This window comes from Ottowia oryzae, assembly GCF_003008535.1.
Taxonomy (GTDB): Bacteria; Pseudomonadota; Gammaproteobacteria; order Burkholderiales; family Burkholderiaceae_C; genus Ottowia; species Ottowia oryzae.
This window is the reverse complement of sequence record NZ_CP027666.1, coordinates 1639928-1696535: the sequence shown is the minus strand read 5'-3', so window position 1 is coordinate 1696535 and position 56608 is coordinate 1639928. Positions and strand designations below refer to the sequence as shown.

The following is a 56608-nucleotide window of genomic DNA, read 5'->3' as shown; positions in this document are numbered from 1 at the left end:
ACTTGGCAACCGAAGACCTGATCACGCCCACCGACATGGTGGTCACGCTCAGCCACACGGGCTACATCAAGGCGCAACCCTTGTCCGAGTACCGCGCGCAAAAGCGCGGCGGGCGCGGCAAGCAGGCCACGGCAACGAAAGAAGACGACTGGATCGACCAGCTATTCATCGCCAACACGCACGACTACATCCTGTGCTTTTCCAACCGTGGCCGGCTTTACTGGCTCAAGGTGTGGGAAGTGCCCTCGGGCTCGCGCGGCTCCCGCGGCCGCCCGATCGTCAACATGTTCCCCTTGGCCGAGGGCGAAAAGATCAACGTCGTGCTGCCCCTGACGGGCGAGACGCGTACCTTCCCCGACAACCGCTACGTGTTCATGGGCACGTCGATGGGCACGGTGAAGAAGACGGCGCTGTCCGAATTCAGCAACCCACGCAAGGCCGGGATCATCGCCGTCGATCTCGACGAGGGCGACTTCCTGATCGGTGCGGCGCTGACCGACGGCGCGCACGATGTGATGCTGTTCTCTGACGGCGGCAAGGCGGTGCGCTTTGACGAAAACGACGTGCGCCCCATGGGCCGCAATGCGCGCGGCGTGCGCGGCATGCAGCTCGACGAGCGCCAGAGCGTCATCGCCATGCTGGTGGCCCCCGGCGAGGCCAGCGCCGACGATTCGGAACCATTGGCGCGCAACAGTGTCCTAACCGCGACAGAAAATGGTTACGGTAAACGCACCAACATTACCGAGTACACCCGGCATGGCCGCGGCACGAAGGGCATGATCGCCATCCAGCAGAGCGAGCGCAACGGCAAGGTTGTGGCCGCCACGCTGGTCAGCCCTGACGACGAAATCATGCTGATCACCGACAAGGGTGTGCTGGTGCGCACCCGGGTGTCCGAAATCCGCGAAATGGGCCGCGCCACGCAAGGCGTGACGCTGATCGCGCTGGACGAAGGCGCCCAACTCAGTGGCCTGCAACGCATTGTTGAAAACGATGCGCAGGTGAATGACATTGAGACCGACGAACCCCAAGATTAACGATGGAGCTAGCTTTGAACGCAACCCTTTCCAAATTCCCTATTGCTATTCTTTTCGCAGCTGCTTGCGCAGCATCGACGGGCGCCATGGCCCAAAACGACAGCAAACGCGCCTTGGCCGTCAAGCTGGCGCAGATGCAGCAGAAGGCCGATGGCAGCGCCATGGCCGAGCAGCTGACCGCCTCCGCCGTGCAGCCCTTGCTGGCCGGCTGGTCGCAGCGCCTGGATGAAACCGTGCCGCCAGCGCGTCAAAAAGATGTGCGCGACAAGCTGGATGTCGAGCTGAAAAAATACGCTGACAGCACGCAAAAAGTGGTGGAAGCCCAGACGGCCAAGGCCGCCGAAGCCGCCCTGGTGCCGATCTTCATGGAAAAGCTGTCGGAAGAAGAGCTCAAGCAGATCGTGGCCTACATGGAATCGCCCGCCAGCGCCAAGTTCCAGGCCCTCGGCCCGGACGCCACGAACGCATGGGCCAAGCGCATCGTCGATGCCACCAAACCCCAGGTGGAAAACGGCGCCAAGAATTTCGAAGCTGCGGCCAACCGCATCGTGACGAGCAACGGTGGTTCGTCGCCCGCTAAGAAATAAGCGTTAATCGCGCCACAATCAGGGTTTTTCGTGTTTCGCCGGCTTCGGGCCGGCGTCTTCGTTGGATACGTGCCTCGCATGAGCTCTCCCCCCGTTCAATCTGAAGCCCTTGCCAAGCTGCGAACCCAGATCGACAGCCTGGATGCCCAACTGCTCTCGCTGCTCAATCAGCGCGCACGCGTGGCCGAAGAGGTGGGCGAGCTCAAGCGCCATGAAGGCACGCCCTTCTTTCGCCCTGACCGCGTGGCGCAGGTGATCGCCAAGATCCAGGCGAACAACACCGGCCCCCTGCAGAACCAGCATGTCGCCGCCGTCTGGCGCGAAATCATGTCGGCCTGCCTGGCGCTGGAAGTACCGCAGCGCGTGGCCGTGCTCGGCCCCGAAGGCACCTTCACCGAGCAAGCGGCCATCGAATACTTTGGCAGCGCGGCCAACCTGATCTATTGCAGCTCGTTCGACGAGGTGTTTCACGCCACAGCGGCCGGCACGGCGCAGTTCGGCGTGGTGGCGGTCGAGAATTCCACCGAAGGCGTGGTCGCCCGCACCTTCGATCTTTTCCTGCATTCGCCGGTGCACGTGGTCGGCGAAGTCAGCCTGATGGTTCGCCACAACCTGCTGCGGCAAGTCAATTCGCTGGAGGGTGTCGAGGCCGTGCTGGCCCACCCCCAGGCGCTGATGCAGTGCCAGCGCTGGCTGTCTGAGCACCTGCCTCACGCCGAGCGCCGCGCCGTGGCCAGCAACGCCGAGGGCGCGCGTCTGGCGGCCACCAACCCCGCCTGGGCGGGCCTGGCCAGCGAGCGCGCGGCGGCCCAGTTCGGCCTGCACATCGTGTCGCACTCGATCCAGGACGAGGCATACAACCGCACCCGCTTTGCCGTGATCTGCCTACCGCAGACGCTGGCCATGCCTGCGCCCAGCGGGCGCGACTGCACCAGCATCGTGGTGTCGGTGCCCAACATATCCGGGTCCGTGCACGACATGCTCACGCCGCTGAAAAAGCACGGCGTCAGCATGACGCGGTTTGAATCCCGCCCCGCCAAATCCGGCCAATGGGACTACTACTTCTATATCGACCTGGCCGGACACCCGTCCGAACCCAAGATGAGCGCCGCACTCTCCGAGCTGCAAGCCCAATGCGCCTTCTACAAGGTGCTGGGCGCCTACCCCCTCGCGCAAGATGTTTGAGCAGCTCGGACTGATCGGCTGCGGCCTGATGGGCGGCTCCTTCGCGCTGGCGCTCAAGCGCGCCGGGCTGGTGCGCCGCGTGGTGGGCTACAGCAAGTCGCCCTCCACCACGGCGCGGGCGCTGCAGATGGGTGTGATCGACGTGGAGGCGCCGTCCGCGCTGCTGGCGGTCTCAGGCGCCGACTTGGTGCTGCTGGCGGTGCCGGTCGCGGCCACCGAGAACACGCTCAAGGCCATTCGCCACCTGCTGGACCCGCGCATGTTGATCATGGACGTGGGCTCCACCAAGCGCGACGTGGTGGATGCCGCGCGGCGCGTGTTGAAAAACGACGTAGGTCTGTTCGTGCCCGCGCACCCGATCACGGGGCGCGAAGTGTCCGGCGTTGAAAACGCCGACCCGTCCCTGTACGCAGGCCGTCAGGTCATTCTGACGCCGATCGAGCGCACCCACCCCGCCAACGTCGACCGCGCCGAAGCCCTGTGGCGCGCGCTGGGTTGCGACGTGCAACGCATGTCGCCCGAGGCGCACGACGCCGCCTTCGCCGCCGTCAGCCACCTGCCGCACCTGATCGCCTTTGCGCTGGTGAACGGCGTGATGGGCCAGCCCGAGGGCGAGCAGTTCCTCTCGCTCGCCGGCCCGGGCTTTCGCGACTTCAGCCGCATCGCCGCCAGCGACCCCCAGCTGTGGCGCGACGTCCTGATTGCCAACCGCGAAGAATTGGCGCGCCAAACCGAGCTGTTCAAGCACGCCCTGGGCGATTTCGAACGCCTCATCGCCGAGGGCCGCGCGGACGAGCTGGAACGCCTGATCAACCGCGCCAGCCATGCCCGCGCCAACTGGCGCCTGACGCCCGGCCCGCGTTAAGCCTGCGCCAGGCCACGCGGGCTGCGCGTTGGCCGTTTCTTTCAACCGATTGGCCTGCCCGGCCCCGTCCGCCCGTGTTCGATACCGAATTTCTCGACATCCCTGCCCTGCGCGGCGTTCACGGTGCAGTGCGCCTGCCGGGCTCCAAGAGCATTTCCAACCGGGTCTTGCTGCTGGCCGCGCTGTGCGAAGGGCAGACCACGGTGCACGACCTGCTCGATTCGGACGACACCCGTGTCATGCTCGACGCCTTGCGCGCGCTGGGCTGCGGCGTGCAGGTGGACGGTACCCGCGCCGTGATCGACGGGTTGGGCGGCCGCGCGCGCCAGCCTGCCGCCGACCTGTTCCTGGGCAACGCGGGCACCGCCATGCGCCCGCTGACCGCTGCTTTGGCCGTTCTGGGCGGCGACTACCAGCTGCGCGGCATCCCACGCATGCATGAGCGGCCCATCGGCGACCTGGTCGACGCGTTGCAGGCGCTGGGCTGCACCGTCGACTACCTGGGCACGCCCGGCTACCCGCCGCTGCGCATCGGCCAGCCCCAGTTGCGACTGGACCAGCCCATCGCCGTGCGCGGCGACGTGTCCAGCCAGTTCCTCACCGCCTTGCTGCTGGCGCTGCCGCTGGCGGCCGGCCAGCCGGGGGCGCAAGACATCGTCATCGACGTGGTGGGCGAGCTGATCTCGCAGCCCTACGTCGAAATCACCCTGCAGCTGCTGGCGCGCTTTGGCGTACGCGTGCAGCGCCAGGGCTGGTCGCGCTTCACCATTCCCAGCGGCAGCCACTACCAATCGCCTGGCGCCATCCATGTCGAGGCCGACGCCTCTTCTGCTAGCTATTTCATAGCTGCCGGCGCACTATCCGAGCGCGCTGAAGGCCAAAATGGCTTGCAAATCGATGGCGTAGGCGAAGACAGCATCCAAGGCGACATCCGCTTTGTCGACGCCGCCCGCCTGATGGGCGCCGACATCGTCAGCGGCCCCAATTGGCTGCGCGTGCGTCGCGGTGCGTGGCCGCTCAAGGCAATCGATCTGGACTGCAACCACATTCCCGACGCCGCCATGACGCTGGCCGCCATGGCGCTGTACGCCGACGGCCCGAGCACGCTGCGCAACATCGCGTCCTGGCGCGTCAAGGAAACCGACCGCATCGCCGCCATGGCCACCGAACTGCGCAAGCTGGGCGCCACGGTGGAAGAAGGCGCCGATTACATCCGCATCACGCCGCCCGACCCGGTGACCGGCTGGCGCGCGGCCTCGCTGCACACCTACGACGACCACCGCATGGCCATGTGCGGTTCGCTGGCCGCCTTCAACGCGGCCTGCCTGCCCGTGCGCATCGAAGACCCGCGCTGCGTCGGCAAGACCTACCCCGACTATTTCGAGGCGCTGTTCGCCGTGGCCGAAGCCTCGGTGCCCGTCCCGGTCATCTGCGTGGACGGCCCCACGGCATCGGGCAAAGGCACCCTGGCGTCTGAGATCGCCCATCGCCTGGGCTACCACTACCTGGATTCCGGCGCGCTGTACCGCCTGACCGGCCTGGCCGCTCGCCAGGCAGGGCTGGAGCCCGAGGCCGTTAACGAAGCTGAGATCGCCGACCTGGCGCGGGCGCTGCCGGTGCGCTTTGGGCCCGGGCGCGTGTGGCTGGCGGGCGCCGAGGTGACGGACGCTATCCGCACCGAAGCAGCGGGCATGGATGCTTCGCGCGTTTCGGCCTTTCCCAGCGTGCGTGAGGCGCTATTGAAACTGCAGCATGAATTCGCACGCCTGCCCGGCCTCGTGGCCGACGGGCGCGACATGGGCACGCAAGTCTTCCCCTTCGCGCCGCTCAAGGTCTTTCTGACCGCAGGCGCTGCCCAACGCGCCGAGCGGCGCCATAAGCAATTGATTTCCAAGGGGATTTCTGCTAACATCGCCAGCCTTCGCGCGGACCTGCAAGCGCGCGACGCGCGCGATACCCATCGCGCGGCGTCGCCCCTCAAGGCCGCGCAAGACGCCCTGCTGCTGGACAACTCGCAACTGTCGGTCGATGAATCGGTTGAACAGGTGCTTGCATGGTGGCAGGCGCGGCAGCCATTTCAAGCTTCGGCCTGAAACGCTCCGCAGCCAAGGTCGCAGGCCATGCCTGTCGGCCTTTTTCCGCTCCGGCTGACCTCCCTCCGCGCGTCGCATGCGCACCGGGTCAGGCGGTTGTTCAACCTTAACCTGCGGCCCTTTGGCCGTCACCTTCCGACCACAGTCTTAGAAACGATAGCAATAGTGCGGTCGTCAACCTGTGTGCGGACAAGGAATTTCATGTCTGAATCTTTTGCCCAGTTGTTTGAAGAGTCCCTGCAGCGCACCGAAATGCGCCCGGGCGAAGTGATCACTGCCGAAGTCGTGCGCGTTGAGCACAACTTTGTCGTGGTGAACGCCGGTCTCAAGTCCGAGGCCTACATTCCAATCGAAGAATTCAAGAACGACCAAGGCGGCGTGGAAGTCGAGCCCGGTCAGTTCGTGCCGGTGGCCATTGGCTCCATCGAAAACGGCTACGGCGACACCATCCTCAGCCGCGACACCGCCAAGCGCCTGGCCTCTTGGCTGGCGCTGGAAAAAGCCCTGGAATCGGGCGACTTCGTCACCGGCACGACCGCTGGCAAAGTCAAGGGCGGCCTGACGGTGCTGGTCAACGGTATCCGCGCCTTCCTGCCTGGCTCGCTGGTGGACACGCGTCCCACCAAAGACCTGTCTCCGTACGAAAACAAGACGATGGAGTTCAAGGTCATCAAGCTGGACCGCAAGCGCAACAACGTGGTGCTGAGCCGCCGCGCTGTGGTCGAAGCCTCGATGGGCGAAGAACGCGCCAAGCTGATGGAAACGCTGAAAGAAGGCGCCATCGTCAACGGCGTGGTCAAGAACATCACCGAATACGGTGCGTTCGTGGACCTGGGTGGCATCGACGGCCTGCTGCACATCACCGACATGGCATGGCGCCGCGTGCGTCACCCGTCGGAAGTGGTGCAGACCGGCCAGGAAATCCAGGCCAAGATCCTCAAGTTCGACACCGAGAAAAACCGCGTTTCGCTGGGTCTCAAGCAGATGGGCGACGACCCATGGCTGGGCGTGTCGCGCCGCTACCCCTCGGGCACGCGCATGTTCGGCAAGGTCACGAACATTGCCGACTACGGCGCGTTCGTCGAGCTGGAGCCCGGTATCGAAGGCTTGGTGCACGTCTCTGAAATGGACTGGACCAACAAGAACGTGGCCCCCAGCAAGATCGTGTCGCTGGGCGACGAAGTCGAAGTCATGGTCCTTGAGATCGACGAAGACAAGCGCCGCATCAGCCTGGGCATGAAGCAAACCCGCGCCAACCCCTGGCAAGAGTTCGCCCAAAACACCAAGCGTGGCGACCACGTCAAGGGCCCGATCAAGTCGATCACCGACTTCGGCGTGTTCGTGGGCCTGGCTGCCGGTATCGACGGCCTGGTGCACTTGTCTGACCTGTCCTGGAACGAGCCCGGCGAAGCCGCCGTGCGCAACTACAAGAAGGGCCAGGAAGTTGAAGCCATCGTGCTGGCCGTCGACGTGGACCGCGAGCGCATCAGCCTGGGCATCAAGCAGCTGGACCAAGACCCGTTCACCACGTTCGTGACTGTGAACGACAAGGGCCAGACCGTGACCGGTACCGTGAAGACGGTGGACGCCCGTGGCGCCGAGATCGATCTGGGCCACGACGTGCTGGGCTACCTGCGCGCCTCCGAGATCAGCCGCGACCGCGTGGACGACGCCAGCCAAGTGCTGAAGGTCGGCGACGAGGTGAATGCCGTGGTGGTCAACGTGGACCGCAAAACGCGCAACATCCAGCTGTCGATCAAAGCCAAGGACGCTGCCGACCAGCAGGAAGCCATGGCCAGCCTGAACCAGAACACCGGCACCGCCGGCACGACCAGCCTGGGCGCCCTGCTGCGCGCCAAGCTGGACAACAACGAGAAGTAAGCACTTGAGGCCTTGCACGACCGCGCCCGCCCGGGCCGGTCGTGATCTCGCATGACACGATCTGATCTGGTGGAATTGCTGGCCGAACGGTTCAGCCAACTCACACACAAAGACGCCGACGCCGCCGTCAAAACCATTCTGGATGCGATGGCAGACGCCCTGGTGCGCGGCCACCGGATCGAGATCCGTGGCTTCGGCAGCTTTGCGATCAATCGCCGCCCCCCGCGCATGGGCCGCAACCCGCGCACGGGTGCGAGTGTGCCAATTCCGGAACGGCGCGTACCGCATTTCAAGCCAGGCAAGGCCTTGCGCGAAGCGGTAGGCAGCCAGCCCGTCGATCTACCGGCATCTTCGAGCACGAGGTGACGGCAGCCGAATCGGCCTTCCGATAGAAACTCACTAGAATCTTCCCGAACCTTGTGGAAGACGCATGTACAAGCTCACGCGGCTGCTGAAGTGGATACTGAAGGCAGCCATTTTTTTTGCGCTTTTCGCTTTCGCGCTCAACAACCAACAGGATGCCACCGTGCATCTGCTGTTTGGGCACCAATGGCGTGCGCCGATGATGCTGATCGTGCTGGTCGCCTTTGCGGCGGGGCTGGTCGTCGGCGTGATGGGCATGCTGCCCGGTTGGTGGGCCCGCCGCCGCACTTCTGCGCACCCGCCCGCCGAGCGCGGCTCTGGCATGGCGCCCCTGGACGACACCTTGATTCCCCCGCGCCATGGAGTTTGATCTCAGCTGGCTTCTTCTGGGCGTACCGATCGTTTTCGCGCTCGGCTGGCTGGCTTCCCGGCTCGACCTGCGGCAGCTGCGAATCGAGAACCGCCAGGCACCCAAGGCCTATTTCAAGGGTTTGAACTACCTGCTCAATGAGCAGCAGGATCAAGCCATTGACGCGTTCATCGAGGCGGTGCAGCGCGACCCGGACACCACCGAGCTGCACTTCGCGCTGGGCAACCTGTTTCGTCGCCGCGGCGAATACGAGCGCGCCGTGCGCGTGCACGAGCACCTGTTGTCACGCGCTGACCTTCCCGTTGCCGACCGTGAACGCGCGCAGCACGCTTTGGCACTCGACTTTCTCAAGGCCGGCCTGCTCGACCGCGCTGAAGAAGCGCTGCGCAAGCTCGACGGCACCCGCTACCAGGAGCAGGCATGGCTGACGCTGCTTTCCCTGTACGAGCGCGCCCGCGACTGGCCGCAGGCGACCGAAGTGGCCGTCAAGCTGGAGCGCATGCAGCAAGGCGACTTTACCCATCGTCTGTCGCACTACCTTTGCGAGCAGGCGGCCACCGCCTTGACCAAGCGACAGGACGTGGCCCAAGCCGAGCAGCTGCTGCAGCAAGCCATCCAGCAGGCGCCGACGGCGGCGCGCCCGCGCATTCAGCTCGCAGGCACCTTGGTCGGCCAGGGCGATGTGGGCGGTGCTTTCGAGCGGCTGACCGAGTTGGAACGCCACGCCCCGCAGGCGCTGCCGCTGGTGGCCAGCGAAATGGTGCGCATCGCCCAGCAGATTGGTCAGCTCGGCCGCGCCCGAGAAGTGCTGCAGCGCAGCTACACCGGCCACCCGTCGGTGGACATCGCGGACGCACTGGTTCAGGCCGACGTGGCCGATGGCATGCCCTTGCGGGATGCGCGCGAAGGGTACGTTCGCCACATGGCGGTGGAGCCTTCCTTGATCGCCGCGTCGCGCTGGCTGAGCCAGGAGCCGTTTGCGCAGGATGGCGCGCACACGGTGGTGCAGCGCTCGGTCGAAGAAGCCGTGCGCCCTTTGGCACGCTACCGCTGCGCGGCGTGCGGCTTTGAAGCGCAGGGCTACTTCTGGCAGTGTCCAGGCTGCCAGGCTTGGGACAGCTTTCCACCCCGGCGCATCGAAGAACTCTGATTCAGGGGGTGCGCGGCGGCGCGGGCGCCGCTAGACTGTCTTTGCGGCGCGAACCGGGCCAGCCGGCCCAAGGCGTGCCGCCCTTTCGGAGGGAGACACCATGTTGAAGAAATTGCTGACCGCCCTGGCCATGTTTTACGCGGCCATGTCCTTTGCCGCCGTGGATGTGAATACGGCCAACGCGGCCGACCTCGACAGCGTGAAAGGCATCGGCCCCGCCATGTCCACGCGCATTCTGGATGAGCGAAAGAAAGGCCCCTTCAAGGACTGGAGCGACCTGATCGCCAGGGTCAAAGGGGTTGGCGGCAAGAGCGCCGCCAAACTGTCTACCGGCGGCCTGACGGTCAACGGAGCGGCGTACTCCGCAGCCGCACCAGCCCCTGCACCGAACGCCAAGCCCGCGAAAGGCGCGGCCGCCACGGACGCAGGCAAAGCCGCTCCGCCAGCGCCCCTGGCTGCCACCGGTGCCAAGCCGGCCGCGCCTGCCAAGCCCTGAGTAAGCTGAGCAGCCCACGGTCACGCGCCGTGACCGCTTGGGTCATGCTGATTTAGCCACTGAACGAGCGACCATGCGTCGCTCGTTTTCTTGGGGCCTCAGGCGCTGCCGAATCCGCCACCACCGGGCGTATGGATCTCGAAGATATCGCCTGGCTGCATCTCCACGCTGCCGATATGCTCCAGGGCCAGCTCGGCCCCGTCGGCGCGCACCACGCGGTTGACGCCAACCGCGCCCTCCGCGCCGCCCGCCATGCCAAACGCGCCACGCACGCGCCCGTTGCTCAGGATGCTGGCGGTCATGGGCTGCAAAAAGCGCACGCGCCGCACCCCGCCATCGCCACCGTCCCAACGCCCCTGCCCGCCGGAGCCGTGGCGAATGGCGTAGCTTTCCAGCCGAACCGGAAAGCGCCATTCCAGCACTTCAGGATCGGTCATGCGCGAATTGGTCATGTGGGTCTGCACCACGCTGGTTCCCGGAAAGCCCCCCACCAGCTTTCCTTGGGCATCAAACACCCCGCCAGCGCCCGACCCGCCTGAAATCGTCTCGTAATATTGATAGCGCTCATTGCCGAAGGTGAAGTTGTTCACCGTGCACTGGCTGGCGCCCATCAAGCCCAGCGCGCCGATGATCGCGTTGGTGATGCAGGTGGATGTTTCCACGTTGCCCGCCACGACGCTGGCCGGTGGGTTGGGGCGCAGCATCGACCCTTCGGGAATCACCACCTCGATCGGCTTCAGGCAGCCCGCGTTCAGCGGAATGTCGTCGTCCACCAGCATGCGGAACACGTACAGCACCGCCGCCATGCACACCGCCGTGGGCGCGTTGAAGTTGTTGAGCTGCTGCGGCGACGTACCGGTGAAATCCACCTTGGCCGAGCGGGCCGCGCCGTCGATCGTCACGGTGACGTGAATCTGCGCACCGTTGTCCAGGGGCAGCGTGAAGCTGCCGCCCTGCATCCGCGCCGCCAGTTGCGTGATGGCGCGCCGCACCGATTCCTCGGCGTTGTCCTGCACGTGCCGCATGTAGGCCTGAACCACTGGCAGGCCGAACTGCTGCGCCATCTTGCGCAGCTCTTGCACGCCCTTTTCGTTGGCGGCAATCTGCGCCTTCAGGTCGGCCATGTTCTGCGCCGGGTTGCGGCTGGGGAATTCGCCACTGGCCAGCAGATCGAGCATGTCCTGCTCGCGCAGCGTGCCGCGGTCCACCAGCTTCACGTTGTTGATCTGCACGCCCTCTTCTTCGATGCGCGTAGAGAACGGCGGCATCGACCCCGGCGATATGCCACCAATGTCGGCATGGTGCCCGCGCGAGCCCACGTAGAAGATGGGCGGCTCGGCCTCGTCCAGGTACACCGGCGTGATCACCGTGACGTCCGGCAAATGCGTGCCGCCGTGGTAGGGATCGTTCAGCACGTATACGTCGCCGGGCTGCATGCGGCCCGCATTCTGGTGAATCACGGTCTTGATGCTTTCGCCCATCGACCCGAGGTGCACCGGCATGTGCGGCGCGTTGGCGATCAGGTTGCCCTCGGCGTCGAACAGCGCGCAGCTGAAGTCCAGACGTTCCTTGATGTTGACCGAGTACGCCGTGTTCTGCAGCTGCAAGCCCATCTGCTCGGCGATGTTCATGAACAGGTTGTTGAACACCTCCAGCAGAACCGGGTCCACCGTGGTGCCGGCGGCGTATTGCGCGGCACGATCCATCACGCGGTCCAGCAGGATGTGATCGTGCTCGGTCAGGCGCGCGCGCCAGCCCGGCTCGACCACCGTCGTCGCATTCTGCTCGGCGATGATGGCTGGCCCGTCGATGGCATCGCCAGGCAGCAGGTCTTCACGCACGTAGAGGCGAGCGTCGTGCCAGCCGGCTTGGCCATCGGTGCCGCCGGTGTACATGCGCACGGTGTCGCGCGGTGCAGCGGTGCGGCCTTCGCGCACCGCATGCGTGCGCTCGGTCGGCGCGTCACCCGCCACCACGGCTTCGACCGACACGGCTTCCACCACCAACGCCTTGCCTTGCATCAGAAAGGCAAAGCGCTGCCGATACGCGGCCTCGAACGCTCGCACGATGTCGTGCATGGCCTCTTCGTCGCTCAGTTGGCCGCCGTGCAGGTGCGGAAAGGGCACGATCAGCGCCGAGTCGGTGCCGTCGTAGCGCACGTGCACGCGGCGCAGCACGCGGATGTCGCCCCGGCTGACCTGTTGGCGCTCCAGCTCCTTCTGCGCCGCCAGCGCCAGCTCGGCCAGCCGGTCGCGCAGCTCTGGCATGTGTTCGGGCGTCAGCGGCAGCTCCACCGCCGATTCGCGCATCACGTTCTGATCGGCCAGGCCCATGCCGTAGGCCGACAGCACCCCCGCCAAGGGGTGCACCAGCACGCGCGACACGCCCAGCGCATCGGCCACCAGGCAGGCGTGCTGCCCGCCCGCCCCGCCAAAGCACTGCAAGGTGTAGCGCGTCACGTCGTAGCCGCGTGCCACGCTGATCTTCTTGATGGCATTGGCCATCTGCTGCACCGCAATCTGGATGAAGCCATGCGCCACGTCCTCGGCCGCGCGGCCCGTGGGCTGCGCGATGTGTGTGAACTTTTCGCGCACCACATCACCGTCCAGCGATTCGTCGGCGCGCGGCCCGAACACCTTTGGGAAGTAGGCAGGCTGCACCTTGCCCACCATCACGTTCGCGTCGGTCACGGCCAAAGGGCCGCCGCGCCGGTAGCTGGCCGGGCCGGGGTTGGCGCCGGCGCTTTCGGGGCCGACGCGAAAGCGAGAGCCGTCAAACTGCAGGATCGACCCGCCGCCCGCCGCGACGGTGTGAATGCTCATCATCGGCGCGCGCATGCGCACGCCCGCCACCTGGGTTTCAAACTCGCGCTCGAACTGGCCCGCGTAGTGGCTCACGTCGGTGGACGTGCCACCCATGTCAAAGCCGATCACCTTCGGCTGCCCGGCGATCTCTGCGGTGCGCGCCATGCCCACGATGCCGCCGGCCGGCCCGGACAGGATTGCGTCCTTGCCCTGAAAGGCGTGCGCGTCCGTCAGGCCGCCGGACGACTGCATGAAGAACAGCTTCACGCCCGGCATCTCGGCCGCCACCTGGTCCACATAGCGGCGCAGGATGGGCGACAGGTATGCATCCACCACCGTGGTGTCGCCCCGGCTGACGAACTTCATCATCGGGCTGGTCTGGTGGCTGGTGCTGACCTGCGTGAAGCCGATCTCGCGCGCCAGCTCGGCCGCTACTTTTTCGTGCGCCACGTACCGATAGCCGTGCATGAAGACGATGGCCACGCTGCGCAGGCCACGCTGGTATTGCGCCAGCAGATCTTCGCGCAGGCGCTCGCGGTCCAGCGGCGTGACGACCTTGCCCTGCGCATCCATGCGCTCGGCCGCCTCCACCACCGCGCTGTACAGCAGCTCGGGCAGCACGATGTGGCGGTCAAACAGGCGCGGCCGGTTCTGGTAAGCGATGCGCAGCCCATCGCGAAAGCCCTGCGTGGTGACCAGCAGTGTGGGCTCGCCCTTGCGCTCCAGCAGCGCGTTGGTGGCCACCGTGGTGCCCATCTTCACGCACTCGACCAACTCGGGCGTCACCGGCTCGCCGGGCGCCAGGCCCAGCAGGTGGCGAATGCCCGCCACGGCGGCATCCTTGTACTGCTCAGGGTTTTCCGACAGCAGCTTGTGCGTGACGATGCTGCCGTCCGGCCGCTTGGCCACGATGTCGGTGAACGTGCCGCCGCGGTCGATCCAGAACTGCCAGCGGCGGTTTGCAGGGGAAGTGGATGTTTCAGTCATGGCATTCGACAATCTGAACCAAAAAGACCTCTGGCGCAGGCGCAACAAGCGCCGAGAGCTACCATTTTCATAGTGATGACGCAGCGCGCGCCGCCTGGTCGTACAAGCCCGACATGTTGCGCAACAGGCGCGCCTGCTCGCCCAGCGCGGGGTTGATCTTGCCGTCCAGGCTATCCACCAAGCAGCTTTCGCGCACCGCGCGGTAGCGCTGCACGGCAGCCTCGCCCTCCGGCGTGGGTTTGTAGAACACGTCCTTGCCCTGCTTGTCGGTGCACAGCAGCTCCGCGGCGACCAGCTTTTTCAGCGCGTAGGCCACCACGTGCGTGTCCTCGTAGTTGAGTACGAAGCAGATGTCGGCCAGCTTCTTGTGCCGGCCCCGGTGGTTGACGTGGTGCAGCACCAGCACGTCGGTGACCGTCACATCCGGCACGCCGGCAGCGGCCATGCAGCGCACGAGCCAGCGGCTGAATGCATTCCAGGCCACGATCAGGCCGAACTCGAACTCCGACGCCTCCACGCTGCGCGGCGATACGAGGTGCGACGAAGAAACGATGCCCGCGTCCGGCCCCTTCTTGGTGCGCTGCGTCGGTTTGGTGCTCATCAGGGATTACCCGAAAGTGACGTGAAAGTGTTGAGAATTTATTGACACTTTATCGAATGAATTTCTAGACTTCAAGCGCCCTTACGAGGGGAAAGCAGCTTGCGTGCCTGCTCCGGCGTTGGCGTTTTCACCAGCGCCGAAGCAACCAGGCACGACCTATGCTTTCAGCCTACCTATCCAGATTCCATTGCGAGGAGCACTCACCATGATGAAGCGACGCACGACCCTGACCGCGGCGGTCGGTCTCTGCCTTGGCGCGCTGGCGCTGACCGTGAACGCACAGACCAAGTGGGATCTGCCCACCGCCTATCCGCCGGCGAATTACCACACCGAGAACATCGTGCAGTTCGCGAAGGACGTGGACGCGGCCACGGCGGGCAAACTGAAGATCACCGTGCACGCCAACGCCTCGCTGTTCAAGGCGCCCGAGATCAAGCGCGCTGTGCAAAGCGGCCAGGCGCAGGCCGGCGAGATTCTGCTGGCCAACTTCGCCAACGAGAACCCGATCTATGCGCTGGACGGTGTGCCCTTCCTGGCCACAACCTATGCCGAGTCGCAGAAGCTGTACAACGTGTCCAAGCCCGCCATGGACAAGCTGCTGGCCGCGCAAGGCATGAAGGTGCTGTTCATGGTGCCGTGGGCGCCCCAGGGCATCTACATCAAGAAGGAAATCAGTGCCGGTGCTGATCTGAAGGGCGTGAAATGGCGCGCCTACAGCCCGGCCACCGCCCGCATCGCCGACCTGGTGGGCGCGCAGCCTGTGCAGATCCAGCAGGCTGAGCTGAGCGCCGCCATGGCGACGGGCGCGGTCGAGGCGTACATGAGTTCGGGCTCCACCGGCTACGACACCAAGACCTACGAGAGCATCAAGAACTTCTACGACACGCAGGCCTGGATCCCCAAGAACGCGGTGCTGGTCAACGCCAAGGCCTTTGATGCGCTGGACCCAGCGTCGAAAGACGCCGTACTCAAAGCCGCGGCCGCCGCCGAGGCCCGCGGCTGGAAAGTCGCCCAGGAGAAGAACGAGGAATACAAAAAACTGTTGGCCGAGCGCGGCATGAAGATCCACAAGCCATCGCCCAAGCTGGAGGCCGACATGCGCCAGGTGGGCTCGACCATGCAGGCCGACTGGCTGAAGCTGGCGGGCGCTGACGGCGCGGCCATCGTGGACGCTTACAAGAAGAAATAAGCCATTGGGCGCGCTGTGCGGCCAAGGCGCATCCAGCGCCTGGCCTGCAGCGCGGCTTGCAGCAGCTTCACCTGGGCCTACACAATGCGGCGCTTTCTCGACCGACTCTACGATGGCGCGGGCGCTTTAGGCGGCCTGTGCGTCTTTCTGATCTTCGTGCTGATGATCTGGGCAGGCGTGGGCCGGCAGATGAATTGGCGCGTAAGCGGCATCAACGACATCGTTGCGTGGCTGTGCGCAGCGGGTTCGTTCTTCGCGATGGCCCACGCGTTTCGCCACGGCGACTTCGTGCGGGTGACCCTGTTCATGGAAAAGCTGTCGCCCGGTATGCGCCGCGCTCTGGAAGTGGTCTGCCTATCCATTGGCGTGATCTGCGTGGGCTACCTGACGTGGTGGGCCACCAGCTTTACCTGGGAAAGCTACGAGTTCAAAGAGATGGCCACCGGCCTGGTGGTCATCCCGATCTGGATCCCGCAAAGCACCTTTGCGATCGGCTGCTGGCTCTTGCTCATTGCGCTGATCGACGAGCTGGTCGGCGTGCTGTGCGGGCACACGCCCAGCTACCAGCGCGCCGTGGAAGAACGGCACGCCGCGGGTGACTTCTCTTCCGACATCTAACGCAACCACGCCCCATCACCATGACCGAAACCCTGCTCATGGGCGCGATGCTGCTCGGCATCATGCTGTTGCTACTGGCTGCCGGCGTCTGGATCGCCATGACGCTGGCCATCGTTGGCTGGATCGGCCAGGCGTTCTTCACCAATACGCTGCCTGGCAAGAACCTGTTCTCGGCCTTCTGGGAAAGTACCGCCAGCTGGGAGTTGGCAGCGCTTCCGCTGTTCATCTGGATGGGCGAGATCCTTTTCAGAACCCGGTTGTCCGAAGAGATGTTCGAAGGCCTGCGACCGTGGCTCAACCGCGTGCCCGGTCGCCTGATGCACACCACCATCCTGGGCTGCGGGGTGTTCGGCTCGGTGTCGGGCTCGTCGGCCGCTACCTGCGCCACCATCTCCAAGGTGGCACTGCCCGAGCTGAAACGGCGCGGCTACAACGAGAAACTGGCCATCGGCTCGTTGGCGACCGCCGGTACCCTCGGCATTCTGATTCCGCCCTCGATCACCATGGTGGTGTACGCGGTGGCGGCGGATACGTCCATCATCCGCATCTTCCTGGCGGGCTTTCTCCCCGGGCTGTTGCTGATGGTGCTGTTTTCCGGCTACATCGGCTGGTGGAGCCTGCGCCACCCCGACCAGGTGCCGCCCCCAGACGCCCCCACCACCTTCGTGGAAAAGCTCAAGCTGTCGGGCAACCTGATCCCGTGTGCGCTGCTGATTGTCTTCATCGTGTGGGTGCTGGTCGCCGGCTGGGCCACCGCCACCGAATGCGCGGCCTTTGGGGTGCTGGGTTCGCTGGCCATCGCAGCCTGGGGCCGCAGCCTGACGTGGCAAGCGTTCAAGGATGGCCTGATGGGCGCCACGCGCACCAGCTGCATGATCATGTTCATCCTGGCGGGCGCGGCTTTCCTGACCAAGACGATGGCATTCACCGGCATTCCGCGCGAACTGGCCGAATGGGTGGACAGCCTGCACCTGTCGCCCTACGCGCTGATCTCTGCGCTGGTGCTGGTGTACATCGTGCTGGGCACTGCGTTGGACGGCATCAGCATGATCGTGCTCACCAGCGCGGTGGTGCTGCCCATGGTGCAGAAGGCGGGGTTCGACCTGGTGTGGTTCGGCATCTTCGTCGTGCTGCTGGTCGAGATTGCCGAAGTCACGCCACCCGTGGGGTTTAACCTGTTCGTGCTTCAGAACATGACGGGCAAGGACAGCACGCTGATCGCCAAGGCCGCCATCCCGTTTTTCCTGTGCCTGGTGCTGTGCATCGTGCTGATCACCGTCTTCCCGGAGATCGTCACCTGGCTGCCGGATGAGCTGATGGGCAAAAAGCGCTGACGCACCTGCTTGCATGCCGCGGCGCCTACTCACCTACAATCCGGCGCCGTGTTCAAGAACCTCATGATTTACCGCATCGGCCCGGATTGGCCGACCTCCGCCGAGAGCCTGGAGGCCGCGCTGGCCGCCGAGCCCTTTGCCGAATGCAGTGCCACGCAGCAGCGTTCCACCGGTTGGGTGCCGCCGCGCGGCGAAGACCACGGCGCGCTGGTGGAAGTGGTGGACGGGCAGTGGATTGCCCGCTTCGTGATCGAAACCAAGTCCGTGCCCGGCGACGCCGTGCGCCGCCGCACCGAAGAAGCGGTCGCCGAGATCGAAAAGACCACCGGCCGCAAGCCCGGTAAGAAAGAAGTGCGCGACCTGCGCGACGACGCCCTGCAGGCGCTGCTGCCGCAGGCCTTTCCGCGCCGCGGCCAGGTTACCGCGTGGATCGACCCGGAACGCCGCTGGCTGGTGCTGGACACCGGCGCGCAAGGCAAGGCCGACGAGCTGATCACCAGCCTGGTGCGCGTGGCGGGCAAGGGCTTTGAGGTGCGCCTGCTGCACACCCAGGAAACACCCCAGGCCGTGATGGCCGCGTGGCTGGCCGCCGAATCGGCCGAAGCGCTGCCCGACGCCTTTCATGTCGAGCGCGAATGCGAACTGAAAGGCAGCGGCGACGAGCCGGCCGTGGTGAAGTTCACCCGCCACGATCTGGCCACCGAAGAAGTGCGCCAGCACATCGCCGAGGGCAAGCTGCCCACCAAGCTGGCACTGGGCTGGCAAGGCCGCGTGGGCTTCATGCTGACGCAGGCGCTGCAGCTCAAGAAGATCACGTTCCAGGAAGGCGTGTTCGAAGAACAGGCCGGCGCCAAGGACGACGACCGCTTTGATGCCGACGTGGCCCTGGCCACGGGCGAGCTGGGCGGCCTGATCGACGACCTGATCGAAGCGCTGGGCGGTGAAGCCGACCCCACCGCCTTCCCCACCCCGCCAAGCGGCGACGCGGCCGTGGCCACCACCACGCCCACCACTACCCCGATCACTGCGGGCGGCCATGTTGCCAGCGGGGCGACCGCCGCCCCCGACGACGACCCGCCGTTCTGATCGGCACTACCCCACCGCTGACCCATGCACGCCGTCATCGCCATCTGCCTGGGTGCCTGCGCTGGCGCGCTGTTGCGCTGGCAGCTGGGCTTGTGGCTGAACCACGCCGGCGCCTGGATGCCCTGGGGCACGCTGGCGGCCAACCTCGTGGGCGGCTATCTGGTGGGTCTGGTGATCGGCGCGCTGCAGCAGCTGCCAGAGCTTGACCCGGCGTGGCGCCTGCTGCTGGTCACGGGCTTTCTGGGCGGGTTGACGACCTTTTCCAGCTTCAGCGCCGAGGTGGTCGAGATGCTGGTGAACGGGCGCGCGCTGGAGGCGCTGGGCACCATGACCGCGCACCTGGGCGGCTCATTCCTTCTGACTTGGTTGGGTCTGCAGACTGCTACGTTTTTGATATCTGTCCGCGCTTGATACGCCTGCGCTGCGGGGCAGTTCGGCTTGAAGCGCAAACCTAGTTGGGCAAGCGCAGCGTGCGCCGCGCGCCGTCTATTCCCCACGCCGAAGCGAGCACTGCTGCAAATCAGGACGGCCCTGAAAGGGCGGACGCGCAAAGCCATGCGCAAAGGCTGACCGTTGTTCGCATCGCGCGCTCCGTGCATGGGCACCACGCACCGCACCGCACCACAACTTTATTTTTCATAGCAGCCAGCGCAAGCCACATGGGCGCTGGCGGCCGTTCTGGCTTGAAATCTACGAAGCCAGCGCAATCACCACCGCCGACTCGTCCAGCGCGGCCACCACCCGGCTGCCGGTGCGCAGGCGATGCGGCCGCGCCGCAAAGCCGGTCAGCTGCAAGCCGCTGCCGAGCGTCACCACGGCTTCGTCGCGCTGCACGCCGCGCGACAGGCGCTCGATCTTGCCCGCCAGTTGGTTGACCACCTCGGCGCCCTCCTTCCGGCGCGCGCCCTCATCGGCGGTGGGCGCCGTCACGCGCACCGCCGTGGCCTTGCACAGCGCCAGCACCGGCAGTTCGGGCGCCAGGCCCAGCAGTTCGGCGCTTTCGCGCGTGATCATCGACACCAGCTGGCTGCCGTCGGCCAGGGCCAGCACAGCGCGCACCATCGGGTCGCGGGCGCCATCGCTTTCCAGGCGCGCCACGCGGCACGGCAGCAGGTTGCGCATGCTCGTGCGCGGCCCGGCCAGCGCGGTGGATGAAGGCTCGTTGAAGCGGTCCAGCACGTCGCGGCGGGCCGCATCCATCTGGTGCGCAGCGTCCAGCAGGCGCTCGCCGGCGGGCGTCAGCCGCGCGCCACCGCCGCCGCTGCCACCCACGGCGCTGTCCACCAACGGGGTGCCCGCCAGGTTGGTCAGCGTGTGGATCGCCTGCCAGGCCGCCTTGTAGCTGATGCCCGCCGCACGCGCGGCTTGCGATATGGAGCCGTGCAGCCCTACCAGCTGCAGGATGTGCAGGCGCTTGTCGGCCTGGGCGTAGCCAAGGTGGTGGGCAGACAGGGCGCGCTGATTCATGCGCGCGATTGTGGCGCAAGCCCGCGTGCGCACCGCCTCGCGCAGCGGGCGCGCCGCCTCAGTCCAGCGGCACGATGCGGATCGACGATGGCCCGTCCGCCTGCACGGCGCCCACGGCGGCGAAGAGGCGGCGGTTGGCGTTGTCCACGGCCACGCCGCGGATGCCCGGCCAGCCCGTCGCCAGGGCCTTGAAGCCGCCTTGGCTGTCTACTGCGTAGAGCGAGCCGGTGCCGGTGCCAAAGTACAGCGTGCCGTCTGCGCCGGAAGTCATCAGGTCCAGGCTGTCGGCTGAGGTGAACTGGGCGACCAAGCGCCCTTCGGCGGCGGTGCTGGGCTGCGTGCGGATCGCCGCCAGCGAGTAGGCCAAGATCTTGCCGCTGCCTTGGTCGGACACGATGACCTGGTCGCCCCGCACCACCAAGCCCGCGGGCTTGCTCAAGCCCGTGATCAGGTCGCGCTCGCTGGCCTGTGTGCCGGTGCCCAGCGTGATCTCACTGATTACCCCGCTGGGGCCGGAGCCGCCACCGCGAAACCACCCCGTCAGCAGCTTGCCGTCCGCCGTCGGCGTCAGCGGCAGGCGCCGGCGGTCGCCCGCCAGACCCGTCAGGTTGTAAGGCTGGCCCGCAGCGGGCGCCGCCACCACCGTGCCGTAGCTGCCGAAGCCGAAGCGCGTGACGTACAGCTTGCCGTCACCAGCGCGTGTCAGCTGGCCCAGCGTGGGGCGCTGCTCGGCCTGCATGGCGGGCAGCGGGTAGGCCACGGTGAATTGGTCCTTGCCGTCCCACACCTTGATGGCGTTGGCAGCCACGTCGTCATCGGTCAGGTACAGCTTGGCGGCGCTGGCGTCCCAATACAGGCCGTGGAGCTTGGTCTGCACTTCGATCGTGGTGGGCCCACGGTCCACGTCGTCGTCGCCGCTGCCACCGCACGCCGCCAGCGTGAAGAAGCCGAGCGATGCCACGAGCGCGGCACAGATTCGCTGGGCCCAGCGGGTGCGCCGGGGCGCAGAAACGAACGGGGTGGTGATATGCATCAGAGTGCCTCTTGTTGGAATGGTTGGACAATGGCGAACGCTTCGCTATTCTAGATATGAATAGCGATTGACGCATCTACCTATTGGCCACCCACGAAGGAACTGCCCGGTGAACCCCTCCACATCCATCGCGCGCGCGGCGGCGCTGCCCTGTCTTGCGATTTGGCTGGCCAGCGCTTGCGGCGGTGGGGGCGATGCGGGCAGCGACCCAGGCGCCACTGCGCCGCCTGCCCCTGTCGGGCCAACGCAGTGGGTCTGGGTGTTGCCCGCCGGTTTCGCGCCACCGGTCGTGCCGGCGGACAACCCGATGAACGCCACCAAGGTGCAACTGGGGCGCCAGCTTTTCTACGACACGCGCCTGTCGGTCAACAACACGCTGGCGTGCGCCGGCTGCCACGCGCCCAGCCTGGCATTTGCCGACGGGCGCACGGTGGCGCGCGGGGCGACAGGGCAGAGCCACCCCCGCAACGCGCCAGGCCTGATCAACGTCGCCTACCAGGCCACGCTCGACTGGGCGAACCCGGCACCGCGCACGCTGGAGCAGCAGATGCACACGCCGCTGTTCGGCCAATCGCCCATTGAGCTGGGCGTCAACGATGCCAACCGCGACGCCATTCGCCAGCGCCTGGCGGACGACGCGAGCTACCCCGCCCAGTTCACCAGCGCCTTCCCCAACGAGGCAGAACCGCTTCAGTGGGACAACGTGATCAAAGCCATCGCGGCTTTCCAGCGCACGCTGATCTCGGCATCCAGCCGGTACGACCAGGCACGCGCGGGCGCCATCTCGCTGGCCGACAACGAGCAGCGCGGCCAGGCGCTGTTCTTCGGCACGCGCGGCAGCGCCCAATGCGTGCAGTGCCACGGCGGCCCCAACCTGGGCGGCGGCGCGTTCGCCAGCACGTCAGGCACCACCGGCGCGCCGGGTTTCTACAACATCGGCCTGTTCAACATCGGCGGCACAGGCGCTTATCCGGCGCGCAATCGGGGTTTGTTCGAGACCACCGGCCTGCCGCAAGACATGGGCAAGTTCCGCGCGCCCAGCCTGCGCAACGTGGCGCTCACGGCGCCCTACCTGCACGACGGAAGCGCGGACACGCTTGAAAGCGTGGTCGCCCTGCACGCTGCGGGCGGGCGCGTGCTCGGCCCGGGCCCCTACGCGGGTGACGGGCGCAGCAATCCGTTCAAGGACCCGCTGATCGACCAGATTCGCCTGAGTGCGCAAGACCAGTCAGACCTGGTCGCCTTTCTTCGCACGCTGACCGACGAGGCCGCGCTCACGCGGGCAGATTTCTCCGCACCATGACGCGGTGCACCGGCTGATACACTCGCTATTACGTTTTTGAATAACGTGCTGCCCCAATGGTGGCAACACGCCCTTTCTGAAGGAGCCCGCCATGTCTCACCGCCCCGCTGCCCGCTTGATCCAACGCCTGCTGACCCTGGCCGCCGCGTGCGCCGCATCGGTCGCCGTGCATGCCGAAACGGTGAACATTGCCGTGGCCGCCAACTTCACCGAGCCGGCCAAGGCACTGGCAGCGGTGTTTCAAAAGACGACCGGGCACACCGCGCAACTGTCGTTTGGCGCCACCGGCGCGTTCTATTCGCAGATCAAGAACGGCGCTCCGTTTGACGTGCTGATGGCCGCCGATGATGAGCGCCCACAGCGCCTGGAGAAAGAAGGCGATACGGTGCCCGGCTCGCGCTTCACGTACGCCACAGGGCAGTTGGTGCTGTGGTCGGCCAAGCCCGGCTACGTGGACGACAAGGGCGCCGTGCTGAAGGCCAACCAGTTCAACAAGCTGGCCGTGGCCAACCCCAAGAACGCGCCCTACGGCGCCGCCGCCATGCAGGCGCTGGACAAGCTGGGCCTGACGGCAGCGGTGCAACCCAAGCTGGTGACGGGCGAAAGCATTGGCCAGACGTACAACTTCATCGCCACCGGCAACGCCGATCTGGGCTTTGTCGCCCTGTCGCAGGTACTGGATGCGGGCAAGCTCAAAGGCGGCTCGATGTGGGTGGTGCCGGCGCAGCTTCACACGCCCATCGTGCAGGACGCCGTGATCCTCAAGCGCGCCGCGGGCAACCCCGCCGCCACGGCCTGGATGGCGCTGATGCAAACGCCCAAGACCAAGGAATTCATCCGCACGTACGGCTACGCGGTGAAGTAAGCGGCGCGTTCACCAGATCACTTCTTAAGTCAAACAGGCTGCTGGCGCTGGCGGATCCTGCGCCAGCAGCTATCATTAGGCGAGCATGACTACCCGATCACCAGATCGGGCGGCACCGCCCAGAACTTCCCCCATTTCCTACCCACCGCCCGGTTCGCATGCTGGACGCCGCCGCTCTCGCCGCCGTGCGCCTGTCGCTTGAACTGGCGCTGAGCACCACGCTGATCCTGCTCGTGCTGGGCACGCCGCTGGCGTGGTGGCTGGCGCGCGGCCAGGGGCGCCTGCGTTGGCTGCGCGTGCCGGTGCGCGCCATGGTGGCGCTGCCGCTGGTGCTGCCGCCTTCGGTGCTGGGGTTTTACCTGCTGGTGGCCATGGGGCCGAAGGGCCCGGTGGGCCAGTTGACGCAAGCGCTGGGCGGCACCACGCTGGCGTTCACGTACTGGGGGCTGCTGCTGGGCTCGCTGATTTACTCGCTGCCCTTTGTGGTGCAGCCGCTGGTCGCCTCTTTTGAATCGCTGGGCGACCGCCCGCTGGAGGCCGCCGCCACCCTGCGCGCCAGCCCGCTGGACGCCTTCTGGAACGTGGCCGTGCCGCTGGCGCGACCGGGCTACCTGACGGGCGCCGTGATGGGCTTTGCGCACACGCTGGGCGAATTCGGCGTGGTGTTGATGATCGGCGGCAACATCCCCGGCCAGACCCGCACCATCGCCGTGCAAATCTACGACCATGTCGAGGCGCTGGAATACACCCAGGCCCATTGGCTGGCTGGCGGCATGCTGGCTTTCTCGTTCGTCGTGCTGCTGCTGTTGCACCTGGTGCAAGGCCGCAGAAAGGCTGACCAGTGACGCATAGCACTATTTTTTCGATAGCTGCCAGCGCTGGTACAGCGGGCGCCACCACGGGTTTTGATTCAGATCCTCCGGCCGACACTCAGTGCGTTGCGGTGCGCGCCAAGGTCGAGCGCGGCAGCGCGTTCACGCTGGACGTGGACTTGCAGCTGCCAGGCCGCGGCATCACTGCGCTGTTCGGCCCATCGGGCTGCGGCAAGACCACCTTGCTGCGCGCCGTGGCCGGGCTGGTGCGCCCGGCGCCAGGGCGTGTCGTGGTCAATGGCGAGGTTTGGCAAGACGACGCTACGGGGGTCTGGCGGCCCACGCACCGCCGTCCGCTGGGCGTGGTGTTTCAAGAAGCCAGCCTGTTCGATCACCTGAACGTGCAGCGCAACCTGGATTTCGGCCGCCGCCGCGTGCCCGCCGGCGAGCGCCGCGTGTCGCTGGAACAGGCCATCGACCTGCTGGGCATTGCCCCGCTGCTGCCGCGCAACCCCGGCAGCCTGTCGGGCGGCGAGCGCCAACGCGTGGCCATCGCCCGCGCGCTGGCCACCAGCCCCCGACTGCTGCTGATGGACGAGCCGCTGGCCGCGCTGGACTCCGCGCGCAAGGCCGAACTGCTGCCCTACTTCGAGCGCCTGCAGCGTGAGCTGGACATGCCCGTGCTGTACGTCACGCATTCGCTGGACGAAGTGGCGCGGCTGGCCAGCGAGGTCGTGCTGATGCAGGCGGGCCGCACCGTGGCCCAGGGGCCCACGGCGCAGCTGATGACGCGCATGGATTTGTCGCTGAGCCAGGGCGACAGCGCCAGCGCACTGATCGAAGGCACGCTGGAATCTGTGGACGCTGCCTATGGCTTGCTGCAAGTGCGCTTTGCAGGCGGCGTGCTGCAGTGCGTGCAGGCGGCCGGCGCGCCACCGCGCACACCCGGCCAGCGGCTGCGGCTGCGCGTGCAGGCGCGCGATGTGAGCGTGGCGATGAAGGCCGCCACCGACACCAGCATCCTCAACGTGCTGCCCGGCACCGTGCAGGCCATCGCCCAGGACGGGCCAGCGCAAAGCCTGCTGTCGCTGGACGTGGGCGGCTGCACGCTGCTCGCGCGCATCACGCGCAAATCGGCCGATGCGTTGCGGCTGGCAGCGGGTCAGGCGGTGTTTGCGCAGATCAAGGGCGTGGCGGTGCTGGACTGAGGAAGTAGCGCTGGCGTGGGCGTACCCGTGCAAAGGCTGCGCTTGTATTGCGCCTTCACCCGCCTCAGCCTACGCGCACCGCCCGCTTCATCCAGCGTCACGCTGGGGGAATTGTGCCTTTGCACGCATTGAAAGGCCTCACATTATTTCCAATATGGAAACACTGCCTTGCCCGCCCGCTCCTTTTTCAAACCACCCGCGAGGCGCAAAGTACAGGTCATGGCAGCAGCGCTGGCCCCGGGGACTTGAAGTTAACCCCGCCGCCGCGCCCCAGCCAACACCGCCAGCTGTGTTGCTGGCCAACATTCAAGTTTCAAGGAAAAAGATCATGTCCCAACGTTTCGCTTCTATCGCTACCGCTGCTGCCCTGACCGCCCTGTTCGCAGGCAACGCCATGGCCCAGATGCCCGCCAGCGGCGAAGGCCCGCTGTTCCTGAACGAAGGCAAAACTGTCTCGACCGTGAGCCGCGACACCGTGCGCCACGACGCCGTGGCCCAGCGCCCGGCCAGCGGCGCCTTTGATGGCACCACCACGGCCCGCAACACCACCAGCCCCAGCCGCGAAGCTGTGCGCCAAGAAGCCATCGCCCACCGCCCCGCATCGGGCATGTTCGACGGCTCCACGGTGGCCCAGCAGTACCACAACCAGGCTGTGCAAGCCGGCGAGTGATGCACCGGGGCTTGGCCTGATCGCTTTCGGGTGATCAGGTGGCCTTGTCAGCTTCCCGCTCTCAACAAAACGGCCGCTTGATGCGGCCGTTTTGCTTTGTGAAGACGGAAACGCGCCCGTCAGAAGCAGGTCATTCTCAGCGACCGTCGTCTGACCAAGCCCTTGCCTCGGCTAACCAGTTCACGCCGCAGCGGCCAAGCGGCCGGGCGTGGTGCCCTGAGTGCCCCGCAGTCCCCCTTCCTGTGACGTTGCAGCATCGCGCCCCTGCAGCCGACCGCGTTGGGTCTCGGCCACCTGCTGAAGCGCAGGCGCAGCCGTGGCATACAGGGCGTCGCACAGGGCTAGAAGATGGTCGCGCGGCACCACCTCCAGCAGACGGGAGGCAACACCTGCAGCGTATTCGGCGCCGCTGCGCCCATGCACGAAGGCCAGCGAATCGGCCAGCGCGCGAACCAGTTCGTCGGCCGTCTGCGCTACGTGCAACGAAACCGCCAGGGACGCGGCGTCCGGGTCGCGCAGCATCTGCATCAGGCTGACCACGTACATCTTGCTGGCCGCCAGCGACCGGCGTGCGTCCTGACGTTCGACCTTTGGCGTGGGCTGTTCCGCGCGAGTTTCCACGCGCGATGGTGCTGCTTCGACCGGTGCAGGGACGGTGGGTCGACGCTGCGGCGCGGTGTCTTCCACCTCCGAGTCGGGCGGCGCGGCGCCCCACTGGCCACGTGCTCGCTCAAGATAGCCGTCGCGCACCATCTGCTGCAGCACCGGCTCAACCGCAAATCCCAACCAACGCCCCAGTTCCGCGGCACTGCGCCGACCGTCTACCAGCACCAGCAACTGCCTTTCACGCGGACTCAGCGCACGTCGGTCGGACAGCAGCGCACGACCGCGCTCCGTCTTGACCAAAATCATTCCTGGCTCCTAGCTGACAAACCAGAGCAGACTTTAGGTAATAAATATTACTTTTCAGTGACGCGCGCCTCCAGCGCTGCTCCCGGCGAAGGCAGCCAGGTACGGTCAACCAGCCAAGGCCAGCAGGTCGTCCGCACTCAACCAGCGCCATTGCCCCTCGGGCAGGTCGGCTGGCAGCGCCAGGCGGCCAATGCGCGAGCGGTGCAACGCTTCTACCCGGTTGCCAACGGCGGCCACCATGCGCTTGACTTGGTGGTATTTGCCTTCGGTCAAGGTCAGCCGCAGGTGGTGGGTGCCGACCGCTTCGGCGCCGGCGGCAGCCACTGGCTTGGGGCTGTCATCCAGCACCACCCCGCGCAGCAGCCGCTCTGTTTGCGCACCATCCAGCGGGTGGCGAGTGGTCACTTCATACACCTTGGGCAGGTGCTTCCTGGGGGAGTTCATGCGGTGGATAAAGGCCCCGTCGTCTGACAGCAGCAGCAGCCCGGTGGTGTCCTGATCCAGCCGCCCGACCGCCTGCACCCCGACAATCTTGGCGGACGATTTGGTGTGCGGCGGCCGCTGCCGCAGTGCAGCGGGCAACAGGGTGTACACACCCGGCCACGCCCCCGGGCGGTGTGAGCACTCATATCCTGCCGGCTTGTTGAGCATGAGGTAGGCGCGCTCATGAAACGCCCAGTCCACCCCTTGAACAGTGAAGGCGAGGCCTTCGGCGGCTGTGTCGAACTCAGCGCCTGGCTCGGTGCAAACCGTACCGCCCACACTCACCAGACCCTGCTCTATCAGCCCTGCGCACACGCGGCGAGTGCCAAAGCCCTGTGAGAACAACAACTGATCAAGTCGCATCGGTCCCCCTGGGCCCGCTGCCTTCGCCGCCCCAGCGAACGACCGCGCTTGCAGCGTGAATTATTGGTGGTTCACCGCCGATTGCTTGCGCAGGAACCCAGCAAATGCCCGCCAGATTGGTAATCTGCGCATGTATCTCAAATAACATCATTGGCAAAAGGGAGTTGTGCTTGAACGCATTGTCGGGTTTCGCTGGAGTGGCAATTGTCATGCTTGGCATCATCGGCCTGGTGGCCGGGTTGCTGGGCTTTGCGTTGTATTACTCGGAGCGCCGCAGCACGCAGCGCAGCAAGGCCGCCAACCGCCAGCTTCGCATTCCCAAGCAATGGCCCCTGAATCCGCGCCCGCTGGTCAACAGCGCTGAGCGCCGCGTGTGGGACTGGCTGCGCGAGATCTTTCCCTATCACCAGGTGCTGCCCAAGCTGCCGCTGACGCGCTTTACCCTGCCGCGCCAGCCCGACCAGGGGCGCGAGTGGTTCGACATGCTAGTCAGCGCCTACTGCAGCTTCACCATTTGCGCGCCAGACGGGCACGTGATCGGTTGCGTCGACGTGCTGGGCCCGCGCGGCCTTTCTCGCGGCAACAAGCAGCTCAAGCACACGCTGCTGGGACAGTGCGGCATCGGCTACTGGGTGATGGCCGCAGACAGCTTTCCGAGGCCTGAATTGCTGCGTGGCGAGTTCCTGGGCGCTGGCGAAGCCCAGTTGCCTGAGCGCACGCAGCCCGCCGACCTCAATTCCGCGCGCAATCACCTTCGCCAGGCCCTGGACCGCGGCCGCGAACAGCGAAGCCAGTTCGGCGGGCTGCACGAATCCGAAGCAACCCCTTGGCCGCAGCCCGATTCCTTCCTGGGCTCGCTCGACAGCCGCCGGGCCGCGCTGCCCCAGCGCTGAGCTTCAGGCGCCCCTTCGCGCCGGATCAGGGCGCCAGCTGGATGAAGTGGGCGCGGTAATGCAGTAACTCGTCAATGGATTCATGCACATCGGCCAGCGCCGTGTGCGACTGCTGCTTCTTGAAGGACTCCACCACCTCGGGCCGCCAGCGGCGGGCCAGTTCCTTCAGCGTGCTGACGTCGATGCTGCGGTAGTGGACGAAGGCCTCCAGCCGGGGCATGTACTTCACCAGAAAGCGCCGATCCTGCCCGATCGTGTTGCCGCACAGCGGCGAGCAGCCCTTGCCCACGTACTTCGACAGGAAGTCGATCACCTGCTGCTCGGCGTCCACCTCCGTCACCGTGCTGGCCTTGACCCTGTCGATCAAGCCGCTGCGCCCATGCGTGCCCTTGTTCCAGGCGTCCATGGCGTCCAGCAGCGCATCGCTTTGGTGCACGGCCAGCACCGGGCCTTCCACGCGGGTCTTCAGCCAGGGGTCGGTCACGATCACGGCGATCTCGATGATGCGTTCCTTCTCAGGGTCCAGGCCGGTCATCTCGCAGTCCAGCCAGACCAGGTTGTCGTCGGATTTGGCCAGCTCGGGCGCTGGCGTCGCAGGGGTTTGGGTTTCGCTCATGCGGGCGATTGTCCACGCCTCGCCACGGCCTTGGCGCGCGGGCGCACTTGCAGCCCGGGCAGGCACCCTAAACTTGCAGCTTGGCCGCGCCAGCCGCCGCGTGCGCCCCCTGCCACCTATTTCACCTGCCCGCCTTGACTGAAACGCTCTCCCCTTCCTTGCTGACCACCTTGTTGATGAGCGCCGCGCTGCTGGCCAACCTGAGCGTCAAGTTCTGGCTGGCGTCGCGCCAGATCCGCGCCGTGGCCCGCCACCGCGCCAGCGTGCCGGCGGAGTTCGCAGGCACGATCGGCCTGGACGCCCACCAGCGCGCCGCCGACTACACCGTGGCCAAGCTGCGCTTTGGCCTGCTGGACCTGGCGCTGGGCGCCGCCGTGCTGCTGGGCTGGACGCTGCTGGGCGGGCTGGACGCGCTCAACGGCTGGCTGCTTGGCCTGCTGGGCCCACGCCCTTTGCTGCAGCCGCTGGCGCTGCTGATCGCCTTCACGATCGTCAACGGCCTGATCGAGCTACCCGCCTCGCTCTACCAAACCTTCGTCATCGAACAGCGCTTTGGCTTCAACAAGATGACCTGGCCGCTGTGGCTGGGCGACATGCTCAAGTCCACCCTGGTCAGCCTGGCCATTGGCGTGCCGCTGGCCGCGCTGGTGCTGTGGCTGATGCAGGCCACGGGCGAATGGTGGTGGCTGTGGACCTGGGGCGCGTGGATGGGTTTCAGCCTGTTGATGCTGGTGATCTACCCCACCGTCATCGCGCCCCTGTTCAACCGCTTTGAGCCGCTGCAGGACGAATCGCTCAAAGAGCGCGTCACGCAGCTGATGGCGCGCTGCGGCTTTGCCGCCAAGGGCCTGTTCGTGATGGACGGCAGCCGCCGCAGCGCCCATGCCAACGCGTACTTCACCGGCTTTGGCGCCGCCAAGCGCGTGGTGTTTTTCGACACGCTGCTGAGCCAGCTGACCCCGCCCGAGGTCGAGGCGGTGCTGGCGCACGAGCTGGGCCACTTCAAGCACCGGCACATCGTCAAGCGCATTGCGGGCATGTTCGTGATGAGCCTGGCCGCCTTGGCGCTGCTGGGCTGGCTGGCCAACCAACCCTGGTTCTACACCGGCCTGGGCGTCACGCCCAACCTGCCGGCCAACCTGGGCGGCGCCGTGCCCAACCATGCGCTGGCGCTGCTGCTGTTCATGCTGGTCGTGCCGCTGTTCAGCTTCTTCTTGTCGCCTTTAATGGCGCAGCTGTCGCGCAAGCACGAGTTTGAAGCCGACGCCTACGCCGCCAGCCAGGCCAATGCGCAAGACCTGTCGAACGCGCTGGTCAAGCTGTACAAGGACAACGCCAGCACACTGACGCCCGACCCGCTGTACGTGCGCTTTTACTACTCGCACCCACCCGCCAGCGAACGTATTGCACGCATGGGCGCGCAGGTGCAGGCCGCCGGATGAATTCCCAGCCCAACAGCCCTCCAGCGCACGCCGCACCTGCGGTAACAGCTATTGATTTGGAAGCATTCCTGACCCATCAACCCGGCTGGCAAAGCACCGCCGAAGGCGCCGAGCCCGCCATTCAGAAGACCTGGCGCTTCGCGGACTTTCGCGCCGCCATGGCGTTCGCCGACCAGGTGGCGGCGTTGGCCGAACGGTTGAACCACCACCCCACGCTCACCGTGGGCTGGGGCCGCTGCACCGTGCGCTGGTCCACGCACGAGGCGGGCGGCCTGACGGCGCGCGACTTCGACGCCGCCCGCCAGACCGACCTGCTGGACCCAGGCCCCAACGCACTGCCCAACCCAGAAGGCGCCGGCGCATGAGCCGCCCACCGCGCGCGTCCCGCGCCAGTAGCCGCCGCAACCCGCGTTCTGCCGCTGGCGACGGGCCGGACACGCTGGAAGACGGCCTGATCGTCGCCAGCCACGGCCGCCACTGCGTGGTGGAAACGCCCGATGGCCAGCGCGTGATCTGCCACCCGCGCGGCAAAAAGCTGGGCGTGGTGGTGGGCGACCGCGTGCGCTGGCAGCCCTCGCAGGACGAAGGCACCATCGAGCAGATCACCCCGCGCCGCAACCTGCTGTACCGCCAGGACGAGGTGCGCACCAAGTCCTTCGCCGCCAACCTCGATCAGGTGCTGATCCTGGTGGCGGCCGAGCCGGAATTCTCGGAACACCAGCTTTCGCGCGCGCTGATCGCCTGCGAGGCCGAGCATATCGAGCCGCTGATCGTGCTGAACAAGGCCGACCTGGCCCCGCTGTTCGCCCGCGCGTGGCAGCGCCTGGCGCCGTACCGCGCCATGGGCTACACCGTGTTGCCGATGGCCGCCAAGCCGGTGGACGGCGTGGTGCCCGCGGGCTGTTCGCTGGACGACGTGATCGCGCGGCTGCAGGGCCGCACCACGCTGATCCTGGGGCCGTCGGGCGCGGGCAAAAGCACGCTGATCAACCGCGCCGTGCCCCGCGCTGCGGCGCTGACCAACGAGATTTCACAGGCGCTGAATTCGGGCAAGCACACCACCACCACCACCACCTGGTACTGGCTGGACGCCGCGCGCACCGGCGCGCTGATCGACTCGCCCGGCTTTCAGGAATTCGGCCTGCGCCACATCGAGCCGATGCAGCTGGCCGCCTACATGCCCGACTTGAAGCCGCACGTGGCCGAATGCAGGTTCTACAACTGCACCCATTTGCATGAGCCGGGTTGTGGGGTGCGCGCAGCGGTGGCTGAAGCTGTTTTACAAGCCGAATCGCCCGCCAGCGCAGGTGTTATCAGCGCCAGCCGCTACAAAATCTACAGCGACTTGTTTCACGAACTGAGCGCGCCGCCGAACTACGGCGTAGGTTGAGGCGGGGTCGATACCAACGGGCATCGACACGAGCGCTGGGGTGTTCTTGGCACCCCTATCGGCGCACGTTTCGCCCGAAGTTTCTACCGCATTGATTGCAAGTCAAACAAGGCCCTGGCGCTTATCTCACCTGCGCCACCAGCTCTGACTTTCATAGCAAAAAGAAAGCCGCTCGCAGGCGGCTTTCGCGCTGATGTCAGCCCGCGGCCATCAACCGCAGCTGCCCACAAAGCCGCACTGCGTGCAGTAGTCGCAGCCGTCCTTGCGGATCATGGCGTGGGCGCCGCATTCGGCGCACTTCTTGCCCGCCATCACGCCGGGCGCCACGGAGGCTGCGGGGGCGACCACCGGCTCGACGCTGGGCAGCTCGTCCGCGTCGAACAGCGAGGCCTGCACCTGCAGCTGGCGCTTGGCGATCAGGTTTTCGATGGCGTAGCCAATGGCCGCCACCTCGCTGTCGTGCCAGCGCGGCACGTGCGTGCCGTCGGCCTTCTCATACGTGCCCAGGCGCACGGGGCCGCGGTCCCAGCTGACCTTCTGCATGTCGGACAGGGCGCGGTCCAGAAAGCCGCCGCGCGCAGCCAGGCTGAGCATGCGCATGGTGGCGGTAATCCACTGCTGCGATTCGCCGTTCTGGCCCACGGGCATGAAGAACTCAATCGCACGCTCTACCGTGCCTTGGCCATCGGCGGCGGGCATGGGCAGAAAGGTGACGATCAGGTACAGGCGCTGCTGGCCTTCGCTGGTCCAGTATTCGATTTTCTCGGCCACCGCGGGCAAGCCGCCGGCGGGGCGCTTTTCGATCACGGTGCGGGCCGGGTCGTACACGGGCACGGCCGCCGCCACCGGGGCAGCAACAGCGGCCGGCGCGGGCTCTTCCTTCTTGACCGGCGTGGCTTCCAGCACGGCGCCCAGGATGCTGTTGGGCCGGTAGGTGGCCAGGCCCTTCAGGCCCGCGCGCCAGGCCTGGTGGTACAGGTCCTTGAAGTGCTCGTACGGGTAGTCTTCGGGGATGTTGACGGTCTTGCTGATGCTGGTGTCCACGTAGGGCTGCACAGCCTCCATCATGGCCACGTGCTCTTGCGCGGTCATCTGCAGGGCGTTGACGAAATAGTCGGGCAGCTTGCCGGCCGCGTCGTCCGTGGTCACGCTGCTATCGACTTGCGAGCGGTAGACGCGAAAGGCGTGGTCTTCCACGGTGTAGGCACTCTTGCTGCCGTCGGCCTCGCGCTTGTTGCGCTGGTAGCCCCAGCTGAAAGCCGGCTCGATGCCGTTGGAGGCGTTGTCGGCAAACGCGAGGCTGACGGTGCCCGTGGGCGCGATCGACAGCAGGTGGCTGTTGCGAATGCCGTGCTTGCGAATCGCCGCCTTCAGGTCGTCGGGCAGGCGGCTGGCGAACGTGCCTTCGGCCAGATAGCCCTTGGCGTCGAATTTCGGGAAGGCGCCTTTTTCCTTGGCCAGCTCGACCGACGCGCGATAGGCCGCATCGCGCATGCGGCGCGCAATTTCGGCGGCTGTGTCGCGGCCTTCGGCGCGGTCGTAGCGCAGTTGCAGCAGCGTCAGCGTATTGCCCAGGCCGGTGAAGCCCACGCCGATGCGGCGCTTGCTGGCGCTTTCGGCGCGCTGCTGGTCCAGCGGCCAGAAGGTGACGTCCAGCACGTTGTCCAGCGCGCGCACCTGGGTGGCCACCACCTGCTCAAAACGCTCGAAATCAAACGACGGCGTGCCGCCCACGCCAAACGGGTGGCGCACGAAGTGGGTCAGGATGATGGGGCCCAGGTCGCAGCAGCCATAGGACGGCAGGGGCTGCTCGCCACACGGGTTGGTGGCGGCGATTTCCTCGCAGTAGTTCAGGTTGTTGTCGCGCCCGATCTGGTCAAGGAACAGGATGCCCGGCTCGGCGAAGTCGTAGGTGGACTTCATGATCGTGTCCCACAGCTCGCGCGCGGGCAGCGTGCGGTACACCCACTGGCCGTCGGCGCGCTGGTGGGCGCCCTCTTCCACCAGCCGCAGGCCGGGCGCGGCGCGGTGCACCAGCTGCCAGTCGGCGCCGTCGGCCACGGCTTGCATGAACGCATCGCTGACGCCCACCGACACGTTGAAGTTGTTCCAGCGCCCCGGCGTGCGCTTGGCGGTGATGAATTCCAGCACGTCCGGGTGGTCGATGCGCAGCACGCCCATCTGCGCGCCACGCCGGGCGCCCGCGCTTTCAACCGTGGCGCAAGACTGGTCGAACACGTTCATGTAGCTGCACGGCCCGCTGGCCATGCTGTGCGTGCCCTTGACGAAGGCCCCCTTGGGGCGAATGCGGCTGAAGTCGTAGCCCACGCCGCCGCCACGGCGCATGGTCTCGGCCGCTTCGCGCAGCGCTTCGTAAATGCCGGGAAAGCCTTCGTCGTCGCGGCCCTGAATGGCGTCGCCCACGGGCTGCACGAAGCAGTTGATCAGCGTGGCCTGGATGTCGGTGCCCGCCGCGCTCATGATGCGGCCCGCGCCGATGGCGCCGGCGTACAGGTTCGAGAGGAATTTCTGCTCCCACTCGGCCTGCAGCGCAGGCTTTTCGACCGAAGCCAGCGCACGCGCCACGCGGCCATACAGCTGGTCGAGCGATGTCTCGCCGGGTTTGAAATACTTTTCCGCCAGCACGTCGCGGCTGATGGCTTGCGGCTCGGCGGCAACGGCGGTGCCCGGCAAGGCGTCTCTTTTCATGGGGTGAACTCCGGAAGCTGCGTGGCGCACGGCATGGCGCGCGGCAGCGAAAACCCCGATTCTTGCACCGCTGGCACGGCCGGGCTACCCCCAGGTTCGCACGGCCCTGGGCGCGCAGTGGATGACTTTCGTCCAATCCCGCGCGAAGCCGCATAAAATCAGGGGTTGCAGGTTTGCACAGCCTCTGGACAGACACCATGAACCGCTGGCCGAAAGCCCCTATAGCTCACTTATTCATAGCTGCCAGCGCCGTGCTGGTAAGCGCTACAGCCATTTTTCCCACGAATTCCTGGGCACAGATGCAACGCATCTTCCCCATGAATGTGGAAAGAGGCGTCATCAAGTTCTCTGAGATTCCGCTGGAGGTCAAGCTCAACGGCACCGAAGAGCGGCTGGCGCCCGGCGCACGCATCCGCGGGCCGATGAACACCTTTGTGCTGAACAACGCGCTGGTCGGCCAGACCTACGTGGTCAACTACATCCGCGACCCGGCCGGCATGGTGCGCGACGTGTGGCTGCTGACGCCCGAAGAAGCCCAAACGATGCCCGACGGCTCTCCTGCGCGCCAGCAGAAAACGCGCATCTTCGTTCAGCCGTCCCACTACGGCGGCTGAGGCCGCGCGCCAACGCGGCCAGCCCACTTGCCGCCAGATGCGGCTGGGCGGCCCTGACATTTTTTGCCGACCAGCCTGGCGCTGGCGGGTTTGTATTCCTGCTTTCTGCTTGCCCCTGCGCGCACCTGTGCGCGCCCACCCAAAAGGCCTGCTGCCATGACACGCAAGGTGTTCATCAAAACTTTCGGCTGCCAGATGAACGAGTACGACTCGGACAAGATGGCCGACGTGCTGGGCGCTGCCCAGGGCTATGAGCCGACCGACGACCCCGAGCAGGCCGACCTGATCCTGTTCAACACCTGCTCGGTGCGCGAAAAGGCGCAGGAAAAGGTGTTTTCCGACCTGGGCCGCGTCAAGCACCTGAAGCAAAAAGGCGTGCTGATCGGCGTGGGCGGCTGCGTGGCCAGCCAGGAAGGCGAAGAAATCATCAAGCGCGCGCCTTACGTCGATGTGGTGTTCGGCCCGCAAACGCTGCACCGCCTGCCCGAGCTGCTGAACGAGCGCCAGCGGCAGCAGGCGCCGCAGGTGGACATCCGCTTTCCCGAGATCGAAAAGTTTGACCACCTGCCGCCCGCACGCGTCGACGGCGCCAGCGCGTTCGTGTCGATCATGGAAGGCTGCTCTAAATACTGTAGCTACTGTGTGGTGCCGTACACGCGCGGCGAGGAATTCAGCCGCCCGTTCGACGACGTGCTGACCGAAGTCGCCGTGCTGGCCGACCAGGGCGTCAAGGAAGTGACGCTGCTGGGCCAGAACGTGAACGCCTACCGAGGCCCGATGGGCGACAGCGGCGAGATCGCCGACTTTGCGCTGCTGATCGAGTACGTGGCGGAGATTCCGGGCATCGAGCGCATCCGCTATGTCACCAGCCACCCCAACGAGTTCACGCCGCGCCTGATCGAGGCGTATGGCAAGGTGCCCAAGCTGGTCAGCCACCTGCATCTGCCGGTGCAGCACGGCAGCGACCGCATCCTGATGGCCATGAAGCGCGGCTACACCGCCATGGAGTACAAGAGCATCATCCGCAAGCTGCGCGCCGTGCGGCCGGACTTGAGCCTGTCCAGCGACTTCATCGTCGGCTTTCCGGGCGAGACCGAAGACGACTTCGGCAAGATGATGAAGCTGATCGACGACGTGGGCTACGACGCATCTTTCAGCTTCATCTTCAGCCCGCGCCCAGGTACGCCGGCGGCCAACCTGCACGACGACACGCCGCATGAAGTGAAGCTCAAGCGCCTGCAGCACCTGCAAGCGGTCATCGAGCAGAACGTGCGCGCCATCAGCGCCAGCCGCGTGGGTACCGTGCAGCGCTTGCTGGTCGAAGGCCCTTCGCGCAAGAACCCGGCCGAGCTGATGGGCCGCACCGATTGCAACCGCATCGTCAACTTCGACGGCGGCCCGAACGGCGCGCGCCTGCAGGGGCAGATGATCGAGGTGCAAATCACCGAGGCCCTGCCGCACTCGCTGCGCGCCCAGGTGGTGACTGCGGGCTGAGCGCCTGCGCATCGTCGTGGCAGCGCGCAGCGCTTAAGCGGCACACAAGACAGTGCGACCGCCACCCGATAAGCTTGGCGGCATCAATCCACTCAGCCAGCCATGGCCCCTGCGGGGCCAGGCCCAGCCAACGTGAACCATTCCAACCCACCAGACGCCGGGGCCGCCGCCACACGCGGCCCAGTGGCGCGGCCAGCGCCTGCATCCGCCGATGAACGACGGGCGCCGGACGCCGGTGCAGGCGCGGCCTCCGATTCGGCTTTGGCCGCCTCACCCACCATCGACTTGCAGGCCGAGCGGGCTGTAACGTCCGACCGCCTGAACTGGTTGCGCGCCGGCGTGCTGGGCGCCAACGACGGCATTGTTTCCACCGCCGGACTGGTGCTGGGCGTGGCGGGCGCCAGCCCCACCTTTGCGGCCTTGCTGACCGCCGGCGTGGCCGGCTTGGTTTCGGGCGCCCTGTCGATGGCGGTGGGTGAGTACGTGTCGGTCAGCACCCAGCGCGACACGGAAAAAGCCGCCATCCGCAGCGAACAGGCGGCGCTGGCCAAGCTGCCGCGCGCCGAACTGAATGAGCTGATTGGATTGCTGCGCGCCAAGGGGCTGTCCGAAGCGACTGCCCGCCAAGCCGCGCTGGAGCTGACGCGCAGCAACGCGCTGGCCGCGCACGCCGAAATTGAACTGGGGCTGAAGCTGGGCCACTACACCAACCCCTGGAGCGCTGCGCTGGCATCGGCCGTGTCGTTCTCACTGGGCGCGATGGTGCCCCTGGGCGCGGTGCTGATGTCGCCGCTGTCGATCACGGTGCCCGTGACCGCCGTCGCGGTGGTGCTGGCGCTGGTGGGCACGGGAGCGTGGTCGGCCCACCTGGGCGGCACGCCCAAGCTGCCGGCCGTGCTGCGCAACGTGGGCGGCGGGCTGCTCGCCATGGCGGTGACCTACGCCGCCGGGCGACTGATCGGCACGCACCTTTGATGCCTCCGGCGGGCTAGCCTCGGTACGAGGCCTGTGCCGCCGCTGCGGCTCGCGCTTTGTCTTGTGTTGGCAGCAGCGGTCGAAGACAGCGGTCGACGACGGGCCGTCAGCATTCGGTGTACGCCACCGCCAAACCGCCGCGGGAGGTTTCCTTGTACTTGTCCTGCATGTCGCGGCCCGTGTCGCGCAGCGTGCGAATGGCGGCATCCAGGCTGACTTTGTGCGTACCGTCGCCCGACAGTGCCAGCTGGGCCGCGTTGATGGCTTTCACCGCCGCCATGGCATTGCGCTCGATGCACGGCACCTGCACCAGGCCGCCCACTGGGTCGCAAGTCAGGCCCAGGTTGTGCTCCAAGCCGATCTCGGCGGCGTTCTCGACCTGCTCGGGGGTGCCCCCCAACACCTGCGTCAAACCGGCCGCCGCCATCGCGCAGGCAGAACCAACCTCGCCCTGGCAGCCGACCTCTGCGCCCGAGATGGACGCATTGGTCTTGATCAAGACCCCGATGGCCGAGGCCGCCAGCAAAAAGGCGACCACGTCGTCGTCGTTGGCGCCGCGCTGAAAGTCCATGAAGTAGTGCAACACCGCGGGCACCACCCCCGCAGCGCCGTTGGTGGGCGCGGTGACCACGCGGCCACCCGCGGCGTTTTCTTCGTTCACAGCCAGCGCATAAAGGTTGACCCAGTCCATGGCGGAAAAGGTTTGCGTGATCAGGTTAGGCCGCCCGTCGCGCGCGTTGAGGCGCCGGTACATCGCGGGCGCGCGCCGCTGCACGTCCAGCCCGCCTGGCAGCACGCCTTCGCTGCGCAGCCCACGCGCCACGCAGCCACGCATGACGGACCAGATGTGCAGCAGCGCGGTGCGGGTATCGGTGTCGCTGCGCCAGGCGCGTTCGTTGTGCAACATCAACTGCGCTACGTCCAAGCCCGTCTGGCGGCACAGCGCCAGCAGGCGCTCGCCCGAGGCGAAGGGGTGAGCGATGGCGACCTGAAGCACCCCCATCTCGCCCGCGCGCGCCTGCGTTTCGTCCACCACGAAGCCACCGCCGATCGAGTAATAGGTGTTCTCAAGCACCACGCCGGTGGGCCCGTGCGCGGCCAAACGCAAGGCGTTGGGATGCCAGGGCAGGCTGACCGGCATCAAGCGCAGATCGCGCTGCCAATCGAATGCGATATGGTGACCACCGGCCAGAGGCAGCCGCGCGTCGAGCTGCACCGCATCCACCGCCTGCGCCATGGCATCAGGGTCCACCGTGTCGGGCTGCAAGCCCATCAGGCCGGCTACCACGGCGCGGTCGGTGCCGTGGCCGATGCCGGTCGCCGACAGCGAGCCGTAAAGCCGCACTTCCACCCGCTGCACGCGCGCCAGCAGGCCCTCGGCACGCAAGGTGTCAGCGAACAACCCGGCCGCCCGCATGGGGCCAACCGTGTGCGAGCTTGACGGGCCAATGCCGACCTTGAACAGATCAAGCGCGCTGATGGACATCCGAAGCTCCTGGCGGGTCGATGAGCCAGTTTAGCCAGATCGGCCGGAGGCGTCAGGCGCTGCCGGTTGGGGCGGGAATCGCCCCTATCTAAGCCAAGCTTGGTTTGACAAGGGCAAAGAAACAATAAAACAGGCAAGAAAAAAGCACCTAGCGTTGCCGCTAGGTGCTTTCATTCATTGGTAGGCGCGATTGGACTCGAACCAACGACCCCCACCATGTCAAGGTGGTGCTCTAACCAGCTGAGCTACGCGCCTAAGGTTGTTCGAGGGGGCAGAGTGTAGCAGATTGCGGGCGCGGTTTTTAATCAGCGCCGTTTGGCCACGCGAACACCCGGCACGGCCAGCACTTCACGCAGAACTTGCGACAGGCGCTGCGTGTCGCTGACCTCTACGGTGAACGTCATCCAGGCCCATCCTTTGACGGATTGCGTCTGCACGCCGATCACGTTCATCTTCTCGCGCGTGAACACGTCGGAGATGTCGCGCAGCAGGCCCTGGCGGTCGGTGGCTTCTACCGCCACGTCAACGGGATAGGCCGCTGAGCGACCGGTGGCAGGGGTGCTCCACTCCACGTCAATGACACGCTCTGGCTCGCGCGCCAGCAGATCGCGAAAGCTGGCGCAGTCGCGCCGGTGCACCGTGACGCCGCGCCCGCGGGTCACATAGCCGCCAATCGGATCGGGCGGGGCCGGCTTGCAGCAGCGCGCGGGCTGGGTCAACAGCGAATCCATGCCCACCACCAGCACACCGCCGCGGGTACCGCCCTCCGGGCGCGGCTTTTTCAGCAGGACCTGCGCATCGGCGTCCGGCTGCGGCGCGGGTGGCCGCAGCACGGTTTCGATGCTGCGCAGCGACAACTCGTCCTTGCCCACGGTTTCGAACAGCGCGTCGGGGTTCTTGTAGCCCAACTCGGCGGCCAGGAAATCCTTGGACACCGAGGTCTTGCCCTCGCGCTGCAGCAGCTTTTCCACCATGTCGCGCCCGCGCGCCGTGGTTTCGCGGGTTTGCTGCGCGTTGAACCACGCGCGCACCTTCGCGCGCGCCCTGGAAGAAGCCAAGTAGCCCAGATCAGGGTTGAGCCAGTCGCGCGAGGGCCCGCCGTCCTTGGCGACCACGACTTCGACGGTCTGCCCGTTCTTCAGCGGCGTGTTCAGCTGCACCAGCGCACCGTCTACCTTCGCGCCGCGACAGCGGTGACCCAGCTCGGTGTGCACGGTGTAGGCAAAGTCCACGGGGGTGGCGCCAGCGGGCAGCTCGACGATGGCGGCGTCGGGCGTCAGCACGTAGATGCGGTCGTCGAACAGCCCGTACTGCGGCCCGGTGCCGGAGAGGTCTCGCTCCCATGCCAGCAGCTGGCGCAGCACCGCGATCTTGGCGTCGTAGTCGCTGGCGGCCGTGACGCCGACGTAGCCCTTGGTGCCCGCTTCCTTGTACGCCCAGTGGGCAGCCACGCCGTGTTCGGCATGCTCGTGCATCTGCGGCGTTCGGATCTGGATCTCCCAGGCGCGGTGGTCGGCATCGCGCACCACCGTGTGCAGCGACTGGTAGCCGTTGATCTTGGGCTTGGCGATGTAGTCGTCGAACTCATCCGGCACCGGCGTGAAATGCTGGTGCACCCAGCCCAGCGCCGCATAGCACTCGTCCACGCTGGGTACGAGCACCCGCAGTGCACGCACGTCGAACACTTGGTCAAAATCCAGGCCCTTGCCACGCATCTTGCGCACGATACTGCTGATGTGCTTGGGCCTGCCAGAGACCTGCGCCTGGATGCCCTGCGCGCACAGCGCCGCTTCAATGTCGGCGCGGCGCTGCTCCAGCGCAGCCTCTCGCTCTGCGCGCTTCTCATCGAGCAGCGAGGCGACCAGCTTGTAGGTGTCCGGCTCCTGGGCACGGAAGATCAGGTCTTCCATCTCCCATTTGATTTGCCAGATGCCCAGACGGTTGGCCAATGGTGCAAACACCTCGTGCGATTCACGCAGCAGCATCGGCGCAAGCGGCTTGCGCTTGGCGGCACCGTAGCGCAGAGTTTGCAGGCGCGAGGCCAGCCTCAGCAGCACGACGCGGAGGTCGCGGCTGAAAGCCAGCAGCATCTTGCGCACGTACTCGGTTTGCTGGCTGGCCAGTTCCGAATCCGACGCCTGGTCGTCGCGCATCGCGCGCGAGCGCTTTTGCACGCGCTCCAACTTGGATGTCTCGATCGCCAGACGGGCCAGGCCGTCGTCAAAAGCCTTGCCGATCACTTCGTCCGGGCGGTTCAGCTGAGCGCTGGCGTAGCTGAGGTACGCCGCAGCCTGCAAGGATTCCGAGCCGCCGATGGTCAGCAAAATGTCGGCCACGGCATCGGCGTGCTCCATCAAGCTTTCACCGGCAGAGCTGGTCTCACCCGCCAGCAGCGGTACGGCAAATGCGCGAGCACGGGCGCGCACGCCGGATTCATCCTGCACGCCGGCGGAAGTAGCAGTCACCACGTCGGCCGCCGGCGCACCGGCAGCGGGAGGGCGCAAGGGCATGGATTTCATGGCGTATCGAGCAAAGGCAGCTAGGCAAACGTAGCAAACAGTCTACTCAGGGCAAAAGGAAGTTCAGCACCACGGCAAGCTGGTCTGGTGCAATCAAGGTGGGCGCGTGGCCCACGCCAGCCCACTCGACCCACTGCGCGCGCGGGCCGCGCTCGGCCATCTGTGCGGCGGTGTCGCGCGAAAGCAGATCAGATTCGGCGCCGCGCAGCACCAGCGTTGCCGCGCCAACCTGGTCGTACAGGCGCCACAAGCTTTGCTCGCCCTCGGCCGCCGCCGCTTCGGTGATGGCCGCGTAGGCCACGGCGATGGCGGGGTCGTAGTGAAGACGCCAACCGCCTTGCGCATGCGGGCGCAGCATGGGGCGCGACAGCGCCAGCCACTCGTCGTCGGTGTGGGGCCCGAAGCCCGGCGACAGCGCCCGCATGGCGGCGGCGCCCTGCTCCACGGTTTCGTAGACGGCGGGCTGGCCAAGGTACCGGCCGATGCGCTGCAGCGCACGCCATTGCACAGTGGGGCCAACGTCGTTAAGAACCAGCTTGCGCACGGGTGCTGGCAGGGGCAGTTGGGGCAGCCCCGCGACGGACAGCCCGATCAAGCCGCCCATGCTGGTGCCCACCCAGTCCAGCGTGCCCACGGGTGCGGCTTGATGCAGCGCCACCACCACCGTCAACGCATCGCTGACGTAGGTGGGAAACTGGTAGCCCATCGGGTCTTTCAGCCAATCGCTTTCGCCGCGCCCGGCGACGTCGGGGCAGACCACGCGCAGCGGGTGGCCCTGTGCGGCAGCGCGTGCCAGCAAGGCCTGAGCCAGCACGTCAAAGTCGCGGCCTTGGCGGGTCAGCCCGTGCACGCAGACGATGACGTGCGGGGCATGCGCATCGCCCCACTGCCACCAGGCCGTCTGGTGGCCGCCCTGGGCGTCAGGGCAATGAACGCGGTGCAATGCGGGCGAAGTCATGGCGAAACAGCGGCAGCGTGAATGTCAACGCGCCTGCACGCTCAGCCAGTGCCGCAGCAGGCGATGGCCCATGCTACGCGAAAGCAGTATCTGCTGGGTGAGAGAAAGAGCCTACCTGCTATTTATTTAATAGCTGCCAGCGCAGGATACACCAGCGCCAACAGCCAAAATTGCTCAAATACCGCAGCCCTTGCCAAGCATTTTGGTCAACTTTCGTTGGCGCCGGTCAATGTGCCTGTACCGAGCCCGACACGGTGATCTGCACCACGCTCTTGCCAGGCTCGACCGACACCGGCGCATCGGCGCCCGCCCCGCCGCGCAATTCCGCCTTGGCCATCGCCATCATGCGGGGCTGGTAGCCGCTGTCTTCGCCGCTCACGTTGACTTCGCGCAGCGTGTAGCCCTGAAAGCCGAACGCCTTGGCGATCTCGCCCGCGCGGGCCTTGAAGCGTTCGATGGCCAGGGACTGCGCTTCGGCCTCCACCTTGCCGCGCTGCTCGCGGCTCAAGCCAAACTGGATGTTGCCGATGGTCATCGACGGCACGCGGGCCGCAGCTTGCGTGATGCGCGGAAAGTCGCGCCCTTCCAGCACCAGCTCGGCCCGCCCTTGCCAGCCGTTGATCTTGCCGTCGCGCCCGTAGCGCGGGTGCACGTTGAAGTCACCCGAGCGCACGTCCATCTGACCGCCCTGCGCGGTCTTCTTGACCTCGGACAGCGCCGCATCCACCGCCTTGCGCAGATCCGCCTGCACGGACGCAGCGTCGGTACCCTCGCGCGTGGTGGACAGCGTCAGCGTCAGCAAGTCCTGTTGCACCTCCACCAGACCGGTGGCACTCAGTTGCAGAACGTTTTGAGGAGGCGTCATGGCGATGGCGGTCGAAACCGGCTGCGCTTGCGCGCCAGCCAGCGTGAAAGCAAAAAAGCTGGCAGCAGCCAGCGCGTGACGAAGTTGCATGGAAAAGCCCCGTTGAAAGCGTGATCGGATGATCTTGGCACAGCGCCACGCCATGCGCGTGTCGGTCTATGCCGCCAATGCACTCATTGGTCGAGGGAGGATGGTCCCGCCAAAGGCTTGACGCGCGACGCGCGACGCGTGGCGGCTAGCTGCTTCACGCCTCGGCGCTCGGCTCAGCTCAAGGGCGCGAAACGACTGCCGACATGGGCGGGTTGTCGGTGCGCATCGACGCGCGGCGGATCTGGTCGCGCAACTCCTGACGCTGCGCTTCGGACAGGCGGCGCGGGTTGTTCTCGCCCGCCTGCTCTGCGCGGCGGCGCTCGGCTTCCACGGCTTGCCACAGATCGCTGCGGCGGTTGACCTGGGCGCCTGGCGCCGGACCGACGGCGGCCGCGTGGTCGGCGGTGCCCGCTGCCAGCTCAGCCCCGCTCTGCGCACAGGCGAGTTGCGGCAGCATGCCCGCGCCCAATACCGCGGCAGCAAGTGAGAAAGAAGGCTTGGTCGACATGACTATTGAGATTGTCATGAAGATGGGTGAATGTCAGCGATTAAGCCTTCGCTCAGGGCAACATCTGTAACACTGTGAAAAGGCACCCGGGAAACCCCGGATTTCCGGGCGAAAACAGGGTCACAATGCCTCTGTTACAAATTGGACCCAAGGAATTTGATGAACCAGGCAATCAACCGAGCCGACAAGATCGTCGTCGTGGACGATGACGCCCGCATCCGGGATCTGCTGCGCCGATATCTGGCGCAAGAAGGTTTCGAGGTGATCGTGGCCGAAGACGCCAAGGCCCTGGCGCGCATCATGCTGCGCGACACCATCGACCTCATCGTGCTGGATTTGATGATGCCTGGTGAAGACGGCCTGTCGGTGTGCCGCCGCCTGCGCGCCGCGGGCGACAAAACGCCCATCATCATGCTGACTGCCAAGGGCGAGGATGTGGACCGCATCGTCGGCCTGGAAGTGGGCGCCGACGACTACCTGGGCAAGCCCTTCAACCCGCGCGAGCTGCTGGCGCGCGTGCACGCCGTGCTGCGCCGCCGCCCGCCTCAAGAAGCCCCGGGCGCGCCGTCGGCCGAAAACGAATCGGTCAGCTTTGGCCCCTTCGTGTTCGACCTGGCAGCGCGTTCGCTGCACAAGAGCGGCGAGGAAATCTCGCTGACCACGGGCGAATTCGCCATGCTGAAGGCGCTGGTGCGCCACCCGCGCCAGCCGCTGTCGCGCGAGAAGCTGGCCCAGCTGGCGCGCGGCCGCGAGTTTGAGCCCTTCGACCGCAGCCTGGACGTGCAGATCTCGCGCCTGCGCAAGCTGATCGAGCAGGACGCCGCCAGCCCCCGCTACATCCAGACCGTGTGGGGCGTGGGCTACGTTTTCGTGCCGGACGGCACCAGCTGATCGCTGCCCCGCTCAGCGCCACCACCGCTGCCACGCACTGCGGTGACCGCGGCGGCTGCCAGCGCTGACGCGGGCGCTGAATAATCGCGCCATGCCGATGACCGCCGACCACGCCCCCGGGGCGTCCAGCACGCTGATTGATTCCATGCACGCGCCCCTGGAGGGCGTGCACCGCCGCCAGCGCCAACATACGCTGGGCATCAGCCTGTTCTGGCGCACCTTCATCCTGCTGGGCCTGCTGCTGCTGGGCAGCGCCGGCGGCTGGTACCAGCTGTTTCGCACGCTGGAATACGAGCCGCGCGTGATCGACAACGCGCGCCAGGTGGCATCGCTGGTGAATCTGTCCCGCGCTGCACTGATCCACTCCGACGCGATCGCCCGCGTGTCCCTCATCAAAACGCTGGCCGACCAGGAAAAGGTGCGCATCCTGCCGCACGAGCCCGGCGACAAGTTCGACCTTTTCGCCCAGACCGAGCTGGAGCGGCGCATGAGCAACGAGCTGATCGCGCGCCTGGGTCCCGACACCATCGTGGCCAGCCGCGTGAACAACGAATCGGGCCTGTGGGTTGGCTTTTCGATCGAGGGCGATTCGTACTGGCTGCTGATGGACCGCTCGCGCGTGGGCGCGCTGCTGGGCGGCGGCACGTGGCTGCTGTGGCTGGCCACGGTGGGCGCCGTGTCGCTGATCGGGGCGGCGCTGCTGGCGCGGCTGATCAACCGGCCGCTCAAGCAGCTGTCGATAGCGGCGGCGCGGGTGCGCGACGGCAACTACCAATCCACCCGGCTGGACGAAGGGGCGATGTCCAGCGAGATCCGCGAGGTGAACGTCGGCTTCAACCGCATGGCCGATCAGCTGTCCAAGATCGAGCAAGACCGCGCCGAGATGCTGGCCGGCATCTCGCACGATCTGCGCACGCCGCTGGCGCGCCTGCGGCTGGAAACCGAGATGAGCGTGCCCGACGAGGAAGCGCGCGAACACATGGTGGCCGACATCGCGCAGGTGGACACCATCATCGACAAGTTCCTCGACTACGCGCGCCCCGACCACCTCACGCTGGTCGAGATGCCGCTGGCCGAGCTGGTGCACGAATCGGTCACCCCCTTTGCGGTGCGCGACGACATGGAGTTCCAGGTGGACGTGGCGCCCGAGCTGCGTGTGCTGGGCGACGACGTGGAGCTGATGCGCGTGCTGTCCAACCTGTTTGAAAACGCGCGCCGCTACGGCAAGACGCCCGGCACCGGCATCGCCCGCGTGCGCGTGGCCGCCACGGCGCGCGACGGCATGGTGTCGCTGCGCGTGCGCGACAACGGCCCTGGCGTTTCGCCCGAACAGCTGCCCAGCCTGACCCGCCCCTTCTTTCGCGGCGACACCGCGCGCACCGCGGCCACGGGCGCTGGCCTGGGCCTGGCCATCGTGGCCAAGATGGTGCAGAACATGGGCGGCCAGCTTGAGCTGGCCAACAGCCCCAGCGGCGGCCTGCTGGCGATCGTGCGGCTGCAGCAGGCGCATGAAAGCAAGGCCACCGCCAAGCCCAGCCAGCGGCTCAAGCGCCGCGGCGCTGGCAAGGATTAAATCGACCGCTGGCGCCCTGTGCACCAGCGCTGGCAGCTATCTAACCAATAGCAGAGCCGCCCGCGCCTCGATGGCGGCGCCCTGCCCCACCGGGCCCAGTTTTTCGGCCGTCTTGGCCTTGACGTTGACCTGATCGGGCGCAATCTGCAGCGCGCTGGCGATGCGTTCCACCATGGCCGCGCGGTGCGGCGCAAGGCGCGGCGCCTGGGCGATCACGGTGCTGTCGACGTTGCCCACGCGCCAGCCTTGCGCGTGCACGCGGCGCGCGGCCTCGGCCAGCAGCGCGTACGAATCGGCGCCCTTGAAGGCAGCGTCGGTGTCAGGAAAGTGCGTGCCGATGTCGCCCAGCCCGGCCGCGCCCAGCAGCGCGTCGGTGATGGCGTGCAGCAGAACGTCGGCATCGGAATGGCCCAGCAGGCCGTGCGTGTGCGGAATGGTCACGCCGCCGATGACCAGCGGGCGCCCAGGCACCAGGGCGTGCACGTCCCAGCCTTCGCCGATGCGAAAGGGGGGCAGAGAAAGGGTTGGTGTGCTCATGGAAAAACTTAAGGTGATGGGGCAGCCCGGCTGCGCAAGACGGCCTCGGCCAGCGCAAAGTCTTCCGGGTAGGTGACCTTGATGTTGTACGCGCTGCCTCGCACCAGCAGCGGCTGCGCGCCGGCGGCTTCGATGGCGCTGGCTTCGTCGGTCAACCCGGCGAAGCCGCTGGCGGCGTGGGCGGCGTAGGCGCGCTGCAGCGCGCCGATGCGGAACATCTGCGGCGTTTGCGCCAGCCATTTGTGGCTGCGGTCGATGGTGGCGGCCACGCGGCCATGCGCCTCGGCCTTCAGCGTGTCGGGCAGCGGCAGGGCCAGCAGGCCGCCCACCGCGTCGGGCAGGCAGGCGTCGATCAGCGCGTCGATCAGCGCGGGGGTGACCAGGCAGCGCGCCGCGTCGTGCACCAGCACCCAGTCGTGTGGCTTGGCGCCGTGGGCCAAAAGGTGGTTCAGACCGTTGAGCACGCTTTCGGCCCGCGACGCGCCGCCGCAGGGCGCAACCACGGTGCGCGCCGCCGCGTCGCTGCGCAGTGTGGCGTCGCCCGGCGCGACGACCACCAGCACGCTGGCGATTCGGTGCACGGGCCCCAACGCGGCCAGCGTGTGCCGCACCATCGGCGCGCCGGCCACGGGCTGGTACTGCTTGGGCTGCGCGGTGCCCGCACGCGAGCCCGTCCCGGCGCAGGGCAGCAGCGCAAAGCAGCGCGCATCGCAGTGCTCGGCGGCGGCAGCGGTTCTGGTGGTGGGGGCAGGTTCAACGTTCAACGAATACTCTCAAAAACATAGCTATCAGCGCTGGTGGTGCCTGCGCTGGAGGCTAAAAACACTTCAAACCACTTCGATGGGGGTGGCCGTGCTGCGGCGTGCTGCCAGCAATCTCGGCCAGCACGGCGCCGGGTGGCGCTCACAGCGAGTTCCCAGCCCATCGGGTCGACGGCGACCTGACGACCACACCCGCGCCTTTTCCGCAGGCACCCTGGCTGCCCCGACTATATCGGCGCTGGTCGAGCGGATCGCGCGGCGCCCTGCGGCGCCTCGTCGTTTGACAGGCTGGCCAGAATTCATCGTGAAAACACCCTCCAGCGCAGGTACAGCGGGCGCCACCAGCTATCTATTTGATAGGTTTGGCTGCCACAGCGTCGCAGCCACCGCGGGTCCATCGCTCACTCACCGCATCCCCACGCCCGCGAGGGCCAAGGCAGAACAAGGCCCCGCCCGCCCTATAAACCCCGCCCTGCCAGCGAACCGGCAGCGGCCTAAAATGGCGGCCTGTTCACCCCCGCCCGAAGCCGGTCGGGGGTTTTGTCGTTTCGATTCGATTCGTCCGCCGCCCGCCGCGTGGCGGATAGCCCTTTCAACCGATGGACCTGCCCAAGCTCACCCCCGGAAAACGCCACGCTATGCCCCGCCCGCCGGGCTCTGCCGACGCGCTGCTGCTCGCCCAGACGGCCCAGCGCGCGGCCGAGGCCAAGCGCCTGACGGCCATCGTCACCGCCGACGCGGTGGACGCGCGCCGCCTGCAGGATGAGCTGGCCTTCTTCGCGCCCGCGCTGCGCGTGGTGATGTTCCCCGACTGGGAAACGCTGCCCTACGACACCTTCAGCCCGCACCAGGATCTGATCAGCGAACGCCTGGCCACGCTGTGGGCCATCCGCCAGGGGCAGGCCGACGTGGTGCTGATCCCGGCCACCACCGCGCTGTACCGGCTGGCGCCGCCCTCTTTCCTGGCGGGCACCACCTTCCACTTCAAGCAGGGCCAGAAGCTGGACGAGGCCGCGCTGAAAAGCCAGCTGACCCTGGCCGGCTACGCGCACGTCACGCAGGTGGTCAGCCCCGGCGAATACGCCGTGCGCGGCGGGCTGATCGACCTGTTCCCCATGGGCAGCGCGGTGCCCTACCGGGTGGATTTGTTCGACGACGAGATCGACTCCATCCGCGCGTTCGACCCCGACACCCAGCGCAGCCTGTACCCCGTGCCCGAGGTGCGCCTGCTGCCGGGGCGCGAATTCCCCACGCACGACGAGGCGCGCGCCAAGTTTCGCCACCGCTGGCGCGAGCTGCTGGAGGGCGACCCGACCAAGAGCCGCATCTACAAGGACATGGGCAACGGCGTGGCCACGGCGGGCATCGAGTACTACCTGCCGCTGTTCTTTGACGAAACCGCCACGGTGTTCGACTACCTGCCAGACAGCGCCACGCTGGTGCTGCACGGCGACCTGGAAGCGGCCTTCCAGCAGTTCGCGCAAGACACGCGCGAGCGGTTTCGCCTGGCGCAGGGGGACCCTGAGCGGCCCGTGCTGCCGCCCGAAGCGCTGTTCCTCAGCGCCGAGGGCTTTTACCTGGCGGCCAAGCCGCTGGCCCAGCTGGCCGTACGCCCCGGCGTGGAAGACGTGGCCGCCAGCGCCTTCGCCCAGCCGCTGCCCACGCTGACAGTGGTGCGCGGCGCCGACGAGCCGCTGGCGCGCCTGCAGGCCCACATTGGCAGCACGGCCCAGCGCGTGCTGGTACTGGCCGAAAGCGATGGCCGCCGCGAAAGCCTGCTGGACTTTCTGCGCGCCAGCGGCGTCAGCCCGCCCGCGTTCGATTCGCTGGCCGAATTCCAAGCGCAGGGCGACGAGAAGATCGGCATTGCCACCGCCGCGCTGGCGCAGGGCTTTTCGTGGCTGGAAGGCGGCATCGACCTGGTCACCGAGACCGAGCTGTTTGCCGCGGGCGTGGCCACGCGCCGCCGCCGCAAGCAGGAGCAAGTCAGCGACGTTGAGGCGCTGATCAAGGACTTGTCCGAGCTGAACGTGGGCGACCCGGTGGTGCACGCGCAGCACGGCATCGGCCGCTACCGCGGGCTGGTGAACATGGACATGGGCGCCAAGAACCCGGACGGCAGCCCGGCGCTGCAGGAATTCCTGCACCTGGAATACGCGGGTGACGCGGTGCTGTACGTGCCGGTGAGCCAGCTGCACCTGATCGGGCGCTACACCGGCGTGAGCGCTGAAGAGGCGCCGCTGCACAAGCTGGGCAGCGGCCAGTGGGACAAGGCCAAGCGCAAAGCCGCCGAGCAGGTGCGCGACGCGGCGGCCGAGCTGCTGAACATCTACGCCCGCCGCGCGGCGCGCGAGGGCCACGCCTTCCGCTACAGCCCCACGGACTACGAGCAATTCGCCGCCGATTTCGGCTTTGAAGAAACCGCCGACCAGAAAGCCGCCATCCACGCCGTGGTGCAGGACATGATCAGCCCACAGCCAATGGACCGCCTGGTCTGTGGCGACGTGGGCTTTGGCAAGACCGAAGTGGCGCTGCGCGCCGCCTTCGTGGCCGTGACCGGCGGCAAGCAGGTGGCGCTGCTGGCGCCCACCACGCTGCTGGCCGAGCAGCACTACCAGACGCTGGTAGACCGCTTTGCCAAGTGGCCGGTGAAGATCGCCGAGATGAGCCGCTTTCGCAGTGCCAAGGAGATCACCGCCGCGCTGAAAGGCGTGGCCGACGGCAGCGTGGACATCGTGGTCGGCACGCACAAACTGTTGTCGGAAAAAACGCAGTTCAAAAACCTGGGCCTGCTGATCATCGACGAGGAGCACCGCTTTGGCGTGCGCCACAAGGAGCAGATGAAGCAGCTGCGCGCCGAGGTGGACGTGCTCACGCTGACGGCCACGCCCATCCCGCGCACCATGGGCATGGCGCTGGAAGGCCTGCGCGACCTGAGCGTGATTGCCACCGCGCCGCAGCGGCGCCTGGCCATCAAAACCTTCGTGCGCAACGAAGGCAGCGGCGTGATCCGCGAGGCGGTGCTGCGCGAGCTGAAACGCGGCGGGCAGGTGTACTTCCTGCACAACGAGGTCGAGACCATCGAAAACCGGCGCCAGAAGCTGGAAGAAATGCTGCCCGAAGCGCGCATCGCCGTGGCCCACGGCCAGATGCCCGAGCGCGAGCTGGAACGCGTGATGCGCGACTTCGTGGCCCAGCGCACCAACGTGCTGCTGTGCTCGACCATCATCGAAACCGGTATCGACGTGCCCACGGCCAACACCATCGTCATCAGCCGCGCCGACAAGTTCGGCCTGGCGCAGCTGCACCAGCTGCGCGGGCGCGTGGGGCGCAGCCACCATCAGGCGTATGCGTATTTGATGGTGCCCGAGATCGAGGGCCTGACCAAGCAGGCCGCCCAGCGGCTGGACGCGATTCAGCAGATGGAAGAGCTGGGCAGCGGCTTCTACCTGGCTATGCACGACCTGGAAATCCGCGGCGCCGGCGAAGTGCTGGGCGAAAACCAGAGCGGCAACATGATGGAAGTGGGCTTTCAGCTCTACAACGAGATGCTGGCCGAGGCCGTGCGCTCGCTGAAGGCGGGCAAAGAGCCCGACCTGCTGTCGCCCATGCAGGCGGCCACCGACATCAACCTGCATGCCCCCGCGCTGCTGCCGGGCGACTACTGCGGCGACGTGCACCTGCGCCTGTCGTTCTACAAGAAATTCGCCACCGCGCGCAGCAACGACCAGATCGACACGCTGGTGGAAGAGCTGGTGGACCGCTTCGGCAAGCTGCCGGCGCAGGCGCAGACGCTGATCGACGTGCACCGCCTGCGCGTGCTGTCGCAGGCCTATGGCGTGCAGAAGGTGGACGCGGCGCCGGGGGTGATCAACATCAGCTTCAAGCCCAACCCGCCGATCGACGCGATGGCCATCATCCGCATGATCCAGAAGAACAAGCACATCAAGCTGGCGGGCAACGACAAGCTGCGCATCGAGAAAGAACTGGCCGAGCCGAAGGACCGCGCCCAGATGGTGCGCGACGTGCTGCGCAGCCTGGGGCAGCCGGTGGCGGCGCAGCCAACCGCCTGAACCAGCCGGAGGCCGTGCGCAGCCGGGCATGCGCGGGTGCCGAACCTGGTCGCCGCCGTATCGAGTCCGTATCGAACAGTGAGCAGGCCACCGTCCTACACACCGCGTCGGCGCGGCTCCACAACAGGCTGCGGGGCGCGCGCCTAAAGTTGGAGACGAGGCCAGTCATCAAGCTTTGCCGACGGATGGCCTTCACTTTGTCATTCACAGGAGTACACAGAATGAGAAAAATCTCGAGGGCGGTGCTGGTTGCAGCGGCACTGACATTCGCCGGCGGCTTTGCCGTGGCGCAGGACGACCCGCACCAAAGCGCGCAAAACAGCGACACGTCGCTACCCAATTCGCCGTGGAAGGCCAGGGGCATTCCGGATTCGGGTGAATTCAACCCCACTGGCCCGCGCTATGAGACGCCGCGCCCGCCACCACCGCCGCCGCCCCCTGTGGCGCCACCACCACCTCCTCCGCCTCCTGCAGTGGCACCACCCCCGCCGCCGCCACCTCCGCCGGCGCCTCCCCCACCCCCGCCGCCCCCGCGGCCCGACCGGGGTTAAGCGCCACCAGGGCGACCGGCCAAGCACGGTCGCCCCACCCAAAGCCTCACCAGAGGCTTTTTTCTTGCGCCTGCGCGTGGGCCTGCCCCGCACGCCGGCTTGCCGGGCGGTTATAAGCACGGGTGACGTTCTTCTCCCGGCCTGACTGCCACGTTGCCGCTTCCTCCCGCTGGATTCACCATGCCGCTCTGCTCGACCGTTTCACGCTTTTTCTTCGTGAGTGTGCTCGCCTGCGCTGCCGGCGCCGTGTGCGCGGCGGGGCCGGATGGCGACGCGCTGGTGCAAGGGTTTGCGGCCGACGTGGTGCGCTCGGGCGACGCGGCGGGCATGGCCTTTGCCGTGCTGGACAAACCCAGCGCCACCGTCACCATTTTTGATGCCAAGGGGCAGCTGGTGGCGCGCTCGCCCGTGCTGCTGGGCCAGGCGGTGGGCGACGTGGCGCCGCCAGACATTGGCACGCGGCCGCTGTCCAAGGTTAAGCTGAATGAAAAGGTCACCTCCGCTGGCCGCTTTGTGACCGAGGCGGGGCGCAACCACACGGGCGAAGACATCGTCTGGCTGGATTACCAGCAGGCGCTTTCCATGCACCGCGTGCGCAATGTGCGGGGCGAAAACCGGCCGCAACGCCTGGCCACCCCCACGGTGGCCGACAACCGCATCTCGTACGGCTGCGTGAACATGCCGCCCAGCTTTTACGAGAGCTACATCGACCCGCTGTTTGGCAAGCAAAAAGGCGTGGTCTACGTGCTGCCTGAAACGCAGCCCGTGGCGGGGCTGTTCCCCTTCGCGCGCACCGGCGGCGCGGCGCTGGCAGGCACCGATGGCGCTGCGCTGGCCGGCACGCCCGCCGCCGCGCCCACGTCCCCCCGCTGATGGCGTCCGCTTGACGACAGGCCGGGCCGGCCACGCCCGGCCTTCTTCTTGCGCCGCACGCGCCACGTTGGGCGTGGATAATGTGAAAATTCTGCCTCTAGCGCCCGCCCCATCTGCGCGGGCAGCTATCTATTTTGAAGCACATGATGCCCACCATCCCGAACGATTCGCCGCTTGAGCTGAGCCCCGACCTGACTGTGCGCGGCATTCGGCCGCCGCTGCGCCTGCGCGACTTCAAGCTGATCGCTTTCGACATGGATTCCACGCTGATCAACATCGAATGCGTGGACGAAATCGCCGACGCCGCGGGCCGCAAGGCCGAGGTGGCCGCCATCACCGAAGCGGCCATGCGCGGCGAGATCACCGACTACAAGGAAAGCCTGCGCCAGCGCGTGGCATTGCTCAAGGGCGTAACCGAAGAGCAGGTGGCGCAGGTGTACCGCAACCGCCTGCGCCTGAACCCCGGCGCGGCCGAACTGGTGCTGGCCTGCAAATCGGCGGGGCTGAAGGTGCTGCTGGTGTCGGGCGGGTTCACCTACTTCTCAGACCGCCTGCGCGACCGCCTGGGCCTGGACTTTGCCCGCAGCAACCTGCTGGAAGTCGAGGGCGGGCAACTGACGGGCCGCATCGTGCCGCAAAGCTGGGGCGACATCTGCGACGGCGCCATGAAGCGCGAAACCGTGCTGCGCACCTGCAGCCTGATCGGCTGCTCGCCCACGCAGGCCATCGCGATGGGCGACGGCGCCAACGACTTGGAAATGATGGGCGCGGTGGGCCTGTCGGTGGCCTACCGCGCCAAGCCCCGCGTGCGGGAGCAGGCCAAGGTGGCCATCGACATGGGCGGGTTGGATCGGTTATTGGAGCTTTTCGGCGCGGATTGATCCAGCGGGCTGATCGCCCAGCGCAGCGGCCTTGGCCACGGCCCGCCTGCGGGCATCGCCTGCGCTGCCCTGCGCGCCTTGGCCGTTGCCGCGATACTCGGCACCGGCCGGCACGCACGCACACAGGCGTGCGTGTTGGGCTGATAAGAAGATGACTGTGCCGACTCCCACCCCTTCCCCCGCCGCGCCCTCCGCTACCTCCCCCGCCAGCGGGCCCGCCTCACCGCCCTCTGCCGCCGCGCCATCTGCGCCACGCGCCCAGCTGAGCCAAGGCACCTTGCTGCTGATGTCCGTTGCGTGCGGGCTGTGCGCGGGGGCCAACTATTTCAACCAGCCCCTGCTGAGCTCGATTGCCCGCGCCCTGGGCGTAGGCGAAGGCGCGGCCGGCGTGTTGGTGACCTGCGCGCAGGTGTCCTATGCGCTGGGCCTGCTGTTTCTGGTGCCGCTGGGCGACATGCTGGAGCGCCGCCGCCTGGTGCTCACCTTGATGCTGCTGGCCGCGGTGGGCCTGCTGCTGTCGGCCGTGGCGCACTGGCTGCCCGCGGCGTTTTACGTACTGATTTTGGGCACGCTGATGACGGGCTTGTTCTCGGTTGCGGCGCAGGTGCTGGTACCCATGGCGTCGGCGCTGGTGGCGCCAGAGCGCAGCGGCCGGGCCGTGGGCCTGGTGATGAGCGGCCTGCTCACCGGCATTCTGCTGTCGCGCACCGTGGCGGGCGTGCTGTCGGGCCTGGGCGGTTGGCAGACCGTGTACTGGGTGGGCGGCGTGGCCATGGTGGCGGTGGCGGCACTGCTGGCGCGGGCCCTGCCGGTGTCGCGCAACACCGGGCCGCAGCTGGGCTATGGCGCCATCCTGCGCAGCATGGTTGGCCTGCTGCGCACCACGCCGCGCCTGCGCAGCCGCACGCTATTGGGCGGGCTGTCTTTTGCGTCGGTCAGCGTGCTTTTCTCGACCATGGCGCTGATGCTGGCGGCCCCGCCCCACGGCTTGTCGGACACGGCCATTGGCCTGATCGGGCTGGCTGGCGTGGCCGGCGCGCTGATGGCCAACGTGGCCGGGCGCCTGGCCGACCAGGGCAAGGAGCAGCAGGTCACCGCGGCGGCGGCCATCCTGGTGCTGGGCTGGCTGCCGCTGTGGCTGGGCGTGCAATCGCTGTGGCTGTTCATCGTCGGCATGCTGCTGGTCGATCTGGCGCTGCAGGGCGTGCACATCAGCAACCAGAACGTCGTGTACCGGCTGGCGCCGCAGGCGCGCGCGCATTAATGCCTGCTACATGACGGGCTACTTCATCGGCGCATCCACCGGCTCTGCCGTGGGCGCCCTCGCCTGGAGCCACGGCGGCTGGACGGGCGCCTGCATCGCCGGCGTGGTGCTGGCGGTGCTGAACCTGCTGGCGCTGCAGTACGACCGGCACCTGGCCGCGCGCCAGCCGGTGGCCGCCGCTGCGGCCTGACTTGGCTTGCCCGTTGCCGATGGCGTGCGGTGCGGTTGCTTGAAGTGTTTTAGGCCTCTAGCGCAGGTGCAGCCGGCGTCAGCAGCTATCAAAATTGAAGTATCCGCCCCAACGGAGCCAGCGCAAGGCGCGTACAGCGGCTAACTGAAGCGTATGTCTGAAGTGGCCGCCACCAACACCCACAGCAGCGCCGCCCCCAGCCACAGCACCGCCGCGTAAGCCAGTCGGCGGCGGCGCGGCGACCAGCCTCTGGCCAGCCCGCGCTGGTTCAGCCAGCCGGCCAGCACAAAGCCCAGCGACCACAACATGCCCACGGCCACGGTGGCGGGCCACACACCGTCGCCGCGCCACTCGTTCAGGTTGCCGAACACCGGCCACACCAACGGCGCCACTGCGAAGTACAGCAAGCCGCCCAGCGCACCCATGCTGACCAGCCCCAGCGGCGCCACCGTCAACGCGGCCAGCCAGGACCGCGGCATGCGGCGCCACACCCTGGCCAGCGCCGCCCAGGCCGCGGCCCAGCGCGACGTGGGGCGCACGGACGCGCGCGCCGGTTTGGCGGGCGGCGTCCGTACCTTGGGGCTTGGCGGGTTCACGCGATCCGCCCCGGCGTCAGGCGGGCACGGAAGGCAGGCCAGACAGCGCCTGCGCCAGTTCGCGCTCGTCGTAGCTTTCGTCCTTCAGGTCGCCAGC

At 66.9% G+C, this 56608-nt stretch carries 49 protein-coding genes, 1 tRNA gene and 1 pseudogene (2 of these 51 cut by a window edge); 33 read left to right on the top strand and 18 right to left on the bottom strand.

Annotated elements, in window-relative coordinates:
- The 10 genes from gyrA to C6570_RS07875 form a co-directional block, all read left to right on the top strand.
- A protein-coding gene (gyrA, locus tag C6570_RS07920; RefSeq protein WP_106702729.1) for a DNA gyrase subunit A crosses the window boundary here: on the top strand, positions 1 to 1037 show its final stretch. It extends 1618 nt beyond the left edge of the window; only the last 1037 of its 2655 coding nucleotides appear in the window; its start codon lies beyond the left edge, outside the window; the stop codon is at positions 1035 to 1037.
- A gap of 86 nt (positions 1038 to 1123) precedes the next feature.
- A complete protein-coding gene (locus tag C6570_RS07915; protein WP_164675508.1) occupies positions 1124 to 1624 on the top strand; it encodes a DUF2059 domain-containing protein in 501 nt (166 codons plus the stop codon).
- A 78-nt stretch (positions 1625 to 1702) separates the two neighbouring features.
- On the top strand, positions 1703 to 2809 hold the full coding sequence (gene pheA, locus C6570_RS07910; RefSeq protein WP_106702727.1) for a prephenate dehydratase: 1107 nt from the start codon (positions 1703 to 1705) through the stop codon (positions 2807 to 2809).
- Complete coding sequence (locus C6570_RS07905) at positions 2802 to 3674, top strand: prephenate dehydrogenase (protein WP_106702726.1); 873 nt, start codon at positions 2802 to 2804, stop codon at positions 3672 to 3674. Before pheA ends, C6570_RS07905 begins: the two co-directional genes overlap by 8 nt.
- Positions 3675 to 3748: 74 nt before the next feature.
- Entirely contained in the window at positions 3749 to 5767 is a 2019-nt protein-coding gene (locus C6570_RS07900; RefSeq protein ID WP_106702725.1) for a bifunctional 3-phosphoshikimate 1-carboxyvinyltransferase/cytidylate kinase, read from the top strand.
- A gap of 201 nt (positions 5768 to 5968) precedes the next feature.
- On the top strand, positions 5969 to 7648 hold the full coding sequence (gene rpsA / locus C6570_RS07895) for a 30S ribosomal protein S1 (protein WP_106702724.1): 1680 nt from the start codon (positions 5969 to 5971) through the stop codon (positions 7646 to 7648).
- A gap of 51 nt (positions 7649 to 7699) precedes the next feature.
- Positions 7700 to 8014 (top strand): integration host factor subunit beta, encoded by a 315-nt coding sequence (locus tag C6570_RS07890; protein WP_106702723.1) that lies wholly within the window; start codon positions 7700 to 7702, stop codon positions 8012 to 8014.
- A gap of 64 nt (positions 8015 to 8078) precedes the next feature.
- On the top strand, positions 8079 to 8381 hold the full coding sequence (locus C6570_RS07885) for a lipopolysaccharide assembly protein LapA domain-containing protein (protein ID WP_106702722.1): 303 nt from the start codon (positions 8079 to 8081) through the stop codon (positions 8379 to 8381).
- Positions 8371 to 9531, top strand: a complete 1161-nt coding sequence (gene lapB, locus C6570_RS07880) for a lipopolysaccharide assembly protein LapB (RefSeq protein ID WP_106702721.1) — start codon at positions 8371 to 8373, stop codon at positions 9529 to 9531. The genes C6570_RS07885 and lapB overlap by 11 nt, the downstream gene beginning before the upstream one ends.
- Before the next feature lie 100 nt (positions 9532 to 9631).
- Complete coding sequence (locus C6570_RS07875; RefSeq protein ID WP_106702720.1) at positions 9632 to 10027, top strand: ComEA family DNA-binding protein; 396 nt, start codon at positions 9632 to 9634, stop codon at positions 10025 to 10027.
- Between the two features lie 98 nt (positions 10028 to 10125).
- Here C6570_RS07875 and C6570_RS07870 read toward each other — a convergent pair whose 3' ends face one another.
- Positions 10126 to 13818 carry a hydantoinase B/oxoprolinase family protein gene (locus tag C6570_RS07870; RefSeq protein WP_106702719.1) on the bottom strand — a complete coding sequence of 1231 codons (3693 nt, stop codon included), beginning with the start codon at positions 13816 to 13818 and terminating at the stop codon, positions 10126 to 10128.
- A 67-nt stretch (positions 13819 to 13885) separates the two neighbouring features.
- On the bottom strand, positions 13886 to 14419 hold the full coding sequence (locus C6570_RS07865) for a winged helix DNA-binding protein (RefSeq protein ID WP_106702718.1): 534 nt from the start codon (positions 14417 to 14419) through the stop codon (positions 13886 to 13888).
- A 208-nt stretch (positions 14420 to 14627) separates the two neighbouring features.
- On the opposite strand from C6570_RS07865, the gene C6570_RS07860 reads away from it, so the two are divergent.
- The 5 genes from C6570_RS07860 (at position 14628) to crcB (ending at position 19057) form a co-directional block, all read left to right on the top strand.
- Positions 14628 to 15608 carry a TRAP transporter substrate-binding protein gene (locus C6570_RS07860; RefSeq protein ID WP_106704582.1) on the top strand — a complete coding sequence of 327 codons (981 nt, stop codon included), beginning with the start codon at positions 14628 to 14630 and terminating at the stop codon, positions 15606 to 15608.
- 84 nt (positions 15609 to 15692) lie between these two features.
- Positions 15693 to 16226 carry a TRAP transporter small permease gene (locus tag C6570_RS07855; protein WP_106702717.1) on the top strand — a complete coding sequence of 178 codons (534 nt, stop codon included), beginning with the start codon at positions 15693 to 15695 and terminating at the stop codon, positions 16224 to 16226.
- 20 nt (positions 16227 to 16246) lie between these two features.
- Positions 16247 to 17560 carry a TRAP transporter large permease gene (locus C6570_RS07850; RefSeq protein ID WP_106702716.1) on the top strand — a complete coding sequence of 438 codons (1314 nt, stop codon included), beginning with the start codon at positions 16247 to 16249 and terminating at the stop codon, positions 17558 to 17560.
- Between the two features lie 48 nt (positions 17561 to 17608).
- Positions 17609 to 18646, top strand: coding sequence for a recombination-associated protein RdgC (locus C6570_RS07845; RefSeq protein WP_106702715.1), 1038 nt, complete (start codon positions 17609 to 17611; stop codon positions 18644 to 18646).
- Between the two features lie 24 nt (positions 18647 to 18670).
- Positions 18671 to 19057 (top strand): fluoride efflux transporter CrcB, encoded by a 387-nt coding sequence (crcB, locus tag C6570_RS07840; protein WP_106702714.1) that lies wholly within the window; start codon positions 18671 to 18673, stop codon positions 19055 to 19057.
- A gap of 279 nt (positions 19058 to 19336) precedes the next feature.
- On the opposite strand, the gene C6570_RS07835 is transcribed toward crcB, so the two are convergent.
- Positions 19337 to 20113: a TOBE domain-containing protein gene (locus C6570_RS07835; protein ID WP_106702713.1), complete on the bottom strand. Its 777-nt coding sequence runs from the start codon at positions 20111 to 20113 to the stop codon at positions 19337 to 19339.
- Between the two features lie 58 nt (positions 20114 to 20171).
- Entirely contained in the window at positions 20172 to 21146 is a 975-nt protein-coding gene (locus C6570_RS07830; RefSeq protein ID WP_106702712.1) for an NHL repeat-containing protein, read from the bottom strand.
- A gap of 307 nt (positions 21147 to 21453) precedes the next feature.
- Between C6570_RS07830 and C6570_RS07825 the strand changes: the two genes are divergently transcribed.
- From C6570_RS07825 to C6570_RS07805, 5 genes are all read left to right on the top strand, one after another.
- The gene (locus C6570_RS07825) at positions 21454 to 22449 is read left to right on the top strand and encodes a methanobactin export MATE transporter MbnM (RefSeq protein ID WP_245896352.1); all 996 of its coding nucleotides are present in this window, start codon (positions 21454 to 21456) and stop codon (positions 22447 to 22449) included.
- A gap of 91 nt (positions 22450 to 22540) precedes the next feature.
- Positions 22541 to 23314: a molybdate ABC transporter substrate-binding protein gene (gene modA / locus C6570_RS07820; protein WP_106702711.1), complete on the top strand. Its 774-nt coding sequence runs from the start codon at positions 22541 to 22543 to the stop codon at positions 23312 to 23314.
- A 158-nt stretch (positions 23315 to 23472) separates the two neighbouring features.
- Positions 23473 to 24159, top strand: coding sequence for a molybdate ABC transporter permease subunit (gene modB, locus C6570_RS07815; RefSeq protein ID WP_106702710.1), 687 nt, complete (start codon positions 23473 to 23475; stop codon positions 24157 to 24159).
- 98 nt (positions 24160 to 24257) lie between these two features.
- On the top strand, positions 24258 to 25334 hold the full coding sequence (gene modC, locus C6570_RS07810; protein ID WP_106702709.1) for a molybdenum ABC transporter ATP-binding protein: 1077 nt from the start codon (positions 24258 to 24260) through the stop codon (positions 25332 to 25334).
- A gap of 328 nt (positions 25335 to 25662) precedes the next feature.
- Positions 25663 to 26004 (top strand): hypothetical protein, encoded by a 342-nt coding sequence (locus C6570_RS07805; protein ID WP_106702708.1) that lies wholly within the window; start codon positions 25663 to 25665, stop codon positions 26002 to 26004.
- A gap of 180 nt (positions 26005 to 26184) precedes the next feature.
- On the opposite strand, the gene C6570_RS07800 is transcribed toward C6570_RS07805, so the two are convergent.
- On the bottom strand, positions 26185 to 26916 hold the full coding sequence (locus C6570_RS07800; protein WP_106702707.1) for a hypothetical protein: 732 nt from the start codon (positions 26914 to 26916) through the stop codon (positions 26185 to 26187).
- A 105-nt stretch (positions 26917 to 27021) separates the two neighbouring features.
- On the bottom strand, positions 27022 to 27762 hold the full coding sequence (locus tag C6570_RS07795; RefSeq protein ID WP_106702706.1) for a pseudouridine synthase: 741 nt from the start codon (positions 27760 to 27762) through the stop codon (positions 27022 to 27024).
- 104 nt (positions 27763 to 27866) lie between these two features.
- Between C6570_RS07795 and C6570_RS07790 the strand changes: the two genes are divergently transcribed.
- The gene (locus C6570_RS07790) at positions 27867 to 28655 is read left to right on the top strand and encodes a PDDEXK family nuclease (protein WP_123812238.1); all 789 of its coding nucleotides are present in this window, start codon (positions 27867 to 27869) and stop codon (positions 28653 to 28655) included.
- Positions 28656 to 28680: 25 nt separating this feature from the next.
- Here C6570_RS07790 and orn read toward each other — a convergent pair whose 3' ends face one another.
- The gene (gene orn, locus C6570_RS07785) at positions 28681 to 29271 is read right to left on the bottom strand and encodes an oligoribonuclease (protein WP_106702704.1); all 591 of its coding nucleotides are present in this window, start codon (positions 29269 to 29271) and stop codon (positions 28681 to 28683) included.
- Between the two features lie 176 nt (positions 29272 to 29447).
- Here orn and C6570_RS07780 point away from each other — a divergent pair, with 176 nt between their 5' ends.
- The 3 genes from C6570_RS07780 to rsgA are packed head-to-tail and all read left to right on the top strand — an operon-like array spanning position 29448 to position 32103.
- Positions 29448 to 30713, top strand: coding sequence for a M48 family metallopeptidase (locus C6570_RS07780; protein ID WP_106704580.1), 1266 nt, complete (start codon positions 29448 to 29450; stop codon positions 30711 to 30713).
- A complete protein-coding gene (locus C6570_RS07775; RefSeq protein WP_106702703.1) occupies positions 30710 to 31078 on the top strand; it encodes a 4a-hydroxytetrahydrobiopterin dehydratase in 369 nt (122 codons plus the stop codon). Before C6570_RS07780 ends, C6570_RS07775 begins: the two co-directional genes overlap by 4 nt.
- Entirely contained in the window at positions 31075 to 32103 is a 1029-nt protein-coding gene (gene rsgA / locus C6570_RS07770; protein WP_106702702.1) for a ribosome small subunit-dependent GTPase A, read from the top strand. Before C6570_RS07775 ends, rsgA begins: the two co-directional genes overlap by 4 nt.
- A gap of 210 nt (positions 32104 to 32313) precedes the next feature.
- On the opposite strand, the gene C6570_RS07765 is transcribed toward rsgA, so the two are convergent.
- The gene (locus C6570_RS07765) at positions 32314 to 34812 is read right to left on the bottom strand and encodes an adenosylcobalamin-dependent ribonucleoside-diphosphate reductase (protein WP_106702701.1); all 2499 of its coding nucleotides are present in this window, start codon (positions 34810 to 34812) and stop codon (positions 32314 to 32316) included.
- A gap of 299 nt (positions 34813 to 35111) precedes the next feature.
- Between C6570_RS07765 and C6570_RS07760 the strand changes: the two genes are divergently transcribed.
- The 3 genes from C6570_RS07760 to C6570_RS07750 all read left to right on the top strand — a co-directional run bounded on the left by C6570_RS07760 (position 35112) and on the right by C6570_RS07750 (position 37895).
- Complete coding sequence (locus C6570_RS07760; RefSeq protein WP_106702700.1) at positions 35112 to 35426, top strand: hypothetical protein; 315 nt, start codon at positions 35112 to 35114, stop codon at positions 35424 to 35426.
- Positions 35427 to 35582: 156 nt separating this feature from the next.
- Positions 35583 to 36920 carry a tRNA (N6-isopentenyl adenosine(37)-C2)-methylthiotransferase MiaB gene (gene miaB, locus C6570_RS07755; RefSeq protein ID WP_106704579.1) on the top strand — a complete coding sequence of 446 codons (1338 nt, stop codon included), beginning with the start codon at positions 35583 to 35585 and terminating at the stop codon, positions 36918 to 36920.
- 261 nt (positions 36921 to 37181) lie between these two features.
- Positions 37182 to 37895, top strand: coding sequence for a VIT1/CCC1 transporter family protein (locus C6570_RS07750; RefSeq protein ID WP_342747951.1), 714 nt, complete (start codon positions 37182 to 37184; stop codon positions 37893 to 37895).
- Positions 37896 to 38001: 106 nt separating this feature from the next.
- Here C6570_RS07750 and C6570_RS07745 read toward each other — a convergent pair whose 3' ends face one another.
- From C6570_RS07745 to C6570_RS07720, 6 genes are all read right to left on the bottom strand, one after another.
- Positions 38002 to 39381, bottom strand: a complete 1380-nt coding sequence (locus C6570_RS07745) for an L-serine ammonia-lyase (protein WP_106702698.1) — start codon at positions 39379 to 39381, stop codon at positions 38002 to 38004.
- A 178-nt stretch (positions 39382 to 39559) separates the two neighbouring features.
- Positions 39560 to 39636 (bottom strand) — tRNA-Val (locus C6570_RS07740).
- 50 nt (positions 39637 to 39686) lie between these two features.
- Positions 39687 to 41900 carry a RelA/SpoT family protein gene (locus C6570_RS07735; protein ID WP_106702697.1) on the bottom strand — a complete coding sequence of 738 codons (2214 nt, stop codon included), beginning with the start codon at positions 41898 to 41900 and terminating at the stop codon, positions 39687 to 39689.
- A 46-nt stretch (positions 41901 to 41946) separates the two neighbouring features.
- Positions 41947 to 42858, bottom strand: coding sequence for an alpha/beta fold hydrolase (locus C6570_RS07730; protein ID WP_106702696.1), 912 nt, complete (start codon positions 42856 to 42858; stop codon positions 41947 to 41949).
- Between the two features lie 226 nt (positions 42859 to 43084).
- The gene (locus C6570_RS07725) at positions 43085 to 43813 is read right to left on the bottom strand and encodes an SIMPL domain-containing protein (protein WP_106704578.1); all 729 of its coding nucleotides are present in this window, start codon (positions 43811 to 43813) and stop codon (positions 43085 to 43087) included.
- A 178-nt stretch (positions 43814 to 43991) separates the two neighbouring features.
- On the bottom strand, positions 43992 to 44321 hold the full coding sequence (locus C6570_RS07720; RefSeq protein WP_106702695.1) for a hypothetical protein: 330 nt from the start codon (positions 44319 to 44321) through the stop codon (positions 43992 to 43994).
- A gap of 159 nt (positions 44322 to 44480) precedes the next feature.
- Here C6570_RS07720 and ompR point away from each other — a divergent pair, with 159 nt between their 5' ends.
- Both ompR and C6570_RS07710 read left to right on the top strand, forming a co-directional pair.
- Entirely contained in the window at positions 44481 to 45212 is a 732-nt protein-coding gene (ompR, locus tag C6570_RS07715; protein WP_106702694.1) for an osmolarity response regulator transcription factor OmpR, read from the top strand.
- 97 nt (positions 45213 to 45309) lie between these two features.
- The gene (locus C6570_RS07710) at positions 45310 to 46785 is read left to right on the top strand and encodes a sensor histidine kinase (RefSeq protein WP_425437923.1); all 1476 of its coding nucleotides are present in this window, start codon (positions 45310 to 45312) and stop codon (positions 46783 to 46785) included.
- 36 nt (positions 46786 to 46821) lie between these two features.
- Here C6570_RS07710 and ispF read toward each other — a convergent pair whose 3' ends face one another.
- Both ispF and ispD read right to left on the bottom strand, forming a co-directional pair.
- Entirely contained in the window at positions 46822 to 47322 is a 501-nt protein-coding gene (gene ispF, locus C6570_RS07705; protein ID WP_106702693.1) for a 2-C-methyl-D-erythritol 2,4-cyclodiphosphate synthase, read from the bottom strand.
- An 8-nt stretch (positions 47323 to 47330) separates the two neighbouring features.
- Entirely contained in the window at positions 47331 to 48086 is a 756-nt protein-coding gene (gene ispD, locus C6570_RS07700; protein WP_245896350.1) for a 2-C-methyl-D-erythritol 4-phosphate cytidylyltransferase, read from the bottom strand.
- Positions 48087 to 48682: 596 nt separating this feature from the next.
- On the opposite strand from ispD, the gene mfd reads away from it, so the two are divergent.
- From mfd to C6570_RS07675, 4 genes and pseudogenes are all read left to right on the top strand, one after another.
- The gene (gene mfd / locus C6570_RS07695; protein ID WP_106702692.1) at positions 48683 to 52156 is read left to right on the top strand and encodes a transcription-repair coupling factor; all 3474 of its coding nucleotides are present in this window, start codon (positions 48683 to 48685) and stop codon (positions 52154 to 52156) included.
- A gap of 731 nt (positions 52157 to 52887) precedes the next feature.
- Positions 52888 to 53580: a hypothetical protein gene (locus C6570_RS07685; RefSeq protein ID WP_106702690.1), complete on the top strand. Its 693-nt coding sequence runs from the start codon at positions 52888 to 52890 to the stop codon at positions 53578 to 53580.
- Positions 53581 to 53726: 146 nt separating this feature from the next.
- A complete protein-coding gene (gene serB, locus C6570_RS07680) occupies positions 53727 to 54461 on the top strand; it encodes a phosphoserine phosphatase SerB (protein WP_106704575.1) in 735 nt (244 codons plus the stop codon).
- A gap of 151 nt (positions 54462 to 54612) precedes the next feature.
- Positions 54613 to 55915: pseudogene (locus tag C6570_RS07675) on the top strand (MFS transporter).
- Positions 55916 to 56055: 140 nt separating this feature from the next.
- Here C6570_RS07675 and C6570_RS07670 read toward each other — a convergent pair.
- Complete coding sequence (locus C6570_RS07670; protein WP_106702689.1) at positions 56056 to 56511, bottom strand: hypothetical protein; 456 nt, start codon at positions 56509 to 56511, stop codon at positions 56056 to 56058.
- 16 nt (positions 56512 to 56527) lie between these two features.
- Positions 56528 to 56608, bottom strand: the 3' end of a protein-coding gene (locus C6570_RS07665; RefSeq protein ID WP_106702688.1) for a TrpB-like pyridoxal phosphate-dependent enzyme. Its footprint extends 1284 nt past the window's final position; only the last 81 of its 1365 coding nucleotides appear in the window; its start codon lies off the right edge, out of view; its stop codon occupies positions 56528 to 56530.

Bases quoted from the DNA above. Each gene is read 5' to 3' on its own strand.
- C6570_RS07720 (WP_106702695.1), bottom strand. From the start codon at position 44,321: ATGTCGACCAAGCCTTCTTTCTCACTTGCTGCCGCGGTATTGGGCGCG.
- pheA (WP_106702727.1), top strand. From the start codon at position 1,703: ATGAGCTCTCCCCCCGTTCAATCTGAAGCCCTTGCCAAGCTGCGAACC.
- rpsA (WP_106702724.1), top strand. From the start codon at position 5,969: ATGTCTGAATCTTTTGCCCAGTTGTTTGAAGAGTCCCTGCAGCGCACC.
- C6570_RS07730 (WP_106702696.1), bottom strand. From the start codon at position 42,858: ATGACTTCGCCCGCATTGCACCGCGTTCATTGCCCTGACGCCCAGGGC.
- lapB (WP_106702721.1), top strand. From the start codon at position 8,371: ATGGAGTTTGATCTCAGCTGGCTTCTTCTGGGCGTACCGATCGTTTTC.
- C6570_RS07685 (WP_106702690.1), top strand. From the start codon at position 52,888: ATGCCGCTCTGCTCGACCGTTTCACGCTTTTTCTTCGTGAGTGTGCTC.
- C6570_RS07765 (WP_106702701.1), bottom strand. From the start codon at position 34,812: ATGAAAAGAGACGCCTTGCCGGGCACCGCCGTTGCCGCCGAGCCGCAA.
- C6570_RS07855 (WP_106702717.1), top strand. From the start codon at position 15,693: ATGCGGCGCTTTCTCGACCGACTCTACGATGGCGCGGGCGCTTTAGGC.
- C6570_RS07835 (WP_106702713.1), bottom strand. From the start codon at position 20,113: ATGAATCAGCGCGCCCTGTCTGCCCACCACCTTGGCTACGCCCAGGCC.
- serB (WP_106704575.1), top strand. From the start codon at position 53,727: ATGCCCACCATCCCGAACGATTCGCCGCTTGAGCTGAGCCCCGACCTG.
- C6570_RS07735 (WP_106702697.1), bottom strand. From the start codon at position 41,900: ATGAAATCCATGCCCTTGCGCCCTCCCGCTGCCGGTGCGCCGGCGGCC.
- C6570_RS07805 (WP_106702708.1), top strand. From the start codon at position 25,663: ATGTCCCAACGTTTCGCTTCTATCGCTACCGCTGCTGCCCTGACCGCC.
- C6570_RS07710 (WP_425437923.1), top strand. From the start codon at position 45,310: ATGACCGCCGACCACGCCCCCGGGGCGTCCAGCACGCTGATTGATTCC.
- modB (WP_106702710.1), top strand. From the start codon at position 23,473: ATGCTGGACGCCGCCGCTCTCGCCGCCGTGCGCCTGTCGCTTGAACTG.
- rsgA (WP_106702702.1), top strand. From the start codon at position 31,075: ATGAGCCGCCCACCGCGCGCGTCCCGCGCCAGTAGCCGCCGCAACCCG.
- C6570_RS07860 (WP_106704582.1), top strand. From the start codon at position 14,628: ATGAAGCGACGCACGACCCTGACCGCGGCGGTCGGTCTCTGCCTTGGC.
- C6570_RS07795 (WP_106702706.1), bottom strand. From the start codon at position 27,762: ATGCGACTTGATCAGTTGTTGTTCTCACAGGGCTTTGGCACTCGCCGC.
- crcB (WP_106702714.1), top strand. From the start codon at position 18,671: ATGCACGCCGTCATCGCCATCTGCCTGGGTGCCTGCGCTGGCGCGCTG.
- C6570_RS07780 (WP_106704580.1), top strand. From the start codon at position 29,448: ATGAGCGCCGCGCTGCTGGCCAACCTGAGCGTCAAGTTCTGGCTGGCG.
- C6570_RS07850 (WP_106702716.1), top strand. From the start codon at position 16,247: ATGACCGAAACCCTGCTCATGGGCGCGATGCTGCTCGGCATCATGCTG.
- C6570_RS07875 (WP_106702720.1), top strand. From the start codon at position 9,632: ATGTTGAAGAAATTGCTGACCGCCCTGGCCATGTTTTACGCGGCCATG.
- modA (WP_106702711.1), top strand. From the start codon at position 22,541: ATGTCTCACCGCCCCGCTGCCCGCTTGATCCAACGCCTGCTGACCCTG.
- C6570_RS07760 (WP_106702700.1), top strand. From the start codon at position 35,112: ATGCAACGCATCTTCCCCATGAATGTGGAAAGAGGCGTCATCAAGTTC.
- C6570_RS07915 (WP_164675508.1), top strand. From the start codon at position 1,124: ATGGCCCAAAACGACAGCAAACGCGCCTTGGCCGTCAAGCTGGCGCAG.
- C6570_RS07830 (WP_106702712.1), bottom strand. From the start codon at position 21,146: ATGCATATCACCACCCCGTTCGTTTCTGCGCCCCGGCGCACCCGCTGG.
- C6570_RS07865 (WP_106702718.1), bottom strand. From the start codon at position 14,419: ATGAGCACCAAACCGACGCAGCGCACCAAGAAGGGGCCGGACGCGGGC.
- C6570_RS07890 (WP_106702723.1), top strand. From the start codon at position 7,700: ATGACACGATCTGATCTGGTGGAATTGCTGGCCGAACGGTTCAGCCAA.
- C6570_RS07725 (WP_106704578.1), bottom strand. From the start codon at position 43,813: ATGCAACTTCGTCACGCGCTGGCTGCTGCCAGCTTTTTTGCTTTCACG.
- C6570_RS07800 (WP_106702707.1), bottom strand. From the start codon at position 26,916: ATGATTTTGGTCAAGACGGAGCGCGGTCGTGCGCTGCTGTCCGACCGA.
- miaB (WP_106704579.1), top strand. From the start codon at position 35,583: ATGACACGCAAGGTGTTCATCAAAACTTTCGGCTGCCAGATGAACGAG.
- C6570_RS07775 (WP_106702703.1), top strand. From the start codon at position 30,710: ATGAATTCCCAGCCCAACAGCCCTCCAGCGCACGCCGCACCTGCGGTA.
- mfd (WP_106702692.1), top strand. From the start codon at position 48,683: ATGGACCTGCCCAAGCTCACCCCCGGAAAACGCCACGCTATGCCCCGC.
- ispF (WP_106702693.1), bottom strand. From the start codon at position 47,322: ATGAGCACACCAACCCTTTCTCTGCCCCCCTTTCGCATCGGCGAAGGC.
- ompR (WP_106702694.1), top strand. From the start codon at position 44,481: ATGAACCAGGCAATCAACCGAGCCGACAAGATCGTCGTCGTGGACGAT.
- C6570_RS07745 (WP_106702698.1), bottom strand. From the start codon at position 39,381: ATGTCCATCAGCGCGCTTGATCTGTTCAAGGTCGGCATTGGCCCGTCA.
- C6570_RS07870 (WP_106702719.1), bottom strand. From the start codon at position 13,818: ATGACTGAAACATCCACTTCCCCTGCAAACCGCCGCTGGCAGTTCTGG.
- C6570_RS07790 (WP_123812238.1), top strand. From the start codon at position 27,867: ATGCCCGCCAGATTGGTAATCTGCGCATGTATCTCAAATAACATCATT.
- C6570_RS07825 (WP_245896352.1), top strand. From the start codon at position 21,454: ATGAACGCCACCAAGGTGCAACTGGGGCGCCAGCTTTTCTACGACACG.
- orn (WP_106702704.1), bottom strand. From the start codon at position 29,271: ATGAGCGAAACCCAAACCCCTGCGACGCCAGCGCCCGAGCTGGCCAAA.
- C6570_RS07905 (WP_106702726.1), top strand. From the start codon at position 2,802: ATGTTTGAGCAGCTCGGACTGATCGGCTGCGGCCTGATGGGCGGCTCC.
- C6570_RS07885 (WP_106702722.1), top strand. From the start codon at position 8,079: ATGTACAAGCTCACGCGGCTGCTGAAGTGGATACTGAAGGCAGCCATT.